Origin of the sequence: Methylorubrum aminovorans (genome assembly GCF_022179725.1) — a bacterium.
GTDB lineage: Bacteria > Pseudomonadota > Alphaproteobacteria > Rhizobiales > Beijerinckiaceae > Methylobacterium > Methylobacterium aminovorans.
This window is the reverse complement of record NZ_BPRC01000020.1, coordinates 1-55,589: the sequence shown is the minus strand read 5'-3', so window position 1 is coordinate 55,589 and position 55,589 is coordinate 1. Positions and strand designations below refer to the sequence as shown.

General features: G+C 70.0%; 49 protein-coding genes, 1 pseudogene and 1 riboswitch. Of the genes and pseudogenes, 27 read left to right on the top strand and 23 right to left on the bottom strand.

Annotation, left to right across the window (positions count from 1 at the left end):
* Positions 1-22: 22 nt before the first annotated feature.
* Positions 23-1,612, bottom strand: a complete 1,590-nt coding sequence (locus MFF24_RS21165) for a cytochrome ubiquinol oxidase subunit I (protein WP_238227256.1) — start codon at positions 1,610-1,612, stop codon at positions 23-25.
* 99 nt (positions 1,613-1,711) lie between these two features.
* Here MFF24_RS21165 and MFF24_RS21160 point away from each other — a divergent pair, with 99 nt between their 5' ends.
* From MFF24_RS21160 to MFF24_RS21150, 3 genes are all read left to right on the top strand, one after another.
* Positions 1,712-3,346, top strand: a complete 1,635-nt coding sequence (locus MFF24_RS21160; RefSeq protein ID WP_238227254.1) for an ATP-binding cassette domain-containing protein — start codon at positions 1,712-1,714, stop codon at positions 3,344-3,346.
* A complete protein-coding gene (locus MFF24_RS21155) occupies positions 3,346-4,956 on the top strand; it encodes an ATP-binding cassette domain-containing protein (protein WP_238227252.1) in 1,611 nt (536 codons plus the stop codon). Before MFF24_RS21160 ends, MFF24_RS21155 begins: the two co-directional genes overlap by 1 nt.
* 314 nt (positions 4,957-5,270) lie before the next feature.
* Positions 5,271-6,023: a Crp/Fnr family transcriptional regulator gene (locus tag MFF24_RS21150; protein WP_133091248.1), complete on the top strand. Its 753-nt coding sequence runs from the start codon at positions 5,271-5,273 to the stop codon at positions 6,021-6,023.
* Between the two features lie 108 nt (positions 6,024-6,131).
* Here MFF24_RS21150 and MFF24_RS21145 read toward each other — a convergent pair whose 3' ends face one another.
* From MFF24_RS21145 to MFF24_RS21105, 8 genes are all read right to left on the bottom strand, one after another.
* Positions 6,132-6,458, bottom strand: a complete 327-nt coding sequence (locus tag MFF24_RS21145; RefSeq protein ID WP_238227250.1) for a c-type cytochrome — start codon at positions 6,456-6,458, stop codon at positions 6,132-6,134.
* A complete protein-coding gene (locus MFF24_RS21140) occupies positions 6,458-7,270 on the bottom strand; it encodes a universal stress protein (protein ID WP_238227242.1) in 813 nt (270 codons plus the stop codon). Before MFF24_RS21140 ends, MFF24_RS21145 begins: the two co-directional genes overlap by 1 nt.
* Positions 7,271-7,438: 168 nt before the next feature.
* On the bottom strand, positions 7,439-8,368 hold the full coding sequence (locus MFF24_RS21135; protein WP_238227240.1) for a type II secretion system minor pseudopilin: 930 nt from the start codon (positions 8,366-8,368) through the stop codon (positions 7,439-7,441).
* Entirely contained in the window at positions 8,365-8,994 is a 630-nt protein-coding gene (locus MFF24_RS21130; protein WP_238227238.1) for a prepilin-type N-terminal cleavage/methylation domain-containing protein, read from the bottom strand. The genes MFF24_RS21135 and MFF24_RS21130 overlap by 4 nt, the downstream gene beginning before the upstream one ends.
* Complete coding sequence (locus MFF24_RS21125; RefSeq protein WP_108939327.1) at positions 8,981-9,391, bottom strand: general secretion pathway protein; 411 nt, start codon at positions 9,389-9,391, stop codon at positions 8,981-8,983. Before MFF24_RS21125 ends, MFF24_RS21130 begins: the two co-directional genes overlap by 14 nt.
* A 35-nt stretch (positions 9,392-9,426) precedes the next feature.
* Complete coding sequence (locus MFF24_RS21120; protein ID WP_238227236.1) at positions 9,427-9,945, bottom strand: GspH/FimT family pseudopilin; 519 nt, start codon at positions 9,943-9,945, stop codon at positions 9,427-9,429.
* 181 nt (positions 9,946-10,126) lie between these two features.
* On the bottom strand, positions 10,127-12,820 hold the full coding sequence (locus MFF24_RS28880) for an RICIN domain-containing protein (protein ID WP_283214532.1): 2,694 nt from the start codon (positions 12,818-12,820) through the stop codon (positions 10,127-10,129).
* A gap of 30 nt (positions 12,821-12,850) precedes the next feature.
* Positions 12,851-13,495: an SCO family protein gene (locus tag MFF24_RS21105; RefSeq protein WP_238227234.1), complete on the bottom strand. Its 645-nt coding sequence runs from the start codon at positions 13,493-13,495 to the stop codon at positions 12,851-12,853.
* Between the two features lie 649 nt (positions 13,496-14,144).
* Between MFF24_RS21105 and gspD the strand changes: the two genes are divergently transcribed.
* Positions 14,145-16,529 (top strand): type II secretion system secretin GspD, encoded by a 2,385-nt coding sequence (gene gspD / locus MFF24_RS21100; RefSeq protein WP_238227232.1) that lies wholly within the window; start codon positions 14,145-14,147, stop codon positions 16,527-16,529.
* A gap of 63 nt (positions 16,530-16,592) precedes the next feature.
* On the opposite strand, the gene MFF24_RS21095 is transcribed toward gspD, so the two are convergent.
* The 4 genes from MFF24_RS21095 to MFF24_RS21080 all read right to left on the bottom strand — a co-directional run bounded on the left by MFF24_RS21095 (position 16,593) and on the right by MFF24_RS21080 (position 19,198).
* Complete coding sequence (locus MFF24_RS21095) at positions 16,593-16,931, bottom strand: Imm51 family immunity protein (RefSeq protein ID WP_238227230.1); 339 nt, start codon at positions 16,929-16,931, stop codon at positions 16,593-16,595.
* A gap of 109 nt (positions 16,932-17,040) precedes the next feature.
* On the bottom strand, positions 17,041-17,547 hold the full coding sequence (locus tag MFF24_RS21090; protein ID WP_238227228.1) for a hypothetical protein: 507 nt from the start codon (positions 17,545-17,547) through the stop codon (positions 17,041-17,043).
* A 32-nt stretch (positions 17,548-17,579) separates the two neighbouring features.
* Positions 17,580-18,113 (bottom strand): GspMb/PilO family protein, encoded by a 534-nt coding sequence (locus MFF24_RS21085; RefSeq protein ID WP_238227226.1) that lies wholly within the window; start codon positions 18,111-18,113, stop codon positions 17,580-17,582.
* Positions 18,110-19,198, bottom strand: a complete 1,089-nt coding sequence (locus MFF24_RS21080) for a hypothetical protein (RefSeq protein ID WP_238227224.1) — start codon at positions 19,196-19,198, stop codon at positions 18,110-18,112. The genes MFF24_RS21085 and MFF24_RS21080 overlap by 4 nt, the downstream gene beginning before the upstream one ends.
* Positions 19,199-19,342: 144 nt before the next feature.
* Between MFF24_RS21080 and MFF24_RS21075 the strand changes: the two genes are divergently transcribed.
* The gene (locus MFF24_RS21075; protein WP_238227222.1) at positions 19,343-21,076 is read left to right on the top strand and encodes a GspE/PulE family protein; all 1,734 of its coding nucleotides are present in this window, start codon (positions 19,343-19,345) and stop codon (positions 21,074-21,076) included.
* Positions 21,076-22,287 carry a type II secretion system F family protein gene (locus MFF24_RS21070; protein ID WP_238227220.1) on the top strand — a complete coding sequence of 404 codons (1,212 nt, stop codon included), beginning with the start codon at positions 21,076-21,078 and terminating at the stop codon, positions 22,285-22,287. The genes MFF24_RS21075 and MFF24_RS21070 overlap by 1 nt, the downstream gene beginning before the upstream one ends.
* A 30-nt stretch (positions 22,288-22,317) precedes the next feature.
* Here the strand turns inward: MFF24_RS21070 and MFF24_RS21065 are convergent, their stop codons facing one another.
* Positions 22,318-22,791 (bottom strand): prepilin peptidase, encoded by a 474-nt coding sequence (locus MFF24_RS21065; protein WP_238227218.1) that lies wholly within the window; start codon positions 22,789-22,791, stop codon positions 22,318-22,320.
* A 4-nt stretch (positions 22,792-22,795) separates the two neighbouring features.
* Positions 22,796-23,824: a hypothetical protein gene (locus tag MFF24_RS21060; protein WP_238227216.1), complete on the bottom strand. Its 1,029-nt coding sequence runs from the start codon at positions 23,822-23,824 to the stop codon at positions 22,796-22,798.
* Between the two features lie 195 nt (positions 23,825-24,019).
* On the opposite strand from MFF24_RS21060, the gene gspG reads away from it, so the two are divergent.
* Together gspG and nikR are read left to right on the top strand one after the other, a co-directional pair.
* Positions 24,020-24,472 carry a type II secretion system major pseudopilin GspG gene (gene gspG, locus MFF24_RS21055; protein ID WP_108939317.1) on the top strand — a complete coding sequence of 151 codons (453 nt, stop codon included), beginning with the start codon at positions 24,020-24,022 and terminating at the stop codon, positions 24,470-24,472.
* A gap of 86 nt (positions 24,473-24,558) precedes the next feature.
* Entirely contained in the window at positions 24,559-25,038 is a 480-nt protein-coding gene (gene nikR, locus MFF24_RS21050; protein WP_108939316.1) for a nickel-responsive transcriptional regulator NikR, read from the top strand.
* A 120-nt stretch (positions 25,039-25,158) separates the two neighbouring features.
* Here nikR and MFF24_RS21045 read toward each other — a convergent pair whose 3' ends face one another.
* Both MFF24_RS21045 and MFF24_RS21040 read right to left on the bottom strand, forming a co-directional pair.
* Complete coding sequence (locus tag MFF24_RS21045; RefSeq protein ID WP_166058817.1) at positions 25,159-28,344, bottom strand: efflux RND transporter permease subunit; 3,186 nt, start codon at positions 28,342-28,344, stop codon at positions 25,159-25,161.
* A gap of 187 nt (positions 28,345-28,531) precedes the next feature.
* Positions 28,532-29,791: an efflux RND transporter periplasmic adaptor subunit gene (locus MFF24_RS21040; RefSeq protein WP_238227215.1), complete on the bottom strand. Its 1,260-nt coding sequence runs from the start codon at positions 29,789-29,791 to the stop codon at positions 28,532-28,534.
* An 88-nt stretch (positions 29,792-29,879) separates the two neighbouring features.
* On the opposite strand from MFF24_RS21040, the gene MFF24_RS21035 reads away from it, so the two are divergent.
* Both MFF24_RS21035 and MFF24_RS21030 read left to right on the top strand, forming a co-directional pair.
* Positions 29,880-30,494: a TetR/AcrR family transcriptional regulator gene (locus tag MFF24_RS21035; RefSeq protein WP_238227213.1), complete on the top strand. Its 615-nt coding sequence runs from the start codon at positions 29,880-29,882 to the stop codon at positions 30,492-30,494.
* A gap of 172 nt (positions 30,495-30,666) precedes the next feature.
* Positions 30,667-30,882 (top strand): hypothetical protein, encoded by a 216-nt coding sequence (locus MFF24_RS21030; protein WP_238227211.1) that lies wholly within the window; start codon positions 30,667-30,669, stop codon positions 30,880-30,882.
* 6 nt (positions 30,883-30,888) lie between these two features.
* Here the strand turns inward: MFF24_RS21030 and MFF24_RS21025 are convergent, their stop codons facing one another.
* The 4 genes from MFF24_RS21025 to MFF24_RS21010 form a co-directional block, all read right to left on the bottom strand.
* Entirely contained in the window at positions 30,889-31,251 is a 363-nt protein-coding gene (locus MFF24_RS21025; protein ID WP_238227208.1) for a hypothetical protein, read from the bottom strand.
* 203 nt (positions 31,252-31,454) lie between these two features.
* Positions 31,455-31,829 (bottom strand): response regulator, encoded by a 375-nt coding sequence (locus MFF24_RS21020; protein WP_108939310.1) that lies wholly within the window; start codon positions 31,827-31,829, stop codon positions 31,455-31,457.
* 83 nt (positions 31,830-31,912) lie between these two features.
* Entirely contained in the window at positions 31,913-35,419 is a 3,507-nt protein-coding gene (locus MFF24_RS21015; protein WP_238227290.1) for a CheR family methyltransferase, read from the bottom strand.
* A gap of 98 nt (positions 35,420-35,517) precedes the next feature.
* Positions 35,518-36,552 carry a chemotaxis protein CheB gene (locus MFF24_RS21010; RefSeq protein WP_133091224.1) on the bottom strand — a complete coding sequence of 345 codons (1,035 nt, stop codon included), beginning with the start codon at positions 36,550-36,552 and terminating at the stop codon, positions 35,518-35,520.
* Between the two features lie 632 nt (positions 36,553-37,184).
* Between MFF24_RS21010 and MFF24_RS21005 the strand changes: the two genes are divergently transcribed.
* The 13 genes from MFF24_RS21005 to MFF24_RS20945 all read left to right on the top strand — a co-directional run bounded on the left by MFF24_RS21005 (position 37,185) and on the right by MFF24_RS20945 (position 48,259).
* A complete protein-coding gene (locus MFF24_RS21005; protein ID WP_133091223.1) occupies positions 37,185-37,487 on the top strand; it encodes an urease subunit gamma in 303 nt (100 codons plus the stop codon).
* A gap of 25 nt (positions 37,488-37,512) precedes the next feature.
* The gene (locus MFF24_RS21000; protein WP_238227207.1) at positions 37,513-37,923 is read left to right on the top strand and encodes an urease subunit beta; all 411 of its coding nucleotides are present in this window, start codon (positions 37,513-37,515) and stop codon (positions 37,921-37,923) included.
* A gap of 206 nt (positions 37,924-38,129) precedes the next feature.
* The gene (locus MFF24_RS20995; RefSeq protein ID WP_238227198.1) at positions 38,130-39,848 is read left to right on the top strand and encodes an urease subunit alpha; all 1,719 of its coding nucleotides are present in this window, start codon (positions 38,130-38,132) and stop codon (positions 39,846-39,848) included.
* 37 nt (positions 39,849-39,885) lie between these two features.
* Positions 39,886-40,269 carry a fluoride efflux transporter FluC gene (locus tag MFF24_RS20990; RefSeq protein ID WP_238227189.1) on the top strand — a complete coding sequence of 128 codons (384 nt, stop codon included), beginning with the start codon at positions 39,886-39,888 and terminating at the stop codon, positions 40,267-40,269.
* 9 nt (positions 40,270-40,278) lie between these two features.
* Positions 40,279-40,662, top strand: coding sequence for a fluoride efflux transporter CrcB (crcB, locus tag MFF24_RS20985; RefSeq protein WP_238227187.1), 384 nt, complete (start codon positions 40,279-40,281; stop codon positions 40,660-40,662).
* 23 nt (positions 40,663-40,685) lie between these two features.
* Entirely contained in the window at positions 40,686-41,372 is a 687-nt protein-coding gene (locus MFF24_RS20980) for an urease accessory protein UreE (protein WP_238227184.1), read from the top strand.
* Between the two features lie 41 nt (positions 41,373-41,413).
* Positions 41,414-42,094, top strand: coding sequence for an urease accessory protein UreF (locus MFF24_RS20975; RefSeq protein WP_238227182.1), 681 nt, complete (start codon positions 41,414-41,416; stop codon positions 42,092-42,094).
* Positions 42,095-42,114: 20 nt separating this feature from the next.
* Positions 42,115-42,807 carry an urease accessory protein UreG gene (ureG, locus tag MFF24_RS20970; protein ID WP_238227180.1) on the top strand — a complete coding sequence of 231 codons (693 nt, stop codon included), beginning with the start codon at positions 42,115-42,117 and terminating at the stop codon, positions 42,805-42,807.
* Positions 42,808-42,811: 4 nt separating this feature from the next.
* Positions 42,812-43,747, top strand: coding sequence for an urease accessory protein UreD (locus tag MFF24_RS20965; protein WP_238227171.1), 936 nt, complete (start codon positions 42,812-42,814; stop codon positions 43,745-43,747).
* A 15-nt stretch (positions 43,748-43,762) separates the two neighbouring features.
* Positions 43,763-44,773 (top strand): urea transporter, encoded by a 1,011-nt coding sequence (gene yut / locus MFF24_RS20960; RefSeq protein ID WP_238227155.1) that lies wholly within the window; start codon positions 43,763-43,765, stop codon positions 44,771-44,773.
* A gap of 120 nt (positions 44,774-44,893) precedes the next feature.
* Positions 44,894-46,132, top strand: a complete 1,239-nt coding sequence (locus MFF24_RS20955; protein WP_238227154.1) for an ammonium transporter — start codon at positions 44,894-44,896, stop codon at positions 46,130-46,132.
* Between the two features lie 188 nt (positions 46,133-46,320).
* Positions 46,321-46,410: riboswitch (glycine riboswitch) on the top strand.
* 337 nt (positions 46,411-46,747) lie between these two features.
* Positions 46,748-47,479: a L,D-transpeptidase gene (locus MFF24_RS20950; protein ID WP_166058800.1), complete on the top strand. Its 732-nt coding sequence runs from the start codon at positions 46,748-46,750 to the stop codon at positions 47,477-47,479.
* 150 nt (positions 47,480-47,629) lie between these two features.
* Positions 47,630-48,259 carry a trimeric intracellular cation channel family protein gene (locus MFF24_RS20945; RefSeq protein WP_238227152.1) on the top strand — a complete coding sequence of 210 codons (630 nt, stop codon included), beginning with the start codon at positions 47,630-47,632 and terminating at the stop codon, positions 48,257-48,259.
* 50 nt (positions 48,260-48,309) lie between these two features.
* Here the strand turns inward: MFF24_RS20945 and MFF24_RS20940 are convergent.
* Both MFF24_RS20940 and MFF24_RS20935 read right to left on the bottom strand, forming a co-directional pair.
* Positions 48,310-48,541: pseudogene (locus tag MFF24_RS20940) on the bottom strand (FUSC family protein); the annotation flags it as partial.
* A 53-nt stretch (positions 48,542-48,594) separates the two neighbouring features.
* Positions 48,595-49,086, bottom strand: a complete 492-nt coding sequence (locus tag MFF24_RS20935; protein WP_238227150.1) for a MarR family winged helix-turn-helix transcriptional regulator — start codon at positions 49,084-49,086, stop codon at positions 48,595-48,597.
* A gap of 641 nt (positions 49,087-49,727) precedes the next feature.
* Between MFF24_RS20935 and MFF24_RS20930 the strand changes: the two genes are divergently transcribed.
* From MFF24_RS20930 to MFF24_RS20915, 4 genes are all read left to right on the top strand, one after another.
* Positions 49,728-50,867, top strand: a complete 1,140-nt coding sequence (locus MFF24_RS20930) for an HPP family protein (protein ID WP_238227148.1) — start codon at positions 49,728-49,730, stop codon at positions 50,865-50,867.
* A 1,359-nt stretch (positions 50,868-52,226) separates the two neighbouring features.
* Positions 52,227-53,213: a Bug family tripartite tricarboxylate transporter substrate binding protein gene (locus MFF24_RS20925; RefSeq protein ID WP_238227146.1), complete on the top strand. Its 987-nt coding sequence runs from the start codon at positions 52,227-52,229 to the stop codon at positions 53,211-53,213.
* 81 nt (positions 53,214-53,294) lie between these two features.
* Entirely contained in the window at positions 53,295-53,792 is a 498-nt protein-coding gene (locus MFF24_RS20920) for a tripartite tricarboxylate transporter TctB family protein (protein WP_108939292.1), read from the top strand.
* 29 nt (positions 53,793-53,821) lie between these two features.
* Entirely contained in the window at positions 53,822-55,348 is a 1,527-nt protein-coding gene (locus MFF24_RS20915) for a tripartite tricarboxylate transporter permease (protein WP_238227144.1), read from the top strand.
* Positions 55,349-55,589 lie beyond the last annotated feature (241 nt).

Here is a 55,589-nt window from a genome sequence, read left to right as displayed (position 1 = left end):
CCGGCGATCAGGAGAGGAAGGGCTACTCGGCGGCGACGAGGCCGGCCTCGTTCCGGTTGGCGCCGGCACCGGGGAAGAGGGCGGCCGGGTCGTCGGCCAGCGTCTCGGGGCCCTTGGCGATGGCACGCAGCATCAGCTGCACCTCGATCACCGCCAGCACGCCGTAGACCAGGGTGAAGCCAACGATGGTGATGAGGAGCGAGGGAATGCCGAGTTCCGAGGTCGCGAGCGCGGTCGGGAGCACGCCCTCGATGATCCAGGGCTGGCGGCCGAACTCGGCGACGAACCAACCGAACTCGATCGCGATCCAGGGCAGCGGCAGGGCGAAGAGCGCGGCCCGGAACAGCCAGCGCGGCGCCTCGGCCTCGCGGGCTGTGTACCAGAGCGCGGCGCCGAACAGGGCGATCAGCAGGAACCCGCAGGCCACCATCGCCCGGAAGGTGAAGAACAGCGAGGGCACGTGCGGCACGGTGGACCACGCCGCCCGGTCGATATCCGCGTCGGTCGCCTTCAGCGGATCGCCGATCAGCGGCTTGAGAAGCTGCGCGTAGCCGAGATCCTGTTGCGTCCGGGCGAACTCGGCGCGGGCCGCCTCATCCTTGCGGTCGGCCTTGATCCGCTCGAGGGCGGCGTAGGCGACGAGGCCGTTGCGGATGCGGTCCTTGGCGTGCGCGACGAGTTCGGTGATGCCGGGGATTTCGGTCGTCAGCGAGCGGGTGCCGATCAGGCCCATCGCGTAGGGAATGTGGAGCGCGTAGCGGGTGGTGCGGTTCGCCAGATCCGGGACGCCGAAGGCGGTGAAGGCGGCCGGAGCGGGCTCGGTGTGCCACATCGCCTCCATGGCGGCGAGCTTCATCTTCTGGTGGTCGGTCACGGCGTAGCCGCTCTCGTCGCCCAGCACGACGACGCTGAGCGCCGAGGCGAGCCCGAAGGCCGCTGCGATGGCGAACGAGCGCTTGGCCAGTTCGAGATGGCGCCCGCGCAGGATGTAGAAGGCCGAGACGCCGAGCACGAACACCGCGCCGCAGACATAGCCGGCCGAGACCGTGTGGACGAACTTCGCCTGTGCCACCGGATTGAAGATCACGGCGGCGAAGTCGGTCACCTCCATGCGCATCGTGTCGGGGTTGAAGGCGGAGCCGACCGGGTTCTGCATCCAGCCGTTGGCGATCAGGATCCAGAGCGCGGAGAAATTCGTGCCGAGCGCCATCAGCCACGTGACGACGCAGTGGCTGAGCGCCGAGAGCTTGTCCCAGCCGAAGAAGAACAGCCCGACGAAGGTCGCCTCCAGGAAGAAGGCCATCAGGCCCTCGATGGCGAGCGGCGCGCCGAACACGTCGCCGACATAGTGCGAGTAGTAGGCCCAGTTCATGCCGAACTGGAACTCCATGGTCAGGCCGGTGGCCACGCCCAGGGCGAAGTTGATCCCGAACAGGAGGCCCCAGAACTTGGTCATGTCGCGCCAGATCTTGCGGCGCGTCATGACGTAGACCGTCTCCATCATGGCGACGAGAATCGACAGTCCGAGCGTCAGCGGCACGAACAGGAAGTGGTACATCGCCGTCAGCGCGAATTGCAGGCGCGACAGATCGACGAGCAGCGGGTCGGTCATGGGAGACTCCTTGTCCGACACCGCCTCTCGCGCCGCCGCGCTTTTGCATCCTTGACGCAGATCAAAGCCGCTCGCGCCGCGCCCGCCGCACAAGGCGGCATGACCCGTCGATCCCCCCGCGCCCGATCCGCACCCGAACCCGCGGCGCTCACCCTCGCCCGCGGGGCGGCGCGGGCCGGCCTGTCGCGCCTCCACGGGCTCCAGGCCCTGCGCTGCGCCGTGACGCTCGGGCTCGCCGTGGCGCTGGCGCGGCTCGCCGGGGGGCTGATCGAGACAGGCGAGCTCGACGGCCTCGCGTTGGGCGTCGCCGGGACCTGCCTCCTGGCGGGCGCCGGCCTGGCGCGCACGATCGAGGCGCGCGGCGCTGCCCTGGAGGCGGAGGTCGCCGTCGCTCTCGTCGATGCCGCCGAGGCGCGGCTCGCGGCCATGCCGGCGCGTAGGGCCGCCGACCTGCCCCGCGGCGCGGTGATCGCCGGCCTGCAGCGGCATCCCGGCGCGCTCGCCCGGCTTGTCGTCGGCCACGCGGCGGCGCGCAGGATGATGGCGCTCGGGCCGGTGCTAACGGCGGGGGCGGTCGCCGTCGTCTCGTGGCAGGCGGCGCTGGCACTGCTGCTGGCCACACCGGTGATGATCGTGTTCTTCGCCCTCGTCGGCGGCATGATCCGCGAGCGGGCCGCGGCCCAGGAGGCGGCGCTCGGGCGGCTCGCCACGCAGTTCGCCGACCGGGTGCGGAGCCTGCCGACGATCCTGTCCGCCCATGGCCTGCCCCGCGAGACGGCCAAGCTCGACCGGCGGCTCGAGGCTTACGCCGGCGGCACCATGGGCGTGCTGGCGGTGGCCTTTCTGAACGCGGGCGTACTCGATTTCTTCGCCTCGCTCGCCATCGCGATCCTGGCCGTGTTCCTCGGCCTAGGCCATCTCGGGCTCGCCGAGGTGCCGGGCTTTGCCGGTCTGGCCCTGTGGCAGAGCCTGCTGATCCTGCTGCTCGCCCCCGAATACTTCCTGCCGTTCCGCCGCTACGCGGAGCTCTACCACGCCAAGGCGGAGGGCGAGGCCGCCGCCGACGCGCTCGCCTGGGTCATTTCGGAAGACGCCGAAACGGTGCCCGCATGCGGCGCCGTCCTCGCGGCGCCGGGCGCCCACGGCCTCGACCTGCCCCATGCCGGACCCGTCGCCGATTTCGATCTGCCGGAGACCGGCCTCGTCGCGCTGACGGGCCCGAGCGGAACCGGCAAGTCGACCCTGCTGCGGGTTCTGGCCGGCGTCGAAGCGCCGCTCGCCGGGGCTTTTCGCGTGCCGGATCAGGACCATCCGGCGACCTGGGTCTCCCTCGACACGCCGATCCCAGCCGGCACGCTCGGCGTGGCGATCGCGGACGGTACGCCCGCGACGCCCGAGGCGGTGGCGGCGGCGGCCGCGGCGCTCGGCCTGGACAACGATCCGCACTGGCCCGGCGGCCTCGACGCCCCCGTGCGGGCGGGCGCGGAAAACCTCTCCGGTGGCCAGCGGGTTCGCGTCGCCGTCGCGCGCCTGCTGCTGCGGCCGGGCCCCGCCTTCTGCGACGAGCCCACCGCCAAGCTCGATCCCGACAACGCCGCGCGGGTGCGCCGGGCCCTGGCGGTCGCCGCCCGCACCCGCCTCGTCGTCGTGGCGACCCACGATCCGGTGCTGGCGGCGATGGCCGACCGGCGCATCGCCCTTGGGGCTCCCGTTTCCGAGAGGCAGGCCGCGTGATGCCCACCCGTTTCGACACTGCGCCCGCCGGCTCGAACCGAACTTGGCGCCTCGCCTTCGCCCTCGCGGCCCTGGCGCTTGCCGCGAACCTCGCGCTCGCCGGCACCGCCGTGAGCTTCCTGGCGGCGGTGGCCCTGGCCGGGGCCGGGCCGACGGCCTTCGCCTTCAACTTCCACCACCCCGCCGCCCTGGTGCGCCTGTTCGCGATGCTGCGCACGGCCTCGCGCTACGGCGAGCGCATGGCCGGCCACCGTGCCGCGCTGAGCGATCAGGTCCACCGCCGCGCCGGCCTGTTCGCGGCGCTGGCGCGGGCGCCGGAGAGCCGCGGCGCCGGCTGGCAGCTCGGCCGCCCAGAGCGGCTCGCCGACTTCATCGACGACGTGGCCGATGTCGATTACGCCCGGCTGCGTGTCGGCTTTCCCCTCGCCATCACCGGTGCGGCGCTCGCCGGCCTCACGCTGCTGACCGCCTTCATCGCACCCCTTGCGGTCCTTCCCGCCGCCGCGCTCGCGCTGGCCGGGGGGCTCGTCGCCCGGCGCACGCTCGCGCGGCTCACCGCAACCGAGGCTTGGGTCCGAAACGCGCGCCGCACCGCCGCCACCGCTCTCGGAGCCGCGCTGGCCGGCGCCGTGCCCCTTGAGGCCGAGGGGCGGCGCGGCCCGGCCCTGCGGATTGCCCTCGACCCGCTGCGCGATGCCGAGCGCGAGGCGGCCTGCGGACGGCGGGCGCTGGCCCGGTTCGAGGCCGTGCTGGCGCTGGCCGGCCCGATCCTCGCCCTCGCCGTGCTCCTCGCCGCCTGGGGTGCGGGTGCCCGCGGCACCGCGCTCCTGCCCGCCGCCTTCCTCGCCTTCGCTTGGCTCGCGCTGGCCGAGCCGATCCTGGCCCTGCCGCGGGCACTGCTCGGCTCCGTCCGCGCCCGCCTCGCCCGCCCCTCCCTCGCCGTCGAGGCGGGCGCCGCCGGAGAGCCGGCACCCCGGCCCGGTCCGGCCCGCGGCGCCCTGATCCTGCACGGCCTGCGCTTGCGGACGCCGGACGGGCGCGACCTCGGCCCGGCGCCCGATCTCGCGGTCCTGCCCGGCACGCCGCTGACCCTCGTCGGCGCCAGCGGCTGCGGCAAGACCACCCTGCTGAAGGCGCTGGCCGGCTGGAGCGCGGACGAGCCCGGCGAGACGATCCGGCTTGCCGGCACCGCCCGTTCGGCCGCCGAGCGGCGGGCGCTGGCGCATCTGAGCCTGCATGATGCCGCGATCCTCTCCGACACCGTGCGCGAGAACCTGTTCGCGCCGGGCGCCTCCGACGCGGACCTATGGGCGGCGCTGGAGGCGGTCGAACTCGACGCCCGGATCCGCAGCGGCGGCGGTCTCGATGCCTGGATCGCCGAGGGCGGCCTGTCGCTCGGCGAGGCGCAGCGCCTCAACCTCGCCCGCGCGCTCTTGAGCCCGGCTCCGGTCATCCTGCTCGACGAGCCGGCCGAGCATCTCGGCGACGATCAGGCCGCGCGCATCCTCACGCGCCTGCTCGCCCGGTGGCGCGATCGCGTCGTCGTGCTGACGAGCCACCGCCCCGATCTAAGGCTGCCCGGACGCCGGGTCACTCTCGGGCGGGATTGAGGAGGGCCGACGCGGGATCGCGCCCGCCGCCGTATCCGGGAGGCGGCCGCGTCACGCCTCGGCCGGCGCCTTGTGCGATGCTTCTCGCGCGGCTGATTCCGAGGCGACCAAGATCGGTGCAACGATCAGGATAACAACGCGAACGAAGACAGGACACGTCCGGCAGAAAGATCTCGCGCCCGTCGCCGTAACGCGGCGGCCTGATCCGTCCCTCATCCTCGGCGCGCTTCGGCCGATTCCGGTTTCGACTTCACAAGCGGCGCGGGCGCAGGCTATTGAAACGGCTTGAGCGTGCTGCGGGCGGGAGGTCTCCGATGCAAGGCTCTGCCGAGAGCAGCGGTGTCCAGCCGATTTCCGTCGGACACGCCTGCATCCACGACCGGTCGGAGAGCGGCTGCGCCGCGTGCAAGGTCCGCCTCGTCAGCGTCTGCGCCGCCCTGACGCACGAAGAACTCGCCGGTCTGGAGGCGCTGAGCCAGCCCCTCCATCTCGACCCGCGCCAGGCCCTGTTCCAGCAGGACGACCGGGCGGGCGCCGTCTACAACGTCACTGAGGGCGCCTTGCGCCTGTCGCGCCTTTTGCCGGACGGGCGGCGGCAGGTGATGGGCTTTGCCATGGTCGGTGACTTCCTCGGCCTCGCGCTGCCTGAGCGGTTCACCGTCACCGCCGAGGCGCTGGCGCCGACGACGCTGTGCCGGTTCGAGCGGCGCGCCTTCGCAGGCCTCGTGGCGCAAACCCCGCACCTGCTGCAGCGCCTCTACGAGCGGGCCGGCCACGAGCTGACGCTGGCACAGGATCACATGATGTTGCTCGGCCGACGCACCGCCGAGGAGAAGGTGGCGAGCTTCCTGCTTGGCCAGCGCGCGCGCTACGGCCGCATCGGCCACGACTCCGTCACCGTCGAGCTGCCGATGGGCCGCCAGGACATCGCCGACCATCTCGGCCTCACCATCGAGACGGTGAGCCGGATGCTGACGAGGCTCGACCGGGAGAAGGCGATCCTGATCGTGCCCGGCGGGGTGCGCTTGCTGGACCCCGCCCGACTCGAACATCTCGCGGCGAACTGAGGCCCCCTAGCGCATCGTCCCGAAAGGTGGCCACCGGCTTTCGGAAAAAGGCGATGCGGGAACAAGAGGATAGAGCATCGTGCCGGATCTGGTATCCGGCACGATGCTCTATCGTTCGAGGGTCTGAAGGTAGGCGATCAGGGCCTGCGCCTGATCGGGATCGAGCCGGAATTCCGGCATCGACGGGTGGCCCGTGGTGATGCCCTCGGCCAGCGCCTCGCCCAGATCCGTCACGGGATAGCGATGGTGCAGCTCGCGGAAGGGCGGCGCCTCCGCCAGGGGGCTCGCTCCGATGCGGCCGATCGCGTGGCAGCGGGCGCAGTTCGTCCGCGCGATGGTCTCGCCGCGCTGAGCGCGAGCATCGAGGGCCTGGGCCGCGGCCGGCAGGGCGATCAGCCCGAGGGCGAGGATCGGGAGGGCGATCGGTCGGCGCATCAGTGACACATCAGGCAGGGGAGGGGGCTGCGTTGCAGCATCTCGCGGGTGACGCCGCCGAACAGCCACTCGCGCAGGCGCGTATGGCCGTAGGCGCCCATCACGATCAGGTCGGCCTCCTGCTTCAGGGCGAAGCGCAGGATCTCGTCGCCGTCGCTGACGACGGTGCGCAGCAGATGCGTCGTCACAGAGGCGCCGTGGCGGGCGAGGTGGCCGGCCACATCCTCCGCCCCCTCGTAATGGGCGCCCTCGCCGGTGCTGGCGACGAAGACCTGATCCGCCTCGCGGATGAAGGGAAGGGCGGCCGAGACCGCCCGGCGCGCCTCCAAACCGTCTTTCCAGGCCACGACGATCCGAGCGCCCCGGAGGTGCTCGGCGCGCGGGGGCACCACGAGAACCGGGCGGGCGGCCTCCATCAGGACGGGACCGGGCGAAACGCCGAGGGCACCGGGCGCGGCGTCTTCGGGGCCATGGCGGCCCACCACGAGAAGGTCGGCCGCCCGCGCCTGCTCGACGAGATGGGTGATCGGGCTGGCCAGGGCCTCGCGCCAATCGCGGCGCAGCGGCGCGTCGACGGAGCGCTCGAACAGATCCCGCGCCTGCGCGAGCGCGGCGCGGGCCTTCTCCTCGAAGTGCGGCTCCTCGTCGTCGATTTCGCCGATATCGCGCACGTAGTCCGGTGCCGGCACCTTGCAGGCGGCGGCACCCGTCAGCGTCGCCTCGAAGCGCTGCGCGAGGCCGGCGGCGAGCCGGACGCGGTCCGAGGCGGCCCCGCCGAGATCGACCGAGACCAGGATGTTCGCGTAAGCCAATCTCGCCTCCCGGGGCTTCCCCTTCCGCTCGACGGCGCCATCCTTGCCGGCCGCCCGGCACGGATGCCTTGATCCAGCGCAAGGCGGTCGATGGGCGCGAGGGCCTTGGCGGGCGCCGCCGGTCTCAGACCGCCTCCGGTCGATGGGTCCGGCTCCGTCCCGTCTGCGTCACTCCGGGCCGCCGGCCCTCAGGGCCGCCGCGACGGTCGCGCAGGCACGGTGCGAGAGGGCGGCCGTCGTCGTGACGACCGAGGCCTGCTGCCAGCTCAGGAAATCCGTGCCCGTGCGCGTGCCGCCCAGCGCGTAGATCGCCGAGCGTCCCGCGCGCGTCCCGGCCTGTTCGACGACGACCGACATCCGGAAGTACTGGCGCGGCGACGGGACGGGCCCGGCCTGGCGCAAGGATCCGTCGAGGTGGGAGGGGCGCAGCCGCGCCACGAGGGCGGCGAGGTCGAAGCGGCCGCCTTCGTTGTAGACGGTCAGCACCGGCCTCAGGATCGCGGCGATGTCCGGCGTCATCGAGGGCAGCCGCTCGATCTCGTCCACGCCGGCGAAGGGCGCGTTGCGCGGCCCCCAGGGGAGACCGCGCCCGCGGTATTGCGGCAGCTCGGCGCCGCCCGTGGGTTCGGGGACGTCGTCGGCGTCGCGATAGTCGACGATCTCGGCGGCGATGGCGAGGACCGCCCGGTCCGGCACGCCGAGCAGGCGGAAGGCTTCCTCCATCGCCGGCCGCGGGGTCCGGTTCAGGTCGATCAGGCGTCCCTGGTCCTGCAACGAAACGAAGGCGGTCCGGCTGCCGCCCAAGGGACAGGCCACGACGGTGCCGTCCTCGGGAAAGTCGAGGCCGGCGAGACGATAGGCCCGCCGCACGCCGAGATCGTAGGCGATCAGGCGCGTGATCCCGTCGGCGATGCCCTGGAGCTGGACGATCCGTCCGCGGGCCTGCGTCAGGGCCGTGCCGGAGCGGACCTGAAGCAGCGCGCCGGCCAGGATCGCGCTCACCACGGCGAGGATGCCGAGGACGGACAGGAGGACGAATCCGGCCTCTTCCTCCCGCCCCAGTCCCGTGCCGGGCCTGCCGATGCCGCGGGGATTCATCGCCGGTTGCCGAGGGCGATGACGAGCGGGGTCCAGCGCCGCGGGTCACGGGGGGCGAAGGCGATCTGGATCTCGACGAGGCCGGGCAGTCGGCGGGACGCGTCTCCGGTCGGCTGCCAGACCGGATGCCACGTCGGCGGGGTGCGGTCCTTGAGCGCCCCGAAATAGCGGATCGACAGGCCGGTGATGCCGTGCAGCAGAACCTCCGAGGGGGCGGCGGGATCGCCCGAGGGCACGGCGCCCGGCAGGCTTTCGAGCGGCGCGCGACTCTCGACGAGATCGAACCGGCCGTCGCCCCGCGCAAGACCGCTCAGGGCGACGGTGAGATCGAGCGGTCGTTCCAGGGCCTGATCGGCGCCGATCGCGGCCCGCAGGCCGTCCGGCCCGCCCTGCAGCACCGGGCCGGTCCCGTCGATGCGACGCGGCGTGAGACTGCCGAGCGTCCGGCGCAGGTGCTCCCGGACGGACTGCACCTCCTCGGCGGTCGCGACGGCGCCGGCTGCCGCGGTGGCGGTGCCCGCCACGCGGATCGCACTGACGAGCAACAGGCCGAGCAGCGCCGCGAGCGCGAGGCAGACGATCATCTCGATCAGGGTGAAGCCGGCCTCCGACTCAGCTTCGGCCATCAGGCTCCCCCGAGACCAGCGTGGTGTAGATCGCCTCGCTTCCCGGTTCGCCCCGGAACACCTCGATCAGGAAGAAGGGCGGGACCTGCATCCGGCCGAAAGCGGGACGGGTGTCGGTGACGCGAAGCGTCCAGACGCGGCCGTCCGAGAAGGCGCCCCGGCTCAGTCCGGGCCGAAGCGGGCCTGCCGCGGCGTGGCGCAGGGCGATGCCCTCGGCCTCGTCGAGGCTGACGCGGGCCGTGTCGAGGCGCCGGATGCCGGTGGCGGTCATGCCGGCGATCTCCAGGGCGATCAGGGTGCCGAGGCTCGCCACCGCGAAGGCGACGAGCACTTCGGCGATGGTGAAGCCCGCCTCCGTCTCTGCCGGCTGCGCCGGCCCGGAGCCGGCGCGCAGCATCGACCGGAGACGTCGCCGCAATCGGTGCCACCGGCTCACGGCTGAGGCTCCCGGCGCACGCGGCCGGTCAGGGGCGCCACCGTCACGGTCGCCCCAAACCCTGCCCCCGGCGCGGCAAGCACGATGCGGCCGCCCGAGGCGCTGCCGTCCGGCAGGAGCCTGATCTCGCCCGGTGCCCCCCAGGACGACGGCGGAACGGCGACGCTGACGTGGAGGGATTCGGCCGGGATCGGCGCGGCGCCCGGACGGGAGCTGAGGAAGCGGCTCGCCTCCGCATCGTAGACGAGGCGGCCGGTCCGGCCCGTGCGGAGCGCCTCGGCCCGTAGCCGATCGATCTCGGCGGCGACCCGGTCGGCGATCCGGCCCGGCTGGCGCGCGGTCTCGCCCAGGACGACGGAGCGGGTCCCGAGGGCGACGGCGGCGGCAAGGATCGCCAGCGTCACCAGCATCTCGATCAGCGTGAAGCCGTCGCACCCGGATTCTTGTCGTCGCGTCGTCGCTGTCCGAAAGCCGGCGGCCGCCTTTCGGGACGATGCTCTCGCTCCGTCGCTCATGGGCGGCTCCTGCTCCCCATCGTCTGCCGGTCGGTCCTCTCGCTTCCGGATCGATGCTACGACGCATTCCTTTCGGATCGTTGTGAGGCCGGCGTCCCGCAAGCACGGGATCGGGCACGGCTTCGCTCTCCCCGTCGGAGCGCCCCGCCGCGCCGTGTCCGGCGTCGGCGGGGCGCGGGTTTCACTGGGTGAGAGTGGCGCTGGAGAAGGTCTGGTTGCCGCCGCCGTGGCAGGCCCACACCGCCGTCGTCGCGCCGGGTTGGGGTGCGATCCCGAGGACGTCGAGGCAGAGATTGGGCGTCGCCGCGGTGGTCAGAGCGTTGCCGCCGCCTTGCGCCCGCGTCGTCCAGGCTTGGTTGGCGCCGCCGTGGCAGGCCCATTGGAAGACCTCCGTGCCGTTGGCGACCGGCGGCCGCAACAGGCTCACGTCGAGGCACTTGCCGCTGGCGGCGTTGACGAGGGCGGAGCCTCCAGCGGTGGCCCGGACACGCCAGCGCTGCTCGGCGGCGCCGGTGCAGGCCTGTTGGGTGACCGGTGCGCCATCGTTGCCGTTGCCCGCCGGCACCGAGAGGCACAGCCCGGAATGCGCGGCCCTGAGCGGAATGCCGGCCGTGTTGCCGGTTCCGCCGCCGGTGGCAGTGCCCGAGAAGGTTTGGTTGCCGCCGCCGTGGCAGGCCCACACCACCGTCCCGGCTCCCGCCTGCGGCGTGGCTCCGAGCACATCGAGGCAGAGGTTGGCGGCGACCGAAACATAGGCGTTGCCGCCGCCTTGCGCCCGCGTCGTCCAGGCCTGGTTGGTGCCGCCGTGGCAGGCCCATTGGAACACCTGCGTGCCGGGGCCTGCCGGCGGGCGCGCCAGGCTCATGTCGAGGCACTTGCCGGTGGCGGCGTTGACCAGCGCGGAACCGCCCGCGGTGGCTCGCACCCGCCAGAGCTGCTCGGCGGTGCCGGTGCAGGCCTGCTGGGTGACCGGTGCGCCGTCATTGCCGTTGCCGGCCGGCACCGCGAGGCACAGCCCGGAATGCGCGGCCTTGAGCGGAATCCCGTCGGTGCCCGGCGAACTGCCGGGCCCTGTTCCGGGATCGGTTCCCGGATTCGGACCGCCCGGCTCCGAACCGCTATCCGCGATCGGGCCGGTCCCGCCGCCGGGCGTCGCCGGGGTGCCGAAGATCGGTGTCGCCGATTGCGGCGGCGCCGCGACCGGGCCGACCGCGAGGATCACGCCGGGGGAGGGGACGCCCTTCCGGTCGATCGCGATGAGCTGATAATAGCCGGGCGGTGCCACGTTGCCGGAGGGCGGGCCCTTGAGCGAGACGGTCTGATCCGTCTGGGTGAAGGTCACCGGGTAGCGGCGCTGCGTGAAGTTGAAGCTGTGCGTGACCTGGCTCAGCCCGATCAGCACCACCTCCGCGATCTCGTCCCGCGACCCGAGCTCGAACTGCATCGTCTGGCCGTATTGCAGCCGGTTCGTCGTCAGGCTGAGGATCTGCGGACGCGGCGCCAGAACGGCGCGGCCGTCCACCTGCGTGAACAGGTAGGGCGGATAGTAGAACTCGGCGTTCTCGTTGACGACGGGGCCGGGCGCGCCGCCGCCGGCGATGACCAGCGCCCCGTTCTGCAGCAGCAGGGCCGAGGAGTGGTAGCCGCGATAGACCGCGCCCGAGGCGCCGACCGACCAGCGGCCGGTCTTCGGATCCCAGCTCTCGCTGGAGAGCACCACGTCGCCGCCGCCGCGATCGTTGTACCGGCTGCCGCCGGTCACGAGCACCTGGCCGGTGGGCAGCACCGTCGCGTTGGCCCAGCTCCGTCCCGTGCTCATCGGCGCGGTCTCGGTCAGGACGGGCGTATCCCCGTTGATGTCGATCAGCGTGGCGCGGCTGCTCGACAGAAAGCCCTCGCCATTGGAATAGGCGTTGCCGCCGACCTGGATGATCTTGCCGGGCTCGTACATCGCGGCGGTCGAGTTCGGCCCGACATTCGGCGCCTCGATGGCCGTGCGGGCCTCATGCTGCGCCTGGCGGAACGGCAGGGTGCGGACCGATCCGTTCCCGGCCGTGTCGAGGTACCACATCTTCTCGGAGGAGATGCCGAAGACCTGTCCGTTCGGCGCGATCCAGGCGCGGGGATACCAGAACCGGTTGAAGTCCGGGCCGAAGGCCTCGCGGCTGTTGGCGCCGAACAGGCTGCGCCACCGGGTGCCGTCGTAGACCTCGGGAGTCATCCCGGTCATCCAGCCGCGGCCGATGTCGCCGTTGGGATCGGCCCATCCGCCGAGATAGGGATAGGAGCCGCCCACGATCACCTGCTGGCCGTTGGGCAGGGTGAGCATGGTGGAATAATAACGGTCGTTGGCCAGTTGCGCCGTCGTGGCGGTGACTCTGTTGGCCGCCGCGTTCAGAACCGCGCTGCCCTTGTCGTTGCCGTCCTCGAAGATGCCGCCGGGGATCAGGAGCGAGCCGTCCGCCTGGAAAGCCTGCGCCGCGCAGAAGCTGTTGACCCGCCTCGGCCCCAGCAGGATCACGTGGCTGTTGCGGTCCAGGCCGGTATAGGGATTCCAGATGGCGAAGGTGCGCCCGTCCTGGATCTCGGGCTTGCCGCTCGCGGTCCCGAAGGATACGACCTTGCCGCTGGGCAAGAGACCCATGTGGATCGCGTTCATCGGCCAATCGCGCACGCCCGACCACATGCCGAGGGTCGGGGCGCTGTCGGGAATCTGGAGGCCGGCGAAGAGCGGGTCCTGCACCGGGTCGACGACGATGCCGAAGCGGGCGGCCTCGGCGGAATGCAGCCCGCCCGCGAGCATCGTGGCCGAGAACAGGGCCGTGCGGCGGGCGTGCGCACGCCACCGGCCCTCGGCCGGGTTTGGTCGTGTCATGATGGACTTCCCCTTTTCTGGATTGAAAGATCAGGCCGGATCGCGGGCCTCGCCGCGCGCCGGGCGGCCGATCCCGTTCTCGAAGGTTTCGAGGAGGGTGAGGTCCTGCAGCAGGCGCGGACCGTCGAGCGGATCGCCGCCGTAGGCCATCGCCATCCGGCCGGTCCGATCGAAGACGAGGATGGTCGGCGGCGGTTCGGGCAGGGCGGCGGGCGGGTAGCGCAGCGCCGCGGCGAGCGCCGCGGTCGAGGCGGCGTCGCTGTCGAGGAAGCGCAGCCGCGTCGTCTTGCCGACCAAGCCTTCGGCGAAGGCGCGAAGGCGCGCCGGGTCGTCGCGGGCGGGATCGGTGCCGATGCTCAGGAAGGTCACCCGCTCGCGCAGGGGCGCCGGTAGCGCCTGCGCGAGCTTGTCGAGGTCGAGAACGCGCACGGCGCAGGCAATCGTGCAATCCGCATGGACGAAGGACACGACGACGAGGCGGTCGCGCAGGGATTCGGGCCGCAATCGGTCGCCGTGCTGGTCCAGCCGCCGGGGCGGCTCGGTGCCCGGCCAGAGAAATGCGTCGAGCTCGCTGCGCGCGGCCAGCGGCGGAACCGGCTCGGCCCCGGCTGGTCCGGACAGGGGCAGAGCGGCGGCGGCCAGGGCAAAACAGAAACCCGCTGCAATGATTTTCATCGACATCGGCAGCATTGCTCGAGAGGCGACAGGCGGTCGCGCTGAACTTTGCAAATGATGGTCGGAAAACGTTGACGAGGGGTAAGACTTGTTCTGCAAGGCCGAAACCTCGTCCGATATCCTGAATGAAGTCTAAGGATCGGCTTGCAAGATCGGCACCTGCCCTAAGATGTCAAAACTGAGTATTTTTGGAACGGTTTGTGAGGATCTGTTTCGGCACGGATCTGATTTTGGTTCGAAATCGAAACGGCAACATTGTGCATTTCTGTGCTGCGAGCGGTGGGTGTGAATGCAGTGCGAAAGAATATTCGAAACAAACTCGCGTGATGGGCAGGCTACGACGCGGCTCCCGGCCACGGCGGGAAAGCCGAAATGCCGATCAAACCAGCGCTTTGCAACAAATGATACCTTGAAATACGAAATTCATGATCTGCCGATTGCTCGAACCGGCTTAAGAACCGACGCGAATCGATAATATATACGCTCAATACGGCTATCATTGTTTTGGTTTGCACTGAAAAAGCGCGAAGCGTTCGTGTGTAAATCAGTCCTGTGAAATCGACGAAGTCGCGCCTCAACAACTCGTTAACCATAAATCCCTAACGTCCCGGTCAGCGAACAAGCCAGGGTGCGAAGGATCGGCGACGGCATGAGGTGGGGGGCATATGTCGTCGGGGCGGCGCTCGTCTTCGCCGCTGGCGCGGCGCTCGCCGCCGAACCGCTGGGGGGAGCCTATCCGGCCGCTCCGGCGCCCGAGCCCGCGCGGCGGGGATCGGCCGGGATCGTCGTGCACGGCACGGACCGGTTCGTGGGCGGCGAGACCCCGGTCCGCGCCCCGCTCCCCGGCGGCATGGTCACGCTCAACCTCGTCGAGGCACCCTTGCCGGTGGCGGCGAAGGCGGTCCTGGCCGATACCCTCGGCTGGGGCTACACCCTCGACGAGCGGGCCTCGGGCGCGCTCACCCTGCAGACGGGCGGCCCGGTCACCCGCGACGCGTTGCTGGCGATGTTCGAGACCGCGCTCGGAAGCCGGGGGCTCGTCCTGCGCCGCCGGGGTCGCACGGTTCTGATCGCGCCGGCCGGCGGCACGGGGGTGCAGCCGGTGCAGGGGCCCGGCGCGGAGGCCGGGGCCGTCGTCGTCCCCCTTCGCTGGATCGCGGCGGCCGAGATGCAGGCCATCCTCGCCTCGGTCGCCCCGCGCGAGGTGCTGCTGCGGGCTGACCGCACGCGCAACGTGCTGATCCTGTCGGGGGACGCCGGGCAGATCCGGGCCCTGCGCCAGACCATCGAGGTGTTCGACGTCGACTGGATGCGCGGCATGTCGACGGCGATGCTGCCCGTGCGCAGCGCCAATCCCCGCACCATCGCCCGCGACCTCTCGCAGATCTTCAACGCGGAGGCCGCCGGGACCGGCGACATGATCCGGTTCGTGCCCAACGAGGCGCTCAGCGCGATCCTCGTGGTCAGCTCCCGCGCGGTCTATCTCGACCGCGCCCGCGCCTGGCTGGAGCAACTGGAATCGCTCGCCGCCGAGCGGGAGCGCCAGCTCTTCGTCTACCGCATCCAGAACCGCTCGGCCAAGGAGCTGGCGCAGGTGCTCCAGGGCGTCGTCGCGGCCGAGACCGGCATGCCGGTCGGCACCGGCATCGGAACGGCGGGTTTCGGGCCGGCGGGACTCGGGGCAGGGAGCTTCGGGGCAGGGAGCTTCGGGGGCGGCATCGGCTCGGACATGTCCGGAACGGGCATCGGGGCGGCCGGATACGGCGACCCGTCGACCCTTGGCGCAGGGGCGGCCTCGGGGAGCCAAGCGGCGACGCATTCCGTCTCGACCCAGCCCTCGGGAGGTTTGGGGTTCGGGGCGGGGACATCCGCGGCGGGCCCGGCCTCGTCCGGTCACGGCTTCGGGCAGGCCGGAGCCGGCCTCGCGCCGGGTGTCGCGGGCGGCGCCTCGACCTACGGCGCGGCGCCGTTTGCGGGGGGCTACGGCGCCGATCCGGGCGCGATGGGCGGCTATGGCGGGGGGTATGGCGGGGGCTATGGACGGCGCGACGCCATCGGCATCGTGGCGGACGAGGCCAACAACAGCCTCGTCATCTCGGCCACGCGCAACCAGTACGACAAGATCCTGCGCATCCTCGGCCGCCTCGATGCAATGCCGACCCAGGTGCTGCTGGAGACCGTGATCGCCGAGGTGACGCTGAACAACGACCTGCGCTTCGGGGTGCAGTGGTTCCTGAACAACGGCTCCTCGCAGTTCAACAACGTCCAGAAGGACACCTTCGGCAACGGGTCCGTGTCCGGCACCCAGGCGCTCATCAAGGCGGCGGCGGGGGGCGTGCCGGGCTTCAACTACCTGCTGAACGCCGCCGACTTCAACGTCGTGCTCAACGCGCTGCAGGGCGTGACGCGGGTCAACGTCATCTCCTCGCCCAACATCACCGTGCTCGACAACCGCACCGCCAAGCTGCAGGTCGGCGATCAGGTGCCGATCGTGCAACAGACCGGCCAGAGTGCCCTGTCGGCGAACGCGCCGATCCTCAACCAGATCGAGATGAAGGATACCGGCGTCATCCTCTCGGTGACGCCGCGGGTGAACAAGAACGGCCTCGTCGTGCTCGACATCAACCAGGAGGTCAGCGACGTGGTGAAGACGACGACCTCGGACATCAATTCGCCGACCATCCGGCAACGGCGGCTGGCGACGAGCGTCGCGGTGAACGACGGGCGCAGCCTCGCCATCGGCGGCCTCGTCCAGGAGAAGGCCCAGATCCGCAGCGAGATCGTCCCGGTCCTGGGCGACCTGCCCGTGCTCGGCCCGGCCTTCCGCAACCGGATCGACGAGCGCGTGCGCACGGAATTGATCGTGTTCATCCGGCCGAGGGTGATCCGCGGAACGGCGGAGGCCGATCGCATCGCCGAGGACTTCCGGCAGCAGCTCAAGGCGATGATGCCGATCCGGCCGGTGCCGGCCCCGCCGCCGATGGCGGCCCCGCTGCCGGGCACCGAGGGAATCCTGCGGCGGATGATCGACTGACCGTTCCGTGTCGCTCGGTCCGATCCGGAAGGCCCGCATCACCGCGGCCCTTCGGACAGGCGGTCAGTCGAGTTCGGCGCGGCTCTGCAGGTCGGTCAGCCTTCCGTCGCCGTGGTAGACACGGCACATGGCCTCCGCCAGCGTGATCAGATCCGCATGCTCGCCCCGTGCAACGAACATCTCCGCTTCGGAGTCGAACTCGATCCGCTCAGACAGTGCGGGATGCTGTTCCTTCAGCAGGGTCTTCGCGATCGACTGCCAATCGTGGCCGTTGCCGATCCAGCCGGCTTTCCGTTGGAAGATCGCCGCCTTCGCCGTCAGACCCGGGTCCACCAGCAAGAGGCTTTGCCCCAGGATGAACGGGGCATAGGTCGTGCGGTCGGCGGGTTGTCTTGCGGTCATGCCACGATCTCCGGTCGCGGCGAGCCTCTCGCAGGAGCGTCGCCGCCGCAAGGGATGGTCGCAGCCTCGCGCAAAGCCAAGCTGACCGGATCTTGATTCCAGGCGCGCCTCAGCGCCTCAGGGCTGGGGCGAGCGGCAGCGGGCGCAGGGTCGCCGGCAGGCCCATGAACGCGGCCGTGAAGGGGTGGCCGCCCTGATCGACGCTCACGCCGTCGGCCGTGATCGCCGTGACGCGCCAGCCGCCCCGGCCCTCGCCGGGGGTGAGCCAGGTCTGCTCCGGCGTGCCGTCGTCGATCAGCGCGCGCGCCGCCGTTCCGTCGATCAGAATGCCCCGCACGGTCAGGACGGGCCGGTGCGGCTCGCCCTCCAACACCGCGCCACGGCTGCCGCGTGCGGTCCAGTCGCGCCGGCCTGGATCGAACAGGGGCCGGAGCAGAGCGGTCTCTCCGGGACGGGGCGGTACGGCGATCGCGGCTGCCGGTGGCGGGACCGGATCGAGGGGAACCGGCCAAACGAAGGCGGCGACTGCCACGGCCGCCGCCGCGATGAAGGCGGCGCGCGGTCCGGTGCCGGTGGCGGCGAGGGTCCGCAGGCCGGCCTCGAGCGACGGAGGCATCGAGGGCCTCACGCCGAGCCTTGTGACCGGCTTCATCGCCCCCGCCCTCCCGCTTCCGGCTGCGGCGTCACGAGTCCGCGCAGGGTCAGGCGCGCGCGCATCACCGTCGGCCGGCCGGTCTCGGCATCGGCGGCCCGCGCGACGCCCAGATCCGCCTCTTCGACGGCCATGAGCGGCGCCTCGGACTCGAGCGCATGCAGGAGGCCGTACAGCCCCTCGGCGGTGCCGCGCAGGTCGGCGCGCAGGCGCGGCAGGGTCGGCTCGGCCGGGTCCGGCTCGACCTTGGCCGCGTCGATCACCGCGGCCCGCTCCGCGGCGAGCGTTTCGAGGTGGGCACGGAAGGCGGCGAGCAGCGCGTCCGCATCCGCCGCGACGAGGGGCGCCCGCTGCGGCGGCCGGAGCGCCGCCGCCTGCGCCCGCGCGAGACGCTCGCGGGAAACGGTAATCTGCTGCTGCGCCTCGATCGCCCCCGAGACGGGGCCCGTTGCGAGAACGCCGACGAGGCCGAGCGCGGCAAAGCCGAGAAGCGGTGCCCGCAGGGCCGGAGGAAGCGACGGCAAGCTCATGGCTGCGCCCCACGATCGGTGCGCGGCAGGAGCACGACGAGCCGGCGCCGCCCCTCCAGGCCTGACGAGGATTCCTGCAGGAACGGAGCGCCGAACCCGGGCACGCGGGCGAGAGCGGCGAGCGCCGCCGCCTCGTCCGTGACGGAGAGCGTCAGTTGCGCGCCGTCGTAATCGAGGCGCAGATCGGTGGCCGAGGCGGAATCCGGCAGCGCCGCGGCGAGCGCATCCCAGGTTCGGCCGAGCGGCGGCGCGCGGCGGCCCAGGATCGCGGCGGTACCGGCCTGAACCGTCGGCGGTACCGGCGGTCCGGCGGCCCGGCGCGCGGCGGCAAAAGCCGTGTCGAGGGCGCTGAGCGTCGCGTCCTGATGGGCGCGAAAGCCGAGGAAGGCGGCGAGGAGGAGCAGGGCCGCGCCCGCCAGAAGCGCGAGGTTGCCCCGGCCCGGCCCGACGAGGCCCCGGAGGGAATGGTGCCCCCCGCTTAGGAGATCGATCGGCAGGGAGCGCGCCTCGTCGGTCCCGACCGTGACCGGGCCGGCGGCGATGCCGGCCTCGGCAAGAGCGGCGAGGAGCGGATCGAGCCGCCCTCGCTTGACCACGACGTGCCGGACACGAAGCATCCGGCCCGGCACGTCCTCGCTCTCGACATACCAGTCGCTGTGCACGCTCTCCGGCTTGAAGGGCGTCGTCGCTTCCAGCTCCTGCGCCAGCACCGCGCGCATCCGCGGCAGGGCGGCGCTCGGCAGGCTGAGCGAGCGGATGAAGCAGAGGGCAGGATCGAGCAGGACCTTGGCGCCGACCCCGGCCTGAGCCCCCCGGATCGCACTCAGGCGCGCGGGAAAATCCTCGGCACTCGGATCGAGCCGGTGCGTGCGGGGCTCCGCCTCGCGCCGGTCGATCACCGTCACGTCTGTCACGCCGGGGGCGCCGAGCCGGATCGTCAGGGGCGCGTCCTCGCGGTCGGCCCGGATCTCGCCGAGGCCGAGCCAGTGCGCCGTGCTGTCGAAGCCTTCGCGCAGGGCCGTGCGCCCGGCCATGCCGAGTGGGGAGGGGCCGCGTCCCGGCGCGGGGGCTTCGATGGCACTCACGGATCGGACGGTCCCGGAAGGCTGGACGCGAGAGGACTTGTTAAGGCGGGCGGTGTTTACGTCGGCTTAAAGGACCCGTCTCCGGCGCGGGCTCGGGACGGCGGGCCTCCCGGGCGCGTTCGGGTGTGGGCCGGAGGCCGCACCATGCTGAGCGTCTGGGGTTCGAAGAGCCGTCCGCGGCGAATCCGGCCCGATCAGCGCGGCCGGAGCCGGGACCGCCAGGATACCGCCCGCGCCTTCGTCGAGGCGCTCGCCGCCGCAGGTCTCCTCGACGCGGCCGGGCACGAGCGCGCGCTCGCCGCCCTCGATCTGCCGGGCAAGCGCCCGCTGCCGGTGCTGCTCGCCGAACTCGGCCTCGTCCACGAAACCGCCCTGGTCACCGCGCTGTCGGAGGCGACCGGCCTCGACGTGCTGCAGGAAGCGGACCTCCCCCCTGCGCCGGTCCTGCCCGAGCTGATCGGCGCCGATTACTGCGCCCGTGCCCGCGTGCTGCCGCTCGCCGAGACGCCCGGCCGCCTCATCGTCGCCCTGGTCGATGCGTTCGATCCGGACATTCCGGCCGCCCTGGCGCATCTGACCGACCGCACCGTCGAGTGCCGCCTCGTCGGCCCCGGCAGTTTCGAGCGGGCCCACCGCGCCCTCTACGGCGATCTGGCCTCGGAGGACGACGGTGGGGCCCTCGACGACGACCTCGCCCGCCTCGCCGATGTGGCGAGCCAAGCCCCGATCGTGCGCCTCTCCGCGAGGCTCGTGCGAAAGGCCTTCGAATTGTCGGCCTCCGACATCCACCTGGAGGCGGAGGAGGCCGACATGCGGGTGCGCTACCGCGTCGACGGCGTGCTGGTGGAGGCCGAGCGGCTGGCGAAATCCGTGCAGCTCGCGCTGACCACCCGCATCAAGATCCAGGCCGGACTCAACATCGCCGAGCGGCGCCTGCCGCAGGACGGGCGCATGAAGGCCCCCGATCGCGGCCAGGACGTCGATATCCGCGTCTCGACCCTGCCCACCGCCCATGGCGAGAGCGTGGTGCTGCGCATTCTCGACGGGTCGCGTCGGGTCGAGGATTTCGCCTCGCTGGGCTTCGATGCGTCGGCCATCGCTCGCATCGAGGCAATGACGAGCCGCCCCAACGGCCTCGTTCTCGTCACCGGCCCGACCGGCTCGGGCAAGACCACCACGCTCTACGCGGCGCTCAGGCGCATCAACGGCCCGCATCTCAAGGTCGTCACGGTGGAGGATCCGGTCGAGTACCGGATGGCCGGCGTCAATCAGGTGCAGGCCCATCCCGGCATCGGCCTCGACTTCGCCGCCGCGCTCCGCTCGATCCTGCGCCAGGACCCGGACGTGGTGATGGTCGGCGAGATCCGTGACGGCGAGACCGCTCGCATCGCGGTGCAGGCCTCGCTCACCGGCCACCTCGTAGTCTCGACGCTGCACACCAACTCCGCTCCCGCCACGATCACCCGGCTGATGGATATGGGCGTCGAGCCCTACCTCATCGCCGCGACGCTCAACGGCGTCATCGCCCAGCGCCTCGTGCGCCGGCTCTGCGCCGCCTGCGCGAGCCCCGCGCCCGCCACCGACCAGGAGCGCCTGCGCCTCGGGGTGGCGCCGGGCTCCCCCTTGAGCCTCAAGCGGGCCTGCGGCTGCGCGGCCTGCAACGGCACCGGCTATCGCGGGCGGATGGTCGTGTCCGAGATCATGCCGCTCGACGGCGAATTGCGCGGGCTGATCGCGTCGGGGGGCGGGGAGGGCGCCATCGCCGCGTACGCCCGCGCCGCCGGGATGGCGAGCCTCGTCGAGAGCGGCCGGGCGCGGGTGATCGCCGGCGACACCACCCTCGACGAGATCGCCCGCGTGCTGGAGGGCCAGATCTGATGCCGCGCTTCGCCTACCAGGCCTATGCCGCCGATGGCAGCGCTCGCGCTGGCCGGATCGAGGCCGACAGCCGCCAGCGCGCGGTGGCGCAGTTGCGGGCCGACGGGCTCCAGGTCTTCGCCATCGAGCCCGCCGCCGCCTCGGCCTCGATCTGGACCCGCGACCTGTTCGGGCGCGACCGGGTCAACGACGCGGCGCGGCTCGCTTTCCTTCGCGAGTTCGGCACCCTGATCGGGGCCGGGCTCACCGTCGACCGGGCGCTGCGGCTCGTCGAGCGACAGGCCTCGGCCGCGCTCAAACCCGTGCTGGCCGACATTCTGGAGCGGGTCATCGCTGGCGCCTCGCTGTCGCGGGCGATGGCGGCCCACCCGCAGGCCTTCTCCCGCGACATGGTCGACATCGTGCGGGCCGGCGAGGCGACCGGCACGCTCGAGGCGGTGATCGCCTCGCTGACCGGCTCGATCGAGCGGCGCGACGCGGTGCGCCGCCACCTCGCCTCGGCAATGGTCTACCCGGCCCTGCTGGTGCTGATGGCGATCGGCACATTGGTGATGATCGTCGTCGTATTGGTGCCGGCGCTCACGCCGTTGTTCGAGGGCAGCGGCCAGGCGCCGCCCTTCGCCATCCGCGCCGCCGCGGCTTTGGGCGACGTGATCAGCACCGGCTGGCCGGTGATGCTCGGCGGGGCCGCCCTCTTCGGTCTGGGTCTCGCCCGGATCTGGCGCGAGCCGGGGTTCGCCGCCGCCCGCGGGCGGCTGGCGTTGCGCCTGCCGCTGGTGCGTGAGATCGTGGCCGGAATCGAGCTCGGGCGCATCTGCCGGGTGCTCGGCACGCTGCTCTGCGCCGAGGTGCCGATCCCCGACGCGGTGGCCGCCACGCGCCCGCTCGCGGGCAACCGCGTGTTCCGCCAAGCCCTCGACGAGGCGGGCCGCCGGCTGACCGAGGGCGGCAGCCTCGCCTCGGGCCTCGCCGGCCTGAAGCCGCACGCGCCCTCGACCCTCAACCTCATCGCCAGCGGCGAGCAGGTGAACCGGCTCGGCCCCGTTCTTCTCCACGCCGCCGAGATGCACGAGACCCAGACGCGCCAGCGCATCGACCGCCTGCTCGCACTCCTCACGCCGCTGGTCACCGTGACCATCGGCGGCCTGATCGGCGGCCTGATCCTCTCGGTCATGGGCGCGATCATGAGCGTCGGCCAGCTCGTGCAGTGATCCGGGGGCCGCGGCGTCCTGCAGAAGCCCTTAGACGGACGCGCCGGCCCACAGCACCGCGTGCAGCCCGAGGGCCAGGAACGGCCCGAAGGGCAGGCGGAACGCCGGGCCCATCCGCCTCCCGGCCAGTGCGGCGAGGGCGAGCGCCGCCAGCGCGCTGGTGCTGGCGACGAGGAGCAGCAGCGGCAGGCCGGCGAGCCCGGTCCAGGCGGTGGCGGCGCCGATGAACTTCACGTCGCCCAAGCCCAGCCCCGTTCGCCCGCGCAGGCGGGCATAGGCGGCGCGCAAGGCCCAGAGCAGCAGGAACGCGCAGGCGGCCTGGATCAGGCTCGCCCCGGCCGCCGCCAGCGCCGGACCGTGGAGCGCGGAGAACCCGACCCCGAGGACGAGCAGCGCGAGGTTCAGCCCGTCGGGAATGATGCGGCGGCGCAAGTCGATCAGGCTCACCGCGAGGGTGAGCGGCAGCGGCAGCAGCGCCGCGACGGCCGGGTCGCCGAAATCCATGGCCTCAGATCGAGCTCAGCCGCGCCCTGAAGGCGGCCATCCGGCTCTCGCGCACGCAGGTCATTCCCAGCGGAACCGCCCGCATCGGATGCGGCGCGACGGCTTCCCTACCGTCTCGGTCGGGCGCGCGCAGAGCCACGGCCGATAACGCGAGCGGGGCGGCTTGAGGAGCGGCGGGGAAGGCTCCCGGCGGTGCCGTGTCCGGGCGAGAACGGCCGATCCGCAAGCGGATCCGACGCTTGAGCGCGGGCCATGACGGGACGGCGGAAACGAGAGCCTCCTCGGCGGCCTCGATCCGCGCATCGAGGCTGCGACGACGCAGGAACTGCCAGAAGGCGTAGGCCGCGAGCCCGGCGGCGACCATGGCGGCAAGCCAGAGCGCCAGCAGGAGGCCCGCCGCGACGCGCCCGTTCAGCTCACGCATCAGGCCCAGGGCGAAGGCCGTGTACCACGAGACGCCCGAGACCGCCCCCGAGATCAGGAAGACGCCGGTGCGCAGGCGCGACACGCCGTCGAACATCGGGCGGCTCACGTCGCGCAGCACGCCCGGCAGGACGAGGGCATGGATCAGCCATCCGTTCAGCGTCAGCACCGCGACCACCGTGATCTTGGCGACGATCTTCGGGTTCGAGAGCTTTTCGGGCGCCTCGAACGCGTAGACGGCCAGGAATCCGAGGCCGGAGACCCACAGCAGGGCGAGCCCGACGCTCACCACCTTGCTGACGAACAGGAAGGTGCGCGCGATCTCGTTCGGCAGGTCGCCCCAGCGCATCCAGCGCAGGATCCAGAAATCGAGCATCGTCGCCCCGCCGAGGCCGAAGCACAGGCCGAGGAGGTGGAGGCCGACCAGGATCGTGAGCAGCCGGACGGACGGCAGCGGCGCAGGCATCGGCAGGCTCAGGAGCGCCTCGGGCGCGGCCTGCATCGCCGCCGCGGCGGCCGGCCCTTGAAACGCAAACAGAACCGCCGCGAGCACGACGAGCAGAGCCGGTACCGCGCGCCGGAGGTTCGAGATGACATCGGGCTCGCGCATGACCGCCCCAGGAGCCGCCGGCGGGCCGATTCCTGCCGGTTCTGTTCCGGGACGGTCGCACGGGGAGCATAACAAAGATCAAAAAATTCCGGTGAATCCCGGCCCAAAGCGCCGCGGAGGCCGGCGCCCGCAGGGGATTCTTAGGCTTCGCGCCCCACCGTGCGCCCATCACTCACGATGCGGACGGCGACGGCGATGTCTCACCCAGAGCAGGGTTTCGAGCGGGACGACGCGCGCGCCCGTTCGGCCGAGGCCGGCTTCTCGCTGGTCGAGCTTCTCGTCGTGCTGGCGATCATCGGTATGATCGCCACGATGGTGACGCCGCAGGTGATCGGTTATCTCGGCCGCGCCAAGGGCGAGACGGCGCGCATCCAGGTCAAGAACATCGCTCAGGCGGTCGAGCTCTACTATCTCGACAACGGCGCCTACCCGACGGCCCAGCAGGGCCTTCAGGGCCTCGTCCAGCCGACCGGGCCCGGCTGGCGCGGTCCCTATATCCGCGACAGCCGCGGCCTGACCGACCCGTGGGGGCAGCCCTATCTCTACCGTTCGCCCGGCGCCGATGGAAAACCCTACCAAGTCTACTCGCTCGGCAGCGACCGGCAGGCCGGCGGATCGGACGATGCCGCGGACGTCGCGAGCGATTGAGTGAGAGACACGAAGCGCCGCGACCGCTTGTCGGGACAACGGCGACAGGACAGCTTCGTCGTCGCGGAGAGGAGGGGAGGATCGCCATGCAGCGCACGACCATCGCCATCGACGACGAACTGGCGGCGGCGCTCGATGCCTACATGGACAGCACGGGCGCGGGGAGCCGGTCGGAAGCCGTCCGCGACCTCGTGCGGCGCGGCCTGTCCGCGCGTCCCGGAGCGCCGGCCGATGCACCGTGCTTCGGCGTCGTCAGCTACACGATCGACCAGTCGGTGCGGAACCTCGCGGCGCGGGTGCCGCAGGGACGCCTCGACCGTCACGATCAGGCGGTCGCCTCCCTGTCGATCCCGATCGATCACACGACCTCGATCGACGTGACGCTGATGCGCGGCCCGGTCGGCGACGTGTCGTCCTACGCGGAGAAGCTGTTCCTCGAGCGCGGCGTCATGCACGGCACGCTCAACCTGATTCCCGTCGGTCAGGACACCTCGGCGCACTCGCACGACGAGGGGTTCGCATCGAACCACACCCACACGCATCTGCGCGTGCGCAGCGGCTTCTGAGCAGCGCCGATAGGGGCGCCGACCGATCGCTTCGGCTTCGCCTCGCGATGACGGCGCGAAGCCGATTCCGAGGCGGGGCCCCGACCCTCGGATGACGCGGGCTCCGAAACATCTCGCCCGTCACGCCGCGCGGGCCATGCTGTCCGGATGCGTCTCGCCGCCATGCTGCTTGAGCGGCCGGTTGCCGGCCATTCGGCGCAGCAGCACGTAGAAGACCGGCGTCAGGAACAGGCCGAAGGCGGTGACGCCGATCATGCCGGAGAACACCGCGACGCCCATGGCGTTGCGCATCTCCGCTCCGGCCCCGGTCGCGGTCACCAGCGGCAGAACGCCCATGATGAAGGCCAGCGACGTCATCAGGATCGGGCGCAGCCGCAGGCGGCTCGCCTCGATCGCGGCCTGCAGCGGGGTGCGGCCGGAAAATTCCAGCTCGCGGGCGAATTCCACGATCAGGATCGCGTTCTTGGCCGAGAGGCCGACGAGCACGATCAGGCCGATCTGCGTAAAGACGTTGTTGTCGCCCGCCGACAGCCAGACCCCGAACATCGCAGCCAACAGCCCCATCGGCACGATCATGAGGATGGCCAGCGGCAGGGTGAGGCTCTCGTACTGCGCCGCCAGCACGAGGAAGACGAGCAGCAGGGCCAGCGGGAAGACCCAGATCCCGGAATTGCCGGCGATGAATTCCTGGTAGGTCAGGTCGGTCCACTCGAAGGCAAAGCCCCGCGGCAGGGTCTCGGCGGCGATGCGCGCCGCCGCCGCCTGCGCCTGTCCCGACGAGAAGCCGGGGGCCGCGCCCGCGTTGATGTCGGCCGACAGGAAGCCGTTGTAGCGCATGGCCCGCTCCGGCCCCGCGGTCTGGCGCACGCGCAGCAGGGCCGAGAGCGGCACCATCTCGCCGGAGCCGGCGCGGACCTTGAGCTGCCCGACATCGTCGGAGCGCGCCCGGAACGGCGCGTCGGCCTGGACGCGGACCGAGTAGGTGCGGCCGAACCGGTTGAAGTCGTTGACGTAGAGCGAGCCGAGATAGATCTGCAGCGTGTCGAACACGTCCGTCACCGGGATGCGGAGCTGGCGCGCCTTGGTCCGGTCGAGATCGGCGAAGAGCTGCGGCACGTTCATCTGGAAGCTGGAGAACAGGCCGGCGAGTTCCGGCGCCTGCGCCGCCTTGGCCATGAACGCCTTGGTGGCCTCGTTGAGCGCCTCGTAGCCGAGGCCGGCCCGGTCCTCGATCTGCAGCTTGAAGCCGCCGATGGTCCCGAGCCCGTTGACGGGCGGGGGCGGGAACATCGCGATGAACGCCTCGGGGATCGCGGCGAACTTCTTGTTGAGCGACTGCGCGATCGCCCCCCCGCTCAAGTCCGGACCTTTACGCTCCGCGAACGGCTTCAGGGTCGAGAACACGATCCCCGAATTCGAGGAGTTGGTGAAGCCGTTGATCGACAGGCCAGGGAAGGCCACCGCGCTCTCGACGCCGGGCTCCTTGAGGGCGATCTCGCTCATGCGGCGGATGACGTCCTCGGTCCGGTCGAGGGTGGCGCCGTCGGGCAGTTGCGCGAAGCCGACGAGGTACTGCTTGTCCTGGCCCGGCACGAAGCCGCCGGGGATCCTCTGGAACAGCACCACGGTTAGCCCGACCAGCACGAGGTAGAGCACCATCATCGCGCCCTTTCGCGAGACGACGGCGCCGACGCCGCGTCCGTAGCCGTCCGAGGCCCGGCCGAAGACGCGGTTGAACCGGCGGAAGAACCAGCCGAGCAGGGTGTCGAGCACGCGGGTCAGCCGGTCCTTCGGGGCGTGATGGTCCTTGAGCAGGAGCGCGGACAGGGCCGGCGAGAGGGTCAGCGAGTTGATCGCCGAGATCACCGTCGAGATCGCGATGGTGAGCGCGAACTGCTTGTAGAACTGGCCCGTCAGCCCGCTGATGAAGGCGAGCGGCACGAAGACCGCGACGAGCACGAGGGCGATAGCGATGATCGGCCCGGAGACCTCGCGCATCGCCTGATAGCTCGCGTCGCGCGGCGAGAGCCCGGCCTCGATGTTGCGCTCGACGTTCTCGACCACGACGATGGCGTCGTCGACGACGATGCCGATGGCGAGCACGAGGCCGAACAGGCTCAGCGCGTTGATGGAGAAGCCGAAGGCGTGCATCACCGCGAAGGTGCCGACGATGGAGACCGGCACGGCGAGAAGCGGGATGATCGAGGCCCGCCACGTCTGCAGGAACAGGATCACCACGAGGACGACGAGGGCGACCGCCTCGAGCAGCGTGTGGATCACCGCCTCGATCGAGGCGCGCACGAACTGCGTCGGATCGTAGACGATCTGGTAATCGACCCCCTCCGGCATGGTCCGCTTGATCTCGGCCATGGTCTGGCGGACCTGATCCGAGATCCGGATCGCGTTCGAACCGGGGGATTGCGAGATCGGGATCGCCACGGCCGACTTGTTGTCGAGAAGCGAGCGCAGCGCGTAGTCGGAGGCGCCGAGTTCGATCCGCGCGAGGTCGCGCAGCCGCGTGATCTCGCCGTTCTCTCCCGTCTTGACGACGATGTCGCCGAACTGCTCCTCGTTGGCGAGGCGCCCTTCCGCGTTGAGCGATAATTGCAGGTCGAGCCCCGGCACTGCCGGCGAGGCGCCGATGACGCCGGCCGCCGCCTCGACATTCTGGGCCTGGATCTCGCGCACCACGTCGCCGGCGGACAGGCCGTGCTCCGCGACCTTCTGCGGATCGAGCCAGATGCGCATGGCGTAGTCGCCGGAGCCGAAGAGCTGGACCTGACCGACGCCGTCGAGGCGGGCGAGGCGGTCCTTGATGTTCAGGACCGCGTAGTTGCGCAGGTAGGTCATGTCGTAGCGCCCGTTGGGCGAGACGAGGTGCACCACCATGGTGAGATCGGGTGAGGACTTCACCGTGACGATGCCGAGCTGGCGCACGATCGCCGGCAGCCGCGGCTCGGCCTGCGAGACGCGGTTCTGGACGAGCTGCTGCGCCTTGTCGGGATCGGTGCCGAGCCGGAAGGTGACGGTCAGCACCATCACGCCGTCGGTCGTGGCCTGGCTCGACATGTAGAGCATGCCCTCGACGCCGTTGATCTGCTCCTCGATCGGCGTCGCCACGGTCTCGATGATGACCTTGGGGTTGGCGCCGGGGAACGTCGCGCGCACGACGACCGAGGGCGGCACGACGTCCGGGTATTCCGAGATCGGCATCGCGAAGAGCGAGAGCAGCCCGCCGACGAAGATGAGCACCGAGAGCACGCCCGCGAAGATCGGCCGGTCGATGAAGAACTTGGAGAGATTCATGCCGACCCTCGGGGAAGACGGGGCGTGAGGTGACCGCCCGCGCAGCCGATGGGGCTGCCGGTCACGGCGTTGCCGCCGGGCGGTTTTGGGTGGGGGAGAGCGAAGCGGTGTCAGCGCTGCGCGAGATTTTTCAGCGCTGCGCGACCGTTTTAGCGTTGCGCGAGCGTCTCACCGCTGCGCGAGCGTCTCACCGCTGCGCGAGCTTGGCCGTTCCAGCCAAAAGATCCTGAGGCCGGGCGCCCATCCGGACCGGCTCGGGGCTGATGCGGGTGCCGGGGCGGATGCGCTGCAGCCCGTTGACGACGATGCGCTCGCCCGCGGAGAGGCCGGAGGTCACGACCCGCAGGCCGTCGACGGCCCGGCCGAGGGTGACGGTGCGGAACTCGGCCCGGCTGTCGGCCCCCACCACGAGCACGAAGCGCTTGTCCTGGTCGGTGCCGATGGCGCGCTCATCCACGAGCAGGAGGGATTCGGGCACGGCCTGGCCCAGCCGCATCCGTGCGAACTGGCCGGGAATCAGGTGGCCGTCGCCGTTGGCGAAGGTGGCGCGGACGCGGACCGTACCGCTGCGGGCATCGACCTTGTTGTCGATGAATTGCAGGCTGCCCTGGGCGCGCGCGCCGTCGGCCGTGATCATCTCGACCGGGATCCGCGCGAGCCGGCCGCGCCCGCCCGCCGGCTCGGCGATCGAGGCCAGCGCCTTCAGGATAACGGTCTCGTCGGCGTCGAAGCTGGCATAGACCGGATCGACGGAGACGAGGGTCGTCAGCACCGCGGCGCCGGCCCCCGTCGCGACGAGGTTGCCCGGCGTGATCTCGCGGCGGCCGACGCGGCCGCCCACCGCCGCCCGCACCTGGGTGTAGTCGAGGTTGAGCCGCGCCGCCGCCAGCGCCGCCTTCGCTCCCTGCAGGGTCGCCTTCGCCTCCTTGAAGGCGTTGGCGCGCACGTCGAGGTCGCGGGCCGTGACGATGTGGCGGTCCGACAATTGCTGCCCGCGTTCGAGGTCGCTCGACGTCAGGGCGACGCGGGCCTCGGCGCCGGCCACCTGGGCCTCCAGGCGGTCGACCTCCGCCGCGTAGGGCGCGGGATCGATGGTGACGAGGAGGTCGCCGGGCTTGACCAGCTCACCCTCGACGAAATGCGTGGCCTGGATCGCGCCGCCGACGCGGGCCCGCACCTCGATGCGGTCGACCGCCTCCAGGCGGCCGGAGAACTCGTCCCACAGGATCACGTCGCGCGGCTCGACCGTGGCGACGGCAGCCGGCATCGCCGGCTCGTCCTGCGGCGCCGCGGCCTGAGCGGGGGCGGTGCGCCACACCGAGGTTGGCACCGCGAGCCAGGCGGCGCCTCCCAGGAGGGAGAGCGCGAGGCCGACCCCGACGCTGCGCCGGAGCAAAAAACGGCCTAAAGAGGTGCCACGCTGAGGATCCACGAGCGGCTCCGACATCTGTAGAGTTCGCTACACATGTCGGCGTGGACGCCGCCCGTCAAGAGACTTATCTACCACTCGATACAAAACTTGGAGCCCGCGGACAATGGTGATGGGGCGGCCCCGGTCCTTCGACACGGACAAGGCCCTCGACGAGGCGATGGAGGTGTTCTGGCGCCACGGCTACGACGGCGCGAGCCTCGCCATGCTGACGAAGGCGATGGGCATCAAGGCGCCCTCCCTCTACGCGGCCTTCGGCAGCAAGGAGGGGCTGCTGAAGGCCGCCCTCGACCGCTACGCGCAGCGGCGCTGCGAGCACATGCGCCACGTGCTCGCCGGAGCGACGGCGCGCGAGGTGGCCGAGCGGTTCCTGTCGAGCATCGCCGAGAGCCACACCGATCCTGCCAACCCACCCGGCTGCCTTCTGGTCCAGGGTGGGCTCGCCTGCGGCGAGGGCTCGGAGAACATCCCCTTCGAGCTGGCCTCCCGGCGCGGGCAGACCGAGGCGGACCTGCGCGAGCGGTTCGCGCAGGCTCAGCGGGACGGCGACCTCGCGCCGGAGGCCGATCCGGCGGCTTTGGCCCGCTTCCTTTCGACGGTTGCCTCCGGCATGGGCGTCCTCGCCTCGTCGGGGGCGGACCGCGACGCCTTGCGGGAGGTCGCGCGGGTGTCGCTGAGCGCCTTCGCGCGATGCCGCGAGGCGGTCGGCGGCCAGTACTGATCGAGGTAGAGCCGGGGATGACCCGACGGCGTAATGCCCGGCTCACCGTTCCGTCCCGGCCGATCCCGACGCAGTATGGCTCGAACGGAATCGCAAGATCGGCTAAAGCTGGTCATACCCAGTTCGGGCGCGACCGCGGCGCTCCGCTCCGCTCCGCGGCATGAGAAGCCGGATGGACGACGACGACATCATTCGTACGGACATCGAGTTCGCCGTGGCCGATGCCTGCTGGCGTCACGAGGTCACCCGGCAACTCGGCACGTCCCTGGTCGAGGATGTGTTGACACCGCCTGAGATGAAGGGCGAACCCGAGACCGCGCTCCGGCTTGCCTACGAGGAGCGCCTGCGCGCACTCCAGGCGTGGCGGCGCACCCGCGGCCTGGCCTGATCGGGCCTACTGCATCGGCGGCTGACGGCGCGCGAGGGCCGCGGCGGCCTGCTCGATGCGGTCTCCGGTTCGGAGCAGGGCTCGCTCGACGAGAGCGAACAGCTCGGGATCGTCGGCATTTTCGGCTTGCCGCGCTGCTTCGAGGAGCGCGTCGAAGACCCCACAGAGAGCGTCCGGCGGCACCATCGTCTTCGGCGGGCAGGGGAGCGGGGGATGGCTTGGGGAATCCTGCGCGCCGTGCGCCGCCAGGATTTCGCGCGAATTGGCGATGATGCGCCGCGTGCGCTCGACGATCGCACGGATTTCCGACGCCAGTTGCGCGGTCTGTTCGACCTTCGCAAGCGCCGCGCACGCCCAGGGGTCGGTCATCGGGCTTCACCTCGCTGGACAGTCCGGAATCGACTCCGGGGCGTGACTGCGAGAACCGCGCGCGGCGCTCCGGCCGTTCGACGCGCGGACTCGCGGGGCCTCGCTCGGGCCGCGGACACCGTCCACACCCGGCAGCTTCGCATCCCGGCGGGCGACGCGGCAAGTCGGTCCGTCGCGGGCCGGTGAGCGGAGGCTCGCCCCCTTCAGTGGGCGATGAGCTTTCTCACGGCGCGCAGCAATTCGTCGTCCAGGATCGGTTTGCCCAGAACGGTGTGCGAGCGGTAGTCCGAGCCCTCCGCGATCCTGACCTCGCCGGTGGCGAACAGGTAGGGCACGCCCCGCTCGGTGAGGCGGTCGGCGACGGCGTAGACCGGCTCGCCGTTGAGGTGGATATCGAGCACGGCCGCATCGAGCGGCTCCGTCTCGATCAGGGCCAGCGCCCGCTCCGCGTCCGGGACCGGGCCGGCGACCTCGGCTCCGGCCTCCTGCAGCCATCGCTCCATCTCGATCGCGATGAGGTACTCGTCCTCGACCACGAGGATGCGGCGACCTGACAGGGGACGTGTCGGCGGGGTCATCACGGCTCCGGCAGCGAGGGGCTGCAAGAACCTATCCCCATCGCCGCCGCCGCGAATTTTCCCAGGTTACTTCCTTGACCGGATTACCGTAGGGGCAATTCGATCCGGCACCGCAGGCCGTCGAGATCGAGCACGTATTCGGTCCGACCCTGCAGAGCATAGGCAAGCGCGTTCTCGATCAACTCGCGCCCGTAGCCGCGCCGGTTCAGGCGCTGCGGCTCGACGCGGATGTCGCTCTCGACCCAGTTCAGCGCCATGCGCTTCCCGCGACCGCTGTTGTGAACGTGCTCCCAGGTCACGGAGAGGCGGCCCGCATCGTCCTTCAGCGCGCCGTACTTGACGGCGTTGGTGGTCAACTCGTGCAGGGCCAGGGCGAAGTTCTGCACCTGCTCCGAGGTGAGCAGGACCTTGGGACCCGAGACCGTGATGCGCTTCGGAGAGCCGCTGCTGAAGGCGGACAGCTCCGCCCGCACGAGGGCGCCGACCTCGACGGTGTCGTTGCCGGATCGGCTGAGCAGGGCCTGGGCGCGCCCGAGGGCGTTCAGCCGTGTGGTGAAGTGCTCGACCGGCGCCCCCTGGCCGACGGTGCGGGTCGCGAGCGAGGTGACGACGCCGAGGAGGTTGCGCGAGCGGTGCTGCAGCTCCTTGACGAGCACGTCCTGTCGCTCGGCGGCCAGCTTGGCATCGGTGACGTCTGAGGTGATGCCGCCGATGCGATGCACCCGCCCCTTGTCGTCGAACAGCGGGAAGTTGGCGTTGGCGAGCCAGCGCTCCTCGCCGTCGCTCGGCCGGCGGATGCGGAAGAGATGCGACACGCGCCCGCCGGCCCGCACGCGGCGGAAGGTGTCGATCACGTCCCTGCGGTCCGCCGGCGCGATGATCTTCAGCCAGGATCGCAGGTGATCCTGGCCGGTAAAATCGCGGGAGGTGCCGTACAGCATCTCGAAGGCCGGCCCCGCATACTCGAATGCCAGGGTTTGCGCGTTCTGGATCCAAAGGACGTCCGACGACGCGTCCGCGAACTGGCGGAACCTGGCCTCGCTCTCGCGCAGGGCCGCCTCGGCCTGCTTGCGCGCGGTGATGTCGACGAAGGTGAAGACGACGCCGGCGATGAAGTTGTCGACGCTGCGATAGGGCAGCACGCGGACCATGTAGCGCGTGCCCGTCTGCGGGTTCTCGATCTCGCGCTCGGAGCTGTTGAGGGTGCGTAGCACACGGCGGGCGTCGTTCTGCAGGTCGTCGTAGGCAATGCGCGACTTGATGTGGGCGAGGGGACGGCCGGCATCCGACTCGACGAGGTGAAACAGCTCCGCCGAGGCCGGCGTGAAGCGCATGACGCGCAGGTCGTTGTCGAGGAAGACGGTGGCGATCTGCGTGCTTTCGAGGAAGTTCTTGAGGTCGCTGTTGGCGCGCCCGAGCTCCTGCACCCGCAGGCTGAGCTCACCATTGACGGTGGTCAGCTCCTCGTTGACCGATTGCAGCTCTTCCTTGGAGGTCTGTAATTCCTCGTTGGCCGATTGCAGCTCCTCGTTCAGCGACTGGTACTCCTCGTTCGAGGCCTTGAGCTCCTCGTTCGTGCTCTCCGCCTCCTCGGCGATGGCCTGCAGCCGGTCCTTGTTCTCGCGCAGTTCCGTTTCAAGCTGCCGGATCCGGTGATGCTGGTCCTGGGACGAGGCCGCGGACACGCCCGCATCAGCAGCCGCGGTCCCCCCGTCCTTGAACAGCACGAAAAAGTGCCGAGCGGAATTGGCGGTGTCCTTCACCGGCTCGACCACGAGGTCGATCAGGAAGCTTTGTCCGTCGTGCTCCATCCGCCGGTTGGACAGGTGGACAGTCTGTCTCGCCTCGGCCGCGCGCGCCAGCGCCGATCGCAGGTCGAGGCGCAGGTCCGGATGGACCAGCTGCAGCAGGTTGAGCGTGGCCGCGCCCCCGGCCGGATCGATGTAGCGCCCAGTCCGCCCGGAGAAGTGCAGCACCGTGTGGGTCTCGTCCACGATCACGTAGGCTGGCGTGTAGCGCTCCACGAAGCGCTCGGCCCGCTGGGCCAGCGAGGGCTCGATGACCCGGATAGACAGCCCCGAGGCCGGCCGGCCCTCGAGCCGCGGGGACGCCACGGCGAAGGGAAAGTCGGGCAGGATCCGGCTATGCGTCTCCAGGCGGCGGAAGATGCGCGAGCGCGCCTCGATCGGCCCGAACAGGTTGGTGTGCCGGGAGACGTTCTCGGAATTGCCGAGGAACAGCACCCCCTCCGGCTTCAGCGCGAAGTGGAAGACCGGGATGACGCGGCTCTGCAGCTCGGCGTCGAGATAGATCAGCAGGTTGCGGCAGGAGATGAGGTCGAGGCGGGAGAAGGGCGGGTCCTTGATGATGCTGTGCTGGGAGAAGATGCACATCTCCCGCACTTCCTTGACGATGCAGTAGGTGTTGCCCTCCCGCACGAACCAGCGCGCGAGCCGCTCGGGACTGACGTCGCGCACGACCGACTCGGCGTAGCGGGCCGAGCGCGCCGCCGCGAGCGCCCGGCCGTCGAGATCGGTCGCGAAGATCTGGATCTGCGGCACCTCGTCGAGGGTCGCCATGTGCTCGCGCAGCAGGATGCCGAAGGAGTAGGCTTCCTCGCCGGTCGAGCAGCCGATGACCCAGATCCTGAGCTGGTCGTTGCGGGTCTTTCCCTCGAACAGCTTCGGGATCACGCTGCGTTCGAGAAGCTCGAATTCCTTCGTGTCGCGGAAGAACTGCGTCACGCCGATCAGGAGATCGTTGAAGAGTTCCTGGGCCTCGCCCGGCTGCGCGCGCAGGTACTCGACATAGGCGGCGGTGTCGTCGATCTGGGCGACCTGCATCCGCCGCTGGACGCGGCGCATGAAGGTGCCTTCCTTGTAGCCGTGGAAGTCGTGGCCGGTCTTGTTGCGCAGCACCGCCGCGATGCTGGCCAGCACCGTCGAGGCCTCGGCCTCGTTGAGATGCGCCTGCGAGCCGCTCTTCGATCCGAGCTGGCGGATGCTGGCCCGGATCCGCTCGGTCAGGGGCTCGATCGGCAGCACGGCATCCGCCAGAGCGGCCGGGATGTTGCTCGCGGCGAGTTCGCCGGAGCGCGACTCCTCGGTCTCCTCCGCCAGCGCGATGCCGCCCATCTCCTTCACGGCCTTGAAGCCGAGGGTGCCGTCGGACCCGGTTCCGGCGAGGATGACCGAGATGGTGTGCCCATCCATCTCGTCGAGGAGCGAGACGAGGAAGCTGTCGATCGTCCCGCGCTCGCCGAAACGCTGCTCGGCGGGACGGAGCCGGAAGTGATCGCCCTCGATGCTGACGATGACGTTCGGCTCGGGCAGGTAGACCCGGCCCGGGACCAGCGGCATGTCCTGTGCGATGATGCTCAGCTCGTGACCGGCCTCGGCCAGGACATGGCCGAAATCGGCCGCATCGAGCGTTTCCCGGTGCTGCAGCACGACGATGACGGCCGTGTCGGGCCGGGGCGGAAGCGCCTGCAGGAGATGCACGAGCGAGCGCGTATTCGCGGCCGAGGCGCACAGGGCGACGACGATCGGCTTGCCGTTCCGGGAGCCGGCCTCGTCGGAGGACTTCACCATCACCGCCTCCAGCTGCAGCTCACCTGTGCGCACGTTCCGGCACAGCCTGTAGGATGACGCGGAGTACGCTGGCCAGTCCCAAACTGAGGGACCGCGCGCTACTCCTCTAACTCACTTCCGCTCTCGGTCTCGCCGCTCGCCGGCTCGGGCGAAGGCAAGGTCCGCAGGACGGCCCGGCGGATCACGTCGGCGTATTGACGGTATTCGGCTGCGCGCTCCTCGTACATCTCGCTGACGGCGGCTCGCCCGGACTTGCGCCCGTCGCGCGCCATGCGGCGGACGAGTTCGGCCCGCTCCTCGATGATGCGCAAGGCCACGCGCAGGGCCTCGTCGATGGACCCCTCCTGCTGCTTGGCCACCGCCTCGGCGGTGTAGGCGTGGCCGACCTGGCAGCGGAAGCGCAGCGGCTTGCCGTCCCGCACCTCCGAGAGGACCCCGCCGCAATGCGGGCAGGACATCGCGGCGGGGTCGGCGAGGTGGCGCAGGACGTCGCTGTCGACCCGTTCCCCCGCGGCGATATCGATCTCCAGCCGGATCTCGGGTGGGACGGGCCGGCGCGGGCCGGGGGCGTCACGCACGAGGTCCGAGAGGGCATCGCCGATGCGGGCCGCGGACAGGGTGAGATCGACCTCCATGGCCGAGAGGGCGTTGCGCGGCATCTCGTCCGCGATGGCCTCGGCCGGATCCTGCACGAGCGTGACGCCGCCGCAGCGCTGGATCGCTTCGAGGCCGGAGACGCCGTCGTTGAGCAGCCCGCTCAGAAGCACGCCGATCACCCGCGGGCCGTAGCTCGCGGCGGCCGAGCGGAACAGCGGATCGATCGAAGGCCGGGCCAAGTTCTCGCGGGGACCGCGCCCGAGCTTGATCTGGCCCTCGTCGAGGATGAGGTGATGATCGGGAACGCCGAGATAGATGTTGCCCGGGCGGATCGCCATGCCATCGGCGGCCGGATGGACCGGGAGGTGGGCGACCGCCGAGGTGACGGTCGCGAGCAGGCCGAGGCTGCGCGCGGGGATGTGCAGCACGATGAAGACGGAAGCGGGCAGGTCCTGCGGCAGGGCGCCGAGGATCGCCTTCAGCGGAACCGTGGCACCGGACGAGCCGCCGATGACGATGATGTCGCGATTGCTCAAACCGCGCTCCCCACGCTTGGCCTGATTCGCGGCCCTTCCGGCCGATGCGGGCGGCGCGCCCGTGCCGCCTCCGGACAGCCCGCAATTCGGGGCGAAGGTTCCGCAGGACGCGGCGGGAAGGAGCAGGAAGGGGCAGGAAGGGGCAGGAAGGGGCAGGAAGGGGCAGGAAGGGGCAGGAAGGGGCAGGAAGGGGCAGGAAGGGGCAGGAAGCGTCCTGCCGCATGAGCGTGTCCGCCGCTGCCGCACGGCGACCGCATGGCGGAAGACGCGATCGCCACAACCCTGGCGTCGGCGGCCGCGGGGCGCCCCGGATCCGGCGAGACGCGGGAGCCGATCGAAGCCGCATACAACTTCCATCCGTCGATCCGCAGCCCGCCCGGCCATTCTCCGCCTCGCTCGGGGAGGCGCCGAAAGCAGTCCCGGGCGCAGCCCTCGGCACAGCATCATCGGTATGTTTGCCTATCGAAGGCTATCAAAAGTGGAAAACCAACAATTGAGGAAGTAATCGTGCGGTCTTGCGGAGGCGCTTGCCTTGTGGGAGAAGATACCGCTACAGGTTGAAAAGAGAGAAATTTCCTGGCTGCCGCTCACGTGGCTGTTCGGGCCGGCTGCATTCGCTCGGGAGGCTGCCTATGCACTTCACTCAGCGCGAAACCGACAAGCTCTTGATCTACATGCTCGCGCAGGTGGCGCAGCGCCGTAAGGATCAGGGTCTCAAGCTCAACCATCCCGAGACCGTCTCCCTGATCTCCGTCGCGGCCCTGGAAGGTGCGCGGGCCGGCAAGACGGTGGAGGAGGTGATGGAACTCGCGGCCAAGGCCATCACCCGCGACAGCGTGATGGAGGGCGTCGCGGAGATGATTCCCTACGTCCAGGTCGAGGCGGTGTTCACCGACGGCTCCCGTCTCGTCACCGTCCATTCTCCCATCAAGTAGTCCCGAGACGTGAGGAGAAGCCGCGATGAGTCCTGCCCAGAAGAAGGCGCCCGTCGGAGGCGTCGTGTTCGGCTCCGGCGAGATCGAGATCAATGCCGGCTACCCGACGACGACGCTCAAGGTCCGCAATACGGGTGACCGTCCGATCCAGGTCGGGTCGCACTACCATTTCTTCGAGGTGAACGCCTCGCTCGAGTTCGATCGCGCGCAGGCCTTCGGCAAGCGGCTCAACATCCCGGCCACCACCGCGCTGCGGTTCGAGCCGGGCGACGAGAAGGAGGTCTCGCTGGTGCCCTATCAGGGCAAGCAGCGGGTGCTCGGCTTCAACGGCCTCGTCGACGGCTGGGTCGGCGACGAGAGCTACGACGATTACCGCCCGCGCTTGGCCGACGCGCTCGATCGCGTGAACCGCTACGGGTTCAAGAACAAGCCTTAAGCATCATCCCGACAGGTGGTCTCCGGATTTCGGAAGCGGACGATGCAAAGACGAGAGAACAGTGCATCGTCCCGAAAGGTGGTCCCCGGCTTTCGGAAACAGATGATGCAAGCACAAGAGAACAGCGCATCGTCCCGAAAGGTGATCTTCTTTCGGGAGAGGACGATGCTTCCGCTTACCACTTCAGCCGGACCTGGAGCGCTGGGATGACCAAACTCTCGCGGCGGCAATATGCGGATCTGTACGGGCCGACGACGGGCGACCGGATCCGGCTCGCGGACACGGATCTCTACATCGAGATCGAGAAGGATCTGCGCGTCTACGGCGAGGAGGCCGTCTATGGCGGCGGCAAGACGCTGCGCGACGGCATGGGCTACGACAACGAGTTGACCAGTGCCGCGGGTGCGCCGGATCTCGTCATCACCAACGTCACCATCGTCGATGCGGTCCTCGGCGTCATCAAGGCCGATGTCGGCATCAAGGACGGGCTGATCGTCGGGATCGGCAAGGCCGGCAATCCCGCGACGATGCCGGGGGTGACGCGGGGCCTCGCGCTGGGACTGGGCACCGACGCCATTTCCGGCGAGCACCTCATCCTCACCGCGGGCGGCATCGACGCGCATGTCCACTTCATCTCGCCGCAGCAGGCGCAGGCCGCACTCAGCAACGGCGTGACGACGCTGTTCGGCGGTGGCATTGGTCCCACCGACGGCACCAACGGCACCACGATCACGCCGGGCACCTGGAACATCGAGATGATGCTCCGCTCCTTCGATGCGTGGCCGGTCAATGCGGGCGTGCACGGCAAGGGCAACGGCTCGGCGCCGCTGCCGATCGACGAGCAGATCCGCGCCGGCGCGATGGGCCTGAAGGTTCACGAGGATTGGGGCAGCACGCCGGCGGCGATCCGCATGGCGCTCACCGTCGCCGACGACCACGACGTCCAGGTCTGCATCCACACCGACACCCTGAACGAGGCCGGCTTCGTCGAGAGCACCATCGCCGCCTTCGAGGGGCGCACGATCCACACCTACCACACCGAAGGCGCGGGCGGCGGGCACGCACCGGACATCATCCGTGTGGCCGGCATCGCCAACGTTCTTCCGAGTTCGACCAACCCGACCATGCCCTACGGCATCAATTCCCAGGCCGAACTCTTCGACATGGTGATGGTCTGCCACAACCTCAGCCCGAAGATCCCCACCGACGTCGCCTTCGCCGAGAGCCGCGTGCGGGCCGAGACCATCGCGGCGGAGAACGTCCTGCACGATCTCGGCGCGATCTCGATCCTGTCGAGCGACAGCCAGGCCATGGGCCGCGTCGGCGAGAACTGGGCGCGCACGATCCAGACGGCCCACCTGATGAAGGCGCGGCGCGGCGCCTATCCCGGCGACGCGTCGGGCAACGACAACCAGCGCGTCCTGCGTTTCGTGGCCAAGGTGACGATCAATCCGGCCATCGTCGCGGGCGTCTCGCATGTCATCGGCTCGGTCGAGGTCGGAAAGATGGCCGATCTCGTCCTGTGGGAGCCGGCCTTCTTCGGCGCCAAGCCGAAGATGGTGATCAAGGGCGGCATGATCTCCTGGGCGGTGATGGGCGATCCCAACGCCTCGCTGCCGACGCCGCAGCCGGTGGTCTACCGCCCGATGTTCGGCGGCATGGGCCCGGCGGTGGCCAGGACCCGCGTCACCTTCACCTCGCATGCCGGCTTCGAGGCCGGCATCGCCGAGCGCTACGCGCTGACCTCCAAGGTGATGCCCGTCTACGGCACGCGCACGCTGACCAAGGCGTCGATGGTGCGCAACGACCGGCTCCCGGTCATCGAGGTCAACCCGGAGACCTTCGCGGTCACCGTCGACGGCCAGCACGCCACGATCGAGCCCGCGACCCACCTGCCGCTCGCCCAGCTCCACTTCTTCAGTTGATGTCCCGCCGCCGGCTCAAGACTCGGTGCATGCGCTGATGAAACCGATCGACATCATGTGGGTGTGCCTCGGCGGCGGTGCCGGCTCGCTGCTGCGCTGGTGGCTCGGCGGGGTCATCGATCGTGCGATCCCGGCGCGCTTCAAGTTCGGCACCTTGCTCATCAACGTCACGGGCGCCTTCGCCATCGCCTACCTGTCCGCCGCCTTCGCGCTCGGCTGGCAGCAGCGCCACGGGGACATGATGGCGTCCCTGGTGCTGACGGGCTTTCTCGGCGGCTACACCACGTTCAGCTCGATGCAGCTCGACACGGCGCAGATGGCGGTGGAGCATCGCCACGCGCTCGCCGCCCTCTACCTCGTCGCCTCCGTTGGCCTCGGCCTCTGTGCCGCGGCGGCGGGCGTGGCCCTGGCGCGGGCATAGGGGCGCGTGATGGGCGCGCAGGCCGTCTTCGTCTTCATCGGTGGCGGGTTCGGCGCGATCACCCGCGAATTCCTGATGCTGCTGATCCCTCAGCAGAGCGGCGCCTTTCCGCTCGATATCTTCACCGCCAACGTCGTCGCCTCGTTCTGCCTCGGCGCCGCCTTCGGCCTTCACCGCCTCGGCCGCGTCTCGGACGAGTTCATGCTGCTCGTCGGCACGGGCTTCTGCGGCGGGATGTCGACCTTCTCGAGCTTCGTCTTCGGCGTCCTGTCCGAGGCCACGGCGCCGGGCCAGGCCGGCCTCGCGGTCCTCTACGGTCTCTCCAGCCTCGCCGTCGGCTACGCCGCGGTCCGGCTCGGGATCCTATCCGGGAAACGTCTGCGCCGCGCCTGAGCGCGGCCGTTTGGGAGGGACGCATGATCCTCGTCGAACACAAGCTCGGTTATCTCGACGATCCGCTTTGGCAGGAGCGCGCGCGGCACGCCCGGATCGATCCGCTGGTGCTGGAGCAGTGGGAGGCGCCCAAGAGCCGCCTGCGCAAGGCGAGCGAGAGCGGGATCGAGCTGGCGGTCTCGCTGCCGCGCGCCGAGCACCTGCACGACGGCGACGTGCTCCACTACGACGCGGCGCGCGGCCTCATCGTCGTCGCCCGGATCGCCCTCAAGGACGTGCTGGTGATCGAGCTGGAGGGGCTGGAGCGCCTCGCGCCGCACGAGATCCTGCGCGCCTGCTTCGAACTCGGGCATGGCCTCGGCAATCAGCACTGGCCGGCGGTGATCAAGGGATCGACGGTCTACGTGCCGCTCTCGGTCGATCAGAAAGTGATGGCCTCGGTGATGCGCACCCACGCCTTCGCGCATGTGAAGACCCGTTTCGCGCCGGGCGAGGAGGTGGCGGCCAAGCTCGATGCGAAGGAGGTCCGGCTGCTGTTTGCCGGCGCCGACGCCACCCCGCACCACCATCACGGCGATCACGGCGGGGCGCATGCCCACGATCAGCACGAGGCCCATCGCCACCCGCATGACCACCCGCACGGTCACGGACACGATCACGCGAACGGTCACGCGCACACGCATCTCCACCGGCCCGGTCCGGTGGCGTGATGCGGCACGGTGAGCCGAGGGCCCGTCTCGCGACTCACGGCATGGCGCATCTCGCGCGCCTGCTGCAATGGTCGGATTCGACGCTGCCGGTCGGCGCCTTCGCCTTCTCCAACGGGCTCGAATCCGCGCTTCAGACAGGAATCGTCCGCGACGCGGACAGCCTGCTGTCCTTCGTCGAACTCGTCCTGCACCAGACGGCGCGGGTGGACGGCGTCGCGCTGCTGCACGCCCATCGCGCCGCCCTGACGGAGGATTATCCCGGCCTCGTCACCGCCGACCGGGAGTTGCTCTGCCGCCGCGTCGGCGAGGAGCAGCAATTGATGCTGACGCGGATGGGCAAGAAGTTCGCCGAATTGGCGCTCAGGATCGCCCCGTCACCGATGCTGGCGCGCTGGCTCGCCGACATCCGCTCGGAGGCCATGCCGGGCTGCCTACCGGTCGGCCAAGCGATCGCGCTCGCCGGGCTCGGCGCCGACGAGAGCGAGGCCTTCGTCGTCCACCAGTACGGCATCGCCTCGATGATCCTGAGCGCGGCGCTGCGGCTGATGCGGATCGACCATTTCGAGACCCAGCGCATCCTGTTCACCGCGCAAGGGCGTGTTCAGGACGACTACCTCGCCGTGCACGATCTCGCCCTCGATGAGATGGCGGCCTTCGCTCCTGTCTTCGATGTTCTCGTTGCCCATCACACCACGGTCCATGTGCGCCTGTTCATGAACTGAGCGTGGCAAAGGAAGTAGAGATGAAGAAGATCACCCGTATCGGCATCGGCGGCCCGGTCGGCTCGGGCAAGACCGCGGTCATCGAGACGATCACGCCGCGCCTGATCGCGCGGGGCATCAAGCCGCTGATCATCACCAACGACGTCGTCACGACGGAGGATGCCAAGCAGGTGCGCCGCACCCTCAACGGCGTGCTGATCGAGGAGAAGATCGTCGGCGTCGAGACCGGGGCCTGCCCGCATACGGCGGTGCGCGAGGATCCGTCGATGAACATCGCCGCGGTCGAGGAGCTCGAAGAGAAGTATCCCGACAGCGACGTGATCCTGATCGAGTCCGGCGGCGACAACCTCACGCTCACCTTCAGCCCGGCGCTCGCCGACTTCTACATCTACGTCATCGACGTCGCGGCCGGCGACAAGATCCCGCGCAAGAACGGCGCCGGGGTCTGCCAGTCGGACATCCTCGTCATCAACAAGCGCGACCTCGCCCCCTATGTCGGCGCGAGCCTCGACGTCATGGCGCGCGATTCCAAGATCATGCGCGGCGCGAAGCCGTTCCTCTTCACCAATTGCAAGACCGGCGAGGGGGTCGACGACCTCCTCCAACTCATCCTCGATCTGGCCTTGTTCGACTTGGCACCCGTCGATCAGGCGCCCGTCGATCAGGCGCCAGCCGGCGGGGCGGCGGACCGCCCGCTCGCGGCGAGCGCCTGAGGCCATGGCGCTCCACGAAGCCCTCGGCCGTCTCGACGGGGCGCGCGAACTGCGCGGGTTCCAGACCGAGCCGGCGCAGATGCGGGCAGGGGCGCCCGGCAAGGTCGGTCGATTGCGCCTCGGCTTCGCGCTGCGCGACGGGCGCTCAGACCTGCACGACCTCTACCGGGTCGCCCCGCTCTTGGTGCAGCAGGCGCTCCACTGGGACGAGGCGATGCCGGAACTGCCGGTCTGCCCGATCATCTCGGTCGGGGGCGGCATCCTCCAGGGCGACCGCTATACGATCGAGATTGCGGTGGGGGAGGGCGCCTGCGCCCACGTCTCCACGCAGGGCGCCAACCGCATCCACTGCATGGACGCGAATTACGCCGCGCAGCACCAGAGCGTGACGGTTTCGGCCGGCGGCTATCTCGAATACCTGCCGGATGTCACCATCCCCTATCGCGGCTCGCGCTTCCTCTCCCGCACGGAGATCGTCGTCGCGGAAAGCGCCACTCTTCTCTACGGCGAGATGGTGCTGGCGGGCCGCAAGCATCACCATGCCGAGGAACGCTTCGGCTTCGATCTGCTGTCGATGGACGTGGCGCTCCACCGGCCCGACGGGCGCAAGCTGTTTGCGGAAAAGATCCTGATCGAGCGTGGCGACCCGACGATCGGCTTCGCGGGGGTGATGCGCGGCTTCGACGCCTTCGCCAACATCCTCTGCGTGACGCCACCCGAGACCGCCGCGCGCATCAAGGCGCGGTTCGAGACCAACTTCTCCGGCGAGGCGCCGCGGGCGGTCTCCGGCGTGAGCCGCCTGCCCAACGCCGCCGGGCTGATGCTGCGCGCGGTCGGGGTCGAGAGCTACGACGTCCGCCACGAGGTCCGCCGGTTCTGGCGCATCGTGCGCGAGGAGGCCCGCGGCCGCACCCTTCCCGCCGAACCCTACTGGCGCTGAGCGAAGGCCGAAAAGATGCCGCGCGCGAACCCCAACCTTCTCGTCCAGTCGCTGCGCGGAGCGAGCCAGGTCTTCTTCATGGAGAACGCGGCGACCGGCCTGCTGTTCTTCGTCGCGATGGCCTATGCCTCCTCGCTCACCGGCAACTGGGCGACCCCGATCGGGGGGGCGCTCGGGGTTCTCGTCGCGACGCTGACCGCGCGGCTGCTGGATTGCGACGCACCCTCCGTCTCCTCCGGCCTCTACGGCTTCAACGGCATCCTCGTCGGCGCTGCGCTCCCCACCTTCATCGCGTCTTCGCCCCAACTCTGGGCCGCGATCGTGATCGGCGCAGCGGCGAGCACGGTGGTGACCGCCGCCTTCAGCGCGACGCTCACCGACAAATGGGGCATTCCGGGCTCGACCGGCCCCTTCGTGCTGACCGGTTGGCTGATGGTGGCCGCAGCCTATTCCTTCGGCCGCCTGCAGGTGACGGGCGATGCGCCCCGGCTCGCGGCCGACCTCGTGCGGGGGAGCGCCGGCATTCCGGGGCCGGCGGATCTCGTCGCGATCTTCTTTCGCAACATCGCGCAAGTCTATTTGCTCGGCAGCGCGGTGAGCGGTGCCATCATCCTCGCCGGTATCCTGATCGCTTCCGTGCCGGCCGGGATCGCCGCCGCCGCCGGGTCGCTGGTCAGCCTCGTCGTCGCGCTCGCGATGGGCGCCGATCCGTCCGCGGTAAGTCAGGGGCTCTACGGCTTCAGTCCGGTCCTGACGGCGATGGCCGTCGGCGTGATCTTCCTGACGCCCTCGCCGCGGGTCGCCGTGTATGCGGGACTGGCCACGGTGACCACCGTCTTCGTCCAGGGCGCTCTCGACGCCCTCGTCGCGCCGGCCGGGATCCCGTCCTTCACCGCCCCCTACGTCCTGACGATGTACCTGTTCATCGCGCCCAAGCGCCTGATGGCGCCCCACCCGCACGCGCCGGTCGCCGATCACATGGTCGGCGAGGGGACCCCGGCCCGTCCGGCGAGCCCCGCGCGGTGACGCCCTGCGGCATCGATCCCGGCGTGATCGGCCGGCCTCGTCTCGACCCCGTCCCCGTGCCGCACTGACCGCGGCGGCCGGCGCCGCGAATTTCCGAAACGCACGATCAAGGAGCAGGCGATGCACGGCATCAACGCGGGCGACACGGCCTTCATCCTCATCTGCACCGCCCTGGTGCTGATGATGACGCCGGCCCTGGCGCTGTTCTACGGCGGCCTCGTCAAGCAGCGCGACGTGCTGTCGGTGATGATCCAGAACTTCGTCTGCATCGGCGTCGTCGGGGTGATCTGGGTGTTCGGCGGCTTCAGCCTCGCCTTCGGCCCCGATATCGGCGGCACGATCGGGAATTTCGCCTCCTATTTCGGAATGTACAGGGTCGGCATCGAGCCCAATCCGGTCTACGCGCCGAACATCCCCTTCATCATGGTCTTCGCCTACCAGATGATGTTCGCCATCATCACGCCGGCGCTGATGACGGGCGCCTTCGTCGGGCGCTTCCGGTTCGGCGCCTACCTGTTCTTCGTCGCGGCTTGGACCATCCTCGTCTACCTGCCGGCCGCGCACTGGATCTGGGGCGGCGGCTTCCTGGCCAAGCTCGGCGTCGCCGACTTTGCCGGCGGCATCGTCATCCATACCTCCGCAGGTTTCTCGGCGCTGGCGACCGCCAAGTATCTCGGCAAGCGCAAGCTCGCGGAGGGCCAGTCCGAATCGGCGCCGGCGAGCCTGCCGCTGGTCGCCCTCGGCGCGGGTCTGCTGTGGTTCGGCTGGTTCGGCTTCAATGCCGGCGGTGCCTACGCGGCGGACGCGCTGGCGGCCTACGCCTTCACCAACACCATGCTCGCCGGCTCCATCGCCATGCTGACCTGGATGTTCTGGGAATGGCGCGAGACCCGGCACCCCTCCTTCTCGGGCGTCCTCGTCGGCGCCGTGGCGGGTCTCGCGACGATCACCCCGGCCTCGGGCTATGTCGAGCCCATCGCCGCCCTGGCCATCGGCGCCATCGGCGCCACGGCCTGCTACTTCGCCAAATACGTGCAGCGCTGGCTGAGGATCGACGACACGCTGGAAGTCTGGCGCGCCCACGGCGTCGGCGGCCTCACCGGCGCGCTGCTCGTCGGCGTCCTGGCCAGCCCCCACATCAATCAGGTCTCGGCGAGCCTGGCGCAGTTCGGCGTCCAGCTCCTCGCCGTCACCGTGGTCGGCGCCTATGCCGCGCTCGTCACCTTCGGCATCCTGAAGGGCCTCGACCGGTTCGGGACGCTGCGGGTGCCCGACGCGATCCAGGAAAAGGGCCTCGACACGATGCTCGGCGAGCGCGCCTTCAACCTGTGGAACATGGATCGCACCCTGCCGAAGTAGAGCCGGCGGAAAGCAGGGCGGTCGCCGGCCGACGCGGTGTCCGTCGTCAGGCCGGTCGTACCTGTCGAGAGAACGGCTCCGTGGCGGCTCCCGCCCGGCGCCCGTTCGTGTGTCGTACCGCACCAATTCGATCGCAAGCTAACGAATTGACTGGCCAAGTCCACCGTCGGGCGATAGAACGGTCAAGTCAGCGACGCGCGGGAGAGAGCCGGTGCAAACCGGCCGCCGAAGGAGCAACCGCCCCGGAAACTCACAGGCACCCGGACCGCTCGTCGTTCAACACTCTGGAAAGCGGAGCGGACGCTCCCGCCGATGGTGTAAGTCGCGGCCCCGTTCGGGGCCGGGCGAAACTCTCAGGCCGATGACAGAGGGGGGCTCGCATGCACGGCGCGTGCGGAGCGACCTCGGAGGCCTCTCGCCATGACGGACCCATAGGCTGACCCGAAGGCCGCGACGCGGCCTCTCACGTCTTCCTCGATCCTCCCTCTCGATCCGCGCGACCGGCTGGCGCGTCCCTCGCGCCGGGCCGACGCTTGCCCGGCTTCCGCCCGTTCGACGCGGCCGCGCGGGCCCGAAGACGCGCGGATCCGCGACCCACGAACTGGAGTCACGACGATGCCGGCCACCCGCCGCTCCCTTCTCCTCGCCGCCGCCCTCTTCGCACCGGGTCGCGCGCACGCCTTCTTCTGGGACTCCGCCCCGGAGCCCAAGGCTCCGGAACCGGTCGAACCGACCGCGAACCGCGACGCGTGGTTCATCGGCGAGATCCCGGACGAGCCCTTCAACGTTCCGATGGTCGATCTGACCCTCGTTCCGGCGCAGTACCGCCGGCAGATCGTGGATTACGACGGCCCGGAGCGCGCCGGCACGCTGGTCGTCGACACGCACCAGCGCTTCCTCTTCCTCATCCGCGAAGACCGGACCGCCCTGCGCTACGGCATCGGGGTGGGCCGGGCCGGCTTCACCTGGTCGGGTGTCGCGGTGGTCAAGCGCAAGGCGAAATGGCCGGGCTGGCGCCCGACGCCGGCCATGCTGAAGCGGCGGCCCGACATCCCGCGCTACGTCGAGCCCGGCATCCACAACCCGCTCGGCTGCCGCGCGCTCTACCTCTACCAGGGCGATCGCGACACGCTCTACCGCATCCACGGCACCAACGAGCCCTGGACCGTCGGGGGCACCGATTCGTCCGGCTGCATCCGCCTCCTCAACGAGGACATCCACGACCTCTACGGCCGCGTTCCGCTCGGTACGACGGTCGTCGTGAAGACCGCGCAGGCGGAGGTGATGGTGCAGCGCGAGTGGGACGGCCCCTCCCGCTCCGACAACCAGGTGCTGCTCTTCCGCTAGAGCGCTTTCCGACGAAGTGGATGGCGGCTCTGGAGCATCGCCCCGAAAGGTGGCCGCCGGCTTTCGGGGCGATGCGAAGACGAGAGGACAGCGCGTCGCCCTTCCTCGCTGCCCGCTGACGAAACCCAGATCCCCGATGGACTGAGAACGATGTTCGAGACCGCGACTGCGACCCTGGATTGGCTGGGGCTGATCGTCTTCACGATCACCGGTGCCCTGGTGGCCTCCCGCAAGGAGATGGATTTCGTCGGCTTTGCCGTGCTGGGCACCGCGACGGGAATCGGGGGCGGAACGCTCCGCGACCTGCTGCTCGGAGCGCCCGTGTTCTGGACGCAGCGGCCCAGCGCTCTCCTGGCGTGCCTCGGCATCTCCTGTGCCGTGTTCTTCTGCGCGCACATCCCGCAATCCCGCTACCGCACCCTGGTCCGGCTCGATGCCTTCGGTCTCGCGCTCTTCGCGGTGGCCGGCGCCGAGAAGGCCATCCAGGCCGGGGCCGGCAGCGCCGTGGCCGTCGTCATGGGCGTGGTGACCGCGACCTTCGGCGGCGTGATCCGCGATCTCCTCGGAGGCGACAGCCCGGTGATCCTCAGCCGGGAGATCTACGCCTCGGCGGCGGGCGCGGGTGCGCTCACCTACGTGTCCCTGGCCGCGCTCGGCGCGCCGCGGGAACTCGCCCTCGGCTCCGGCTTCCTCGTCGCCCTGCTCCTGCGGGCGCTCTCCCTCCGCCTGGGATGGACGCTGCCGCGATATCGTCCTCGGGCCCGCCGCCCCTATTCTTGAACAGAACGGTCCCCGCGCGCCGAGGCTCTCTCCAAGACAGGAATTCAAGACAGGCAGACGGTGACCCAGTGCGCGATCACGACCGTCAGCAGTTCCGGCGCGCTGGCGGGGTTCGGGACGAGGATGACCGAGGCGACGGCGCCGAGCAGCGTGCCGAGCACCCGGTAGAGCGCCTTGGAGCGGGTGGCGCCGGCCAGCACCTGACTCGTGATGTAGACGGTGCCGAGTGCCCAATAGGGCTTGGGCAGGTCGATCCAGAAGGCGAGGTACAGGGTCTGGCATGCCGGCCCCGAACGTCTCGGGCGGGAAGGCCCCGTCGTGTCAGCCCGGAAGGGTCATCCCCGGGGCGCCCGTGGGCCCGCTTCCGGAGCCGCTTCCGCCTCCGTGCCGCCGGCGTGACGCTGGATCGCCCGGAACACCCGCAGGCCGGCCTCCAAGTCGGCGGCGCTGATGCCCGCGAAGACGGCCTCGCGGAGCCGGTCGAGGTCGGCCTCGATCCGGGCAACGACGGCGTCCCCAGCGGCGGTCAGGCTCAGAACCTTCGCGCGCCGGTCGCCCGGGTCTTCCCGGCGCCGGACGAGACCGGCCGCCTCCAACTGGTCGAGGAGGCGGACCAGCGACGGTCCCTCGATTCCCACCGCCTCGGCGAGGGCGTTCTGGCGCGGCTCACCTCCCATGCGCCCGATCAGGACCAGCGGCAGCGCCTTCGCCTCGGAGATCCCATGCGCCTCCGTCGCCGTATTGGCGAGCCGCCGCCATTGGCGCCCGGAGAGCAGAAGCGTGTGGGTGTAGGCCAGGCGCAACTGGCGCAAAGTCTCGTCGGCCATCTCCAGCCCGTTCGCCTCGCCCCTGAACGACCACACCCGAGACCGCGGAATCGCACGAGTAGGAAGCTATCAATGAGCTGATGAGCCTTCAAGCGTGCTCCAGGGCTGAAGGACAAGCCATCTGCGCTCGATCCGCGTGGCTTGGCCCTCTGGGCCATTCGAAAGATGACGAAGCCCGCCCGAGTGGGATTGCCCCGTTTTGTGGACGGTCTGGGGACTTGGCTGAGCAGGTTGATTGTTGACGCCTCTGGGGCAGTCTTCCGCTCGTAGGCACGGGCGAACGGTCGCCGAGCGCCGAGTGGCGGCGCAGTGGATTGTACAGGCCCAGAATGTAGCTGAAGCAGGCCATCCGAGCCTCGGCCTGCGAGCGGAAGCGGCGGCGGGCGAGCAACGCACACAGTGGACGCCCAGCACGGCCCCGGCATGAGAAGCGGATTGGCGACGGATGCCTCTCATGCACCCACCATCGGGTGCCAAGTCCGTTCTGCCTCGATTGCAGGCAACATGCCTCAGCGCGTTGCAATTTCGGGCGCGGCCGGTAAACCGGTATCTGGTATACCAGGGCGCCGCGCCGATCCTCCAAGCCCTTGCCCGTCAGATGGGCGCCTCGGGCGGAGCCGGCAAGCGAGGGACGCACGAGGATGTCCGAGACTGCCAACGCCGAACGCCAAGCCGGTAAGCCGTCCGGATTTCGGCTGTTCAGGCCCATCCTGGCCGGTGCGACCCTGCGGGAACGTATGGTCGCGTGCCTCGGCGCGCTGGTCGGCATCACGCTGACGGGTCTGATCTGCGGCTTCGTCTTCGGCCAGGGGCCTGACATCCCGCTCATCGTCGCTCCGATGGGGGCCTCGGCGGTATTGCTGTTTGCGGTGCCCGCGAGCCCGCTGGCGCAGCCCTGGTCCATCATCGGCGGCAACACGATCTCGGCCTTCATGGGCGTGCTCGCCGCCCGCTTCATCCCGGACCCGGTTGTGGCCATCGGCGTCGGGGTATCGCTTGCGATCGCCGCGATGTCGCTCACCCGATCCCTTCACCCGCCCGGGGGCGCGGCCGCATTGACGGCGTTGATCGGCGGCCCGGCCGTCACGTCCGCGGGCTTTCTGTTTCCTCTATTCCCGGTCTGCGTGAACTCGGTCATTCTGGTCGCGCTCGGCATCGCCTTCCACAAGATCTCACGCCGCAACTATCCCCACGTTCCCGTCGCAGCGCCGGTCAACACCCATGGAACGGCGGACCTACCCGCGCCGCTGCGTGTCGGCTTCCGACAGGAAGACGTCGATGCCGCGCTGGTCGAGCTGCACGAGACACTGGACATCGACCGCGCCGACCTCGATCGGCTCCTCCGCCAAGTCGAACTCCGCGCGCTCGTGCGCACGCAGGGCGACCTCACCTGCGCCGAGATCATGTCACGTGACGTGGTCACCATCGCGCTGGATGGCAGCGCGGAGCGGGCGCGGGAGCTCCTGATCGCGCGCAACATCCGGACATTGCCCGTGGTGGACGGGGCCGGCCGGCTGCTCGGCACGCTCGGCCTGCGCGAGCTCACGCTGCACGGCGAGCGGGGCATCGCGCAGGTGATGTCCGAGGCCCAAACGACGGGCCCGGACGAACCGGTGGTCGCCCTGGCTTCCTCGCTGACCGACGGTCGCACCCATGCGGTTGTGGTCGTGGATGGTGAACGCCGCGTTTTGGGCATCATTACTCAGACAGACCTCCTCGCGACCCTGACACGCCTGCTTTCGGCCAAGTCCCTCGCGCTTCCCGGCCCCATTGCAGCCTAGGCGGCCGCCCAGGCCCGAACCTGCAGGCTTTCCGAGGGCTCAACGTGCCATGGTGGGCGTTGGCCCGTTCGTTGCTAGCGCTTCCCGTAGTTCTGGCACTGCCAGGTCCGCGAGATTGAGCCGATGCAAGACGGGTCGCTTCTCCTTCAACTCCTGCACGCAGCCTTGATGGCTTCGAGCATGATGCTGACGTGGCAGGTCCATCGCTTGCGTAAACCGAAGGCGGAGTAAGCCGGTCTTTGACGTAGAAGCAGCTTCCGAAGAGCCGGCGCTGTCGTTGAGCGCCACTTGGGATAGCGCTGGTTTGTTGGGCACCGAGACCGCTTTCGCGTGAGGTGTTTTCCCGATGCCCAAGACCCGCCCTGCATACCCTGCTGAGTTCCGGCGGCAGATGGTCGATCGGGTCCGTGCCGGCCGCGATCCAACCGATTTCGGCCCGCGAATTCGAGCCGTCGCGCCAGACCATCCAGAACTGGGTCGCGGAGGCTGACCGCAGCGAGGGCCGCCGCGAGGCCAAGCCGCCGACGGCCGTCCACAGCCTGACGGCGACCGAGTGCGACGAGTTTGTCCGGCTGCGGCGTCAGAACCGGCAACTGAAACTGGAGCGTGACATCCGCGCGCTCGCGGCGGCTTGGTTCGCGCGGGAGATCGGGGCCTGCCGTCGGGGGCTTCCAGTTCATGAGCGCCAACCAGGCCGACCTCCCGATCGTCGCCATGGCCCGTGTGCTCGGTGTATCGAAGGCCGGGTGCTACGCCTAGGCCAGCCGCCAGCCCTCGGTACGGGCAGTTGCCGATGCCGCGCTGCTGAAGCGGATCCGCACCGTCCATCTCAGCTCGCGCCAGACCTGCGGCGCACCGCACATCCACGCCGACCTGCGTGATCGCTCGCTCAAACCCATCGGTCCTCGCGCCGAGGCTGAAGTGCGCTATCATGCCAACGCTGGCGGCCGAGCTTTGGCCTTTTGACCCAAAACAAAAAGCCTCCGAGAAACCCGGAGCGGCTCAGCTTCATTCCTGAACGCCGATTTCAGCGAGCGTTCAATTCATCCATCAAAGCATGGCGGCCTTCGGCAGACCTCCGGCGCGGATTTCAATCACCCGTATCCCCGGCGATGCGTGCATAATACGCCCAGCGCGCTTGCGTCGCAGAGATTTATAATTCAAAAATTCGATTGGCTGTCGGCTCAGGTGCAGGCCGCGCCCGTCGAGTCATCAAAGTCGCTGGTTGTTGCTGCGGTTGGTGTGTCGGACCACGAACTGCCCGCGCAACGCTGTCGAGGGGATGACGGTGCCGCAGGCTGGTCCTTGGGCCAAGAAAACAGGCCGCGTGCCGAAACGTGCGCCGCGAGAGGAGACGCTATGAGAGTTGCCGTGCGGGCCGCGATCGCGGCCCTGTTGTTGTCTGCTGTCCCGGCCCAGGCTTGGGAGCCGACGAAGCCGATCGAGATCATCGTTCCCTTCCCGCCCGGCGGATCGTCCGACCAGATGGCGCGCACGATCCAGGGGGCGATTCAGAAGAACAACCTCGTCAAGCAGCCGATCATTATCGTGAACAAGCCCGCCGCAGCGGGCGGCGAGGCGATGCTCGATATCCAGAAGTCGGCCGGCGACCCCCACAAGCTCATCACCACGTCGAGCGGCATCTACATGACGCCCCTCTCCACCAAGCTTCCGGTGAGCTGGAAGGATTTCACCCCGATTGCGATGATGGCGCAGGATGCCTTCGTGCTCTGGGTCAACAGCGAGAAGCCCTACAAGACGGCCGGTGAATTCTTCGAGGCTGCCAAGGCCGCCAAACCGCCGCTCAAGACCGGCGGCAATGGCTCGAAGCGCGAGGATCACCTGATCTCCGTGACGATGGAGCAGGCAACGGGCACGAAGATCACCTACGTGCCCTACCAGGGCGGCGGACCGGCCTCCGTGCAGCTCGCCGGCGGCCATATCGACGCCAACATGAACAACCCGGCCGAAGAGGTGGCCAACTGGCGCTCCGGCGCGGTGAAGCCGCTCTGTGCCTTCTCCGACAAGCCGATCGAGTACACGCAGAAGGTCACCGCCGATATGGCGTGGTCCGACATCCCGACCTGCCAGTCGCAGGGCGTGAACGTCACCTACCAGATGCTGCGCGGCATGTTCATGCCCGGCAAGGTTACCCCCGAGCAGCAGGCCTTCTACGTCGATCTGTTCAAGAAGGTCACCGAGACCCCGGACTGGAAGGCCTATCTCGAGCGCAACGCCCTGGTTCCCGACTTCCGCTCCGGCCAGAGCTTCGTCGACTTCCTCACCGAGGACGAGCGCAAGCACAAGGAGCTGATGACCAAGGCCGGGTTCATCGCGACGAACTGAGCCCGCGCCCGGCTGCGCTGCCGGCCGCTTCGTCGAAGGGCGGTGCGGCCGAGGCGAACCCTTGTTCAGGAAGTGCCCGACATGACCGAAGCCTCTCCCCCGCTCCCCGAGCGCGGCCTGTCGCGCCGTGCCGTCGAGATCGTCGTGGCGCTGCTGCTGCTCGGCCTTGCCGGGCTGGCCCTGTGGGATTCCTACGGGCGGGGCGCGGGCTGGGACAACGGGCCGGAAAACGGCTTCTTCCCGGCCCGCGTCGCCGCGATCCTAGGCGTCGCGGCCATCGCCGCTCTCGTGAGCGCCCTTCGACGGGAGGACAGCATCTTCGTCACCTACGGCCAGCTCCGGCTGGTGGCCCAGGTCTTCGTGCCGCTGTTCCTCTACCTGCTGGGGATCGCCTTCCTCGGCATCTACCTGTCCTCGGCCCTGTTCATGGCCCTGTTCATGGTCACGCTCGGCTCCTTCCGCTGGTGGCAGACGGCGCTCGCCACCGTTCTCGTGCCGCTCGTCATCTTCTGGGTGTTCGAGCAACAGTTCCGGGTTCCGCTGCCGAAGGGACCGATCGAAGCCTTCCTCGGCTACTGACCTGACCGGCCCGCGGCGGAGAGATTTCCATGGACGACCTCAACCAGCTCCTGCTCGGCTTCCAGGTCGCGCTGACGTGGCACAACATCCTGTTCATGGTGGTGGGCGTGCTGCTCGGCATCGTGGTGGGCGTGCTTCCGGGCCTCGGCGGCCCTAACGGCGTCGCGATCCTGCTGCCGCTGACCTTCGGCATGGACCCGACCTCGGCGATCATCCTCTTGTCGTCGATCTACTGGGGCGCCCTGTTCGGCGGCGCGATCACCTCGATCCTGTTCAACATCCCCGGCGAGGCGTGGTCGGTCGCCACCACCTTCGACGGCTACCCGCTGGCGCAGAAGGGGCGGGCCGGCGAGGCTTTGACGGCGGCCTTCACCGCCTCCTTCATCGGCGCACTCTCGGGCGTGGTGCTCATCACCTTCGTGGCGCCGCTGGTCGCCAAGTTCGCCCTGCGCTTCGGCCCGGCCGAGTTCTTCGGCGTTTTCTTCCTCACCTTCTGCTCGTTCATCGGCATGGGCCGGGAGAACAAGGCCAAGATCATCGTCTCGCTGGCGCTCGGCTTCCTGCTCGCGGCGGTCGGCCTCGACACCATCTCCGGCGACCTGCGGCTGACCTTCGGCACGCCCGAGCTGATGAAGGGCTTCGACTTCCTCGTCGTGGTGATCGGCCTGTTCGGCGTCTCCGAGATCCTGCTCACCATCGAGGAGGGCCTGCACTTCAAGGGCAAGCGGGCAGCCATGGATCTCGGCGTGGTGCTACGCACCTGGGCCTCGCTGCCGCGCTACTGGGCGACGCTGATCCGCTCCTCGGTCGTGGGCATGTGGATGGGCGTCACCCCGGGCGGCGCGATCGCGGCCTCGTTCATGGGCTACGGCCTCGCCAAGCGCTTCTCCCGCCAGCCCGAGGAGTTCGGGCGCGGCGATATCGAGGGTGTGCTGGCCCCCGAGACCGCGGCGCACGCCGCCGGCACCTCGGCGCTCCTGCCGATGCTGGCCCTCGGCATCCCCGGCTCGGCCACCGCGGCGGTGCTGCTCGGCGGCCTGATGATCTGGGGCCTGCAGCCCGGCCCGCTGCTCTTCGTCGAGAAGAAGGAGTTCGTCTGGGGCCTGATCGCCTCGATGTATCTCGGCAACCTTGCCGGTCTCCTGATCGTGCTCGCGACCGTGCCGGTTTTCGCCGCGATCATGCGCATCCCCTTCGCGCTGGTCGCACCGATCATCCTCGTCGTCTGCGCCATCGGCGCCTTCACGGTCGAATCCTCGCGCTTCGACATCTGGCTGATGCTGATCTTCGGGGTCGTCGGTTACGTCTTCAAGAAGCTCGACTATCCGCTCGCCCCCCTCGTGCTCGCGCTCGTCCTCGGCGATCGCGCCGAGGACGCGTTCCGCCAGGCCTTGCTCGGCTCGGGCGGGGACCTGTCCGTCTTCTTCTCGAACGGCCTCGTCTCGAGCCTGATGGTCCTCGGCCTGCTGCTCCTGTTCTGGGGGCCGCTCGGCGACCTGCGCAAACGGCTGGCGCGCAAGGCCGGCCTCACCCGGCCGGCCCCGGTCTCCCATTGAGGCGAGACAGGGCTTCCGAGAGCCAATGAAGCGTCGTGGAGCAGCGGCTGGATGAAGGTCGCGGCCTTCGTGACGACGCATCACGACCATGATGCTCGTCCCCTTGGCCATCTACAGGCGATCCGGGGCATGATCCGCCCCCACTGAAGTGGTCCGCCCTGAGGTATGGCTTTTGAGCCAGATGAGGACGGACAGATGGGAACGAAGCGGCATAAGCCGGAAGACGTGGTCGCCAAGCTGC

What these genes read in the sequence shown, in the direction of transcription:
- MFF24_RS20915 (WP_238227144.1), top strand. Translation starts at nt 53,822, where the DNA reads ATGGACGACCTCAACCAGCTCCTGCTCGGCTTCCAGGTCGCGCTGACG.
- MFF24_RS21130 (WP_238227238.1), bottom strand. Translation starts at nt 8,994, where the DNA reads ATGGCCGAAGCTGAGTCGGAGGCCGGCTTCACCCTGATCGAGATGATC.
- MFF24_RS20935 (WP_238227150.1), bottom strand. Translation starts at nt 49,086, where the DNA reads ATGGCCGACGAGACTTTGCGCCAGTTGCGCCTGGCCTACACCCACACG.
- MFF24_RS20965 (WP_238227171.1), top strand. Translation starts at nt 42,812, where the DNA reads ATGGCGCTCCACGAAGCCCTCGGCCGTCTCGACGGGGCGCGCGAACTG.
- MFF24_RS21095 (WP_238227230.1), bottom strand. Translation starts at nt 16,931, where the DNA reads ATGACCGCAAGACAACCCGCCGACCGCACGACCTATGCCCCGTTCATC.
- MFF24_RS21005 (WP_133091223.1), top strand. Translation starts at nt 37,185, where the DNA reads ATGCACTTCACTCAGCGCGAAACCGACAAGCTCTTGATCTACATGCTC.
- gspG (WP_108939317.1), top strand. Translation starts at nt 24,020, where the DNA reads ATGTCTCACCCAGAGCAGGGTTTCGAGCGGGACGACGCGCGCGCCCGT.
- yut (WP_238227155.1), top strand. Translation starts at nt 43,763, where the DNA reads ATGCCGCGCGCGAACCCCAACCTTCTCGTCCAGTCGCTGCGCGGAGCG.
- MFF24_RS20990 (WP_238227189.1), top strand. Translation starts at nt 39,886, where the DNA reads ATGAAACCGATCGACATCATGTGGGTGTGCCTCGGCGGCGGTGCCGGC.
- MFF24_RS21105 (WP_238227234.1), bottom strand. Translation starts at nt 13,495, where the DNA reads ATGAAAATCATTGCAGCGGGTTTCTGTTTTGCCCTGGCCGCCGCCGCT.
- MFF24_RS21120 (WP_238227236.1), bottom strand. Translation starts at nt 9,945, where the DNA reads ATGAGCGACGGAGCGAGAGCATCGTCCCGAAAGGCGGCCGCCGGCTTT.
- MFF24_RS21025 (WP_238227208.1), bottom strand. Translation starts at nt 31,251, where the DNA reads ATGACCGACCCCTGGGCGTGCGCGGCGCTTGCGAAGGTCGAACAGACC.
- MFF24_RS21040 (WP_238227215.1), bottom strand. Translation starts at nt 29,791, where the DNA reads ATGTCGGAGCCGCTCGTGGATCCTCAGCGTGGCACCTCTTTAGGCCGT.
- MFF24_RS20945 (WP_238227152.1), top strand. Translation starts at nt 47,630, where the DNA reads ATGTTCGAGACCGCGACTGCGACCCTGGATTGGCTGGGGCTGATCGTC.
- MFF24_RS21060 (WP_238227216.1), bottom strand. Translation starts at nt 23,824, where the DNA reads ATGCGCGAGCCCGATGTCATCTCGAACCTCCGGCGCGCGGTACCGGCT.
- MFF24_RS21160 (WP_238227254.1), top strand. Translation starts at nt 1,712, where the DNA reads ATGACCCGTCGATCCCCCCGCGCCCGATCCGCACCCGAACCCGCGGCG.
- MFF24_RS21000 (WP_238227207.1), top strand. Translation starts at nt 37,513, where the DNA reads ATGAGTCCTGCCCAGAAGAAGGCGCCCGTCGGAGGCGTCGTGTTCGGC.
- MFF24_RS20950 (WP_166058800.1), top strand. Translation starts at nt 46,748, where the DNA reads ATGCCGGCCACCCGCCGCTCCCTTCTCCTCGCCGCCGCCCTCTTCGCA.
- MFF24_RS20995 (WP_238227198.1), top strand. Translation starts at nt 38,130, where the DNA reads ATGACCAAACTCTCGCGGCGGCAATATGCGGATCTGTACGGGCCGACG.
- MFF24_RS21155 (WP_238227252.1), top strand. Translation starts at nt 3,346, where the DNA reads ATGCCCACCCGTTTCGACACTGCGCCCGCCGGCTCGAACCGAACTTGG.
- nikR (WP_108939316.1), top strand. Translation starts at nt 24,559, where the DNA reads ATGCAGCGCACGACCATCGCCATCGACGACGAACTGGCGGCGGCGCTC.
- MFF24_RS20975 (WP_238227182.1), top strand. Translation starts at nt 41,414, where the DNA reads ATGGCGCATCTCGCGCGCCTGCTGCAATGGTCGGATTCGACGCTGCCG.
- MFF24_RS21125 (WP_108939327.1), bottom strand. Translation starts at nt 9,391, where the DNA reads ATGCTGCGCGCCGGCTCCGGGCCGGCGCAGCCGGCAGAGACGGAGGCG.
- MFF24_RS21135 (WP_238227240.1), bottom strand. Translation starts at nt 8,368, where the DNA reads ATGAATCCCCGCGGCATCGGCAGGCCCGGCACGGGACTGGGGCGGGAG.
- MFF24_RS20930 (WP_238227148.1), top strand. Translation starts at nt 49,728, where the DNA reads ATGTCCGAGACTGCCAACGCCGAACGCCAAGCCGGTAAGCCGTCCGGA.
- MFF24_RS21150 (WP_133091248.1), top strand. Translation starts at nt 5,271, where the DNA reads ATGCAAGGCTCTGCCGAGAGCAGCGGTGTCCAGCCGATTTCCGTCGGA.
- MFF24_RS21075 (WP_238227222.1), top strand. Translation starts at nt 19,343, where the DNA reads ATGCTGAGCGTCTGGGGTTCGAAGAGCCGTCCGCGGCGAATCCGGCCC.
- MFF24_RS21070 (WP_238227220.1), top strand. Translation starts at nt 21,076, where the DNA reads ATGCCGCGCTTCGCCTACCAGGCCTATGCCGCCGATGGCAGCGCTCGC.
- MFF24_RS20925 (WP_238227146.1), top strand. Translation starts at nt 52,227, where the DNA reads ATGAGAGTTGCCGTGCGGGCCGCGATCGCGGCCCTGTTGTTGTCTGCT.
- MFF24_RS20955 (WP_238227154.1), top strand. Translation starts at nt 44,894, where the DNA reads ATGCACGGCATCAACGCGGGCGACACGGCCTTCATCCTCATCTGCACC.
- MFF24_RS28880 (WP_283214532.1), bottom strand. Translation starts at nt 12,820, where the DNA reads ATGACACGACCAAACCCGGCCGAGGGCCGGTGGCGTGCGCACGCCCGC.
- MFF24_RS21145 (WP_238227250.1), bottom strand. Translation starts at nt 6,458, where the DNA reads ATGCGCCGACCGATCGCCCTCCCGATCCTCGCCCTCGGGCTGATCGCC.
- MFF24_RS21165 (WP_238227256.1), bottom strand. Translation starts at nt 1,612, where the DNA reads ATGACCGACCCGCTGCTCGTCGATCTGTCGCGCCTGCAATTCGCGCTG.
- MFF24_RS20980 (WP_238227184.1), top strand. Translation starts at nt 40,686, where the DNA reads ATGATCCTCGTCGAACACAAGCTCGGTTATCTCGACGATCCGCTTTGG.
- MFF24_RS21085 (WP_238227226.1), bottom strand. Translation starts at nt 18,113, where the DNA reads ATGAGCTTGCCGTCGCTTCCTCCGGCCCTGCGGGCACCGCTTCTCGGC.
- MFF24_RS21020 (WP_108939310.1), bottom strand. Translation starts at nt 31,829, where the DNA reads ATGACCCCGCCGACACGTCCCCTGTCAGGTCGCCGCATCCTCGTGGTC.
- crcB (WP_238227187.1), top strand. Translation starts at nt 40,279, where the DNA reads ATGGGCGCGCAGGCCGTCTTCGTCTTCATCGGTGGCGGGTTCGGCGCG.
- MFF24_RS21065 (WP_238227218.1), bottom strand. Translation starts at nt 22,791, where the DNA reads ATGGATTTCGGCGACCCGGCCGTCGCGGCGCTGCTGCCGCTGCCGCTC.
- MFF24_RS21035 (WP_238227213.1), top strand. Translation starts at nt 29,880, where the DNA reads ATGGTGATGGGGCGGCCCCGGTCCTTCGACACGGACAAGGCCCTCGAC.
- MFF24_RS21090 (WP_238227228.1), bottom strand. Translation starts at nt 17,547, where the DNA reads ATGCCTCCGTCGCTCGAGGCCGGCCTGCGGACCCTCGCCGCCACCGGC.
- MFF24_RS20920 (WP_108939292.1), top strand. Translation starts at nt 53,295, where the DNA reads ATGACCGAAGCCTCTCCCCCGCTCCCCGAGCGCGGCCTGTCGCGCCGT.
- MFF24_RS21030 (WP_238227211.1), top strand. Translation starts at nt 30,667, where the DNA reads ATGGACGACGACGACATCATTCGTACGGACATCGAGTTCGCCGTGGCC.
- gspD (WP_238227232.1), top strand. Translation starts at nt 14,145, where the DNA reads ATGAGGTGGGGGGCATATGTCGTCGGGGCGGCGCTCGTCTTCGCCGCT.
- MFF24_RS21045 (WP_166058817.1), bottom strand. Translation starts at nt 28,344, where the DNA reads ATGAATCTCTCCAAGTTCTTCATCGACCGGCCGATCTTCGCGGGCGTG.
- ureG (WP_238227180.1), top strand. Translation starts at nt 42,115, where the DNA reads ATGAAGAAGATCACCCGTATCGGCATCGGCGGCCCGGTCGGCTCGGGC.
- MFF24_RS21015 (WP_238227290.1), bottom strand. Translation starts at nt 35,419, where the DNA reads ATGGTGAAGTCCTCCGACGAGGCCGGCTCCCGGAACGGCAAGCCGATC.